Source organism: Sporosarcina sp. NCCP-2716 (genome assembly GCF_023707985.1).
Taxonomy (GTDB): Bacteria; Bacillota; Bacilli; order Bacillales_A; family Planococcaceae; genus Sporosarcina.
This window is the reverse complement of the sequence record NZ_BRCF01000006.1, coordinates 1-54261: the sequence shown is the minus strand read 5'-3', so window position 1 is coordinate 54261 and position 54261 is coordinate 1. Positions and strand designations below refer to the sequence as shown.

The 54261-nt window shown below is 55.4% G+C and carries 56 protein-coding genes, 16 tRNA genes and 1 riboswitch (1 of these 73 only partly in view); of the genes, 22 read left to right on the top strand and 50 right to left on the bottom strand.

The features are described 5' to 3' along the window. A protein-coding gene (locus NFU03_RS09910; protein ID WP_251638307.1) for an HTH domain-containing protein crosses the window boundary here: on the top strand, positions 1-111 show its 3' end. Its footprint begins 1131 nt before the window's first position; only the last 111 of its 1242 coding nucleotides appear in the window; its start codon lies beyond the left edge, outside the window; the stop codon is at positions 109-111. A gap of 54 nt (positions 112-165) precedes the next feature. Here the strand turns inward: NFU03_RS09910 and nhaC (NFU03_RS09905) are convergent, their stop codons facing one another. Beyond that, on the bottom strand, positions 166-1644 hold the full coding sequence (gene nhaC, locus NFU03_RS09905) for a Na+/H+ antiporter NhaC (RefSeq protein ID WP_251638305.1): 1479 nt from the start codon (positions 1642-1644) through the stop codon (positions 166-168). 222 nt (positions 1645-1866) lie between these two features. On the opposite strand from nhaC (NFU03_RS09905), the gene NFU03_RS09900 reads away from it, so the two are divergent. From NFU03_RS09900 to NFU03_RS09885, 4 genes are all read left to right on the top strand, one after another. After that, positions 1867-2730: a YitT family protein gene (locus NFU03_RS09900; RefSeq protein ID WP_251638303.1), complete on the top strand. Its 864-nt coding sequence runs from the start codon at positions 1867-1869 to the stop codon at positions 2728-2730. Positions 2731-2825: 95 nt separating this feature from the next. After that, the gene (locus tag NFU03_RS09895; protein ID WP_251638301.1) at positions 2826-3182 is read left to right on the top strand and encodes a DUF5658 family protein; all 357 of its coding nucleotides are present in this window, start codon (positions 2826-2828) and stop codon (positions 3180-3182) included. Positions 3183-3238: 56 nt separating this feature from the next. Next, positions 3239-5209, top strand: coding sequence for an elongation factor G (locus NFU03_RS09890; protein ID WP_251638299.1), 1971 nt, complete (start codon positions 3239-3241; stop codon positions 5207-5209). Between the two features lie 9 nt (positions 5210-5218). Further along, a complete protein-coding gene (locus tag NFU03_RS09885) occupies positions 5219-5788 on the top strand; it encodes an SLOG family protein (RefSeq protein WP_251638297.1) in 570 nt (189 codons plus the stop codon). A 61-nt stretch (positions 5789-5849) separates the two neighbouring features. On the opposite strand, the gene cyoE is transcribed toward NFU03_RS09885, so the two are convergent. Continuing rightward, positions 5850-6767, bottom strand: a complete 918-nt coding sequence (cyoE, locus tag NFU03_RS09880) for a heme o synthase (protein WP_251638295.1) — start codon at positions 6765-6767, stop codon at positions 5850-5852. Positions 6768-6981: 214 nt separating this feature from the next. Between cyoE and NFU03_RS09875 the strand changes: the two genes are divergently transcribed. Continuing rightward, on the top strand, positions 6982-7482 hold the full coding sequence (locus NFU03_RS09875) for a TspO/MBR family protein (RefSeq protein ID WP_251638293.1): 501 nt from the start codon (positions 6982-6984) through the stop codon (positions 7480-7482). A gap of 92 nt (positions 7483-7574) precedes the next feature. Then, complete coding sequence (gene ypfJ, locus NFU03_RS09870; protein WP_251638291.1) at positions 7575-8420, top strand: KPN_02809 family neutral zinc metallopeptidase; 846 nt, start codon at positions 7575-7577, stop codon at positions 8418-8420. A 69-nt stretch (positions 8421-8489) separates the two neighbouring features. On the opposite strand, the gene NFU03_RS09865 is transcribed toward ypfJ, so the two are convergent. After that, entirely contained in the window at positions 8490-9683 is a 1194-nt protein-coding gene (locus NFU03_RS09865) for an NAD(P)/FAD-dependent oxidoreductase (protein ID WP_251638289.1), read from the bottom strand. 80 nt (positions 9684-9763) lie between these two features. Continuing rightward, positions 9764-11047: a purine/pyrimidine permease gene (locus NFU03_RS09860; RefSeq protein WP_251638288.1), complete on the bottom strand. Its 1284-nt coding sequence runs from the start codon at positions 11045-11047 to the stop codon at positions 9764-9766. 165 nt (positions 11048-11212) lie between these two features. Between NFU03_RS09860 and NFU03_RS09855 the strand changes: the two genes are divergently transcribed. Further along, positions 11213-12496 carry a GTPase gene (locus tag NFU03_RS09855; RefSeq protein WP_251638287.1) on the top strand — a complete coding sequence of 428 codons (1284 nt, stop codon included), beginning with the start codon at positions 11213-11215 and terminating at the stop codon, positions 12494-12496. 59 nt (positions 12497-12555) lie between these two features. Here the strand turns inward: NFU03_RS09855 and NFU03_RS09850 are convergent, their stop codons facing one another. Both NFU03_RS09850 and brnQ read right to left on the bottom strand, forming a co-directional pair. Continuing rightward, on the bottom strand, positions 12556-12972 hold the full coding sequence (locus NFU03_RS09850; RefSeq protein ID WP_251638286.1) for a pyridoxamine 5'-phosphate oxidase family protein: 417 nt from the start codon (positions 12970-12972) through the stop codon (positions 12556-12558). A gap of 78 nt (positions 12973-13050) precedes the next feature. After that, the gene (gene brnQ, locus NFU03_RS09845; RefSeq protein WP_285835439.1) at positions 13051-14370 is read right to left on the bottom strand and encodes a branched-chain amino acid transport system II carrier protein; all 1320 of its coding nucleotides are present in this window, start codon (positions 14368-14370) and stop codon (positions 13051-13053) included. Positions 14371-14573: 203 nt separating this feature from the next. Here brnQ and NFU03_RS09840 point away from each other — a divergent pair, with 203 nt between their 5' ends. Then, the gene (locus NFU03_RS09840) at positions 14574-15047 is read left to right on the top strand and encodes a hypothetical protein (protein ID WP_251638285.1); all 474 of its coding nucleotides are present in this window, start codon (positions 14574-14576) and stop codon (positions 15045-15047) included. Positions 15048-15099: 52 nt separating this feature from the next. On the opposite strand, the gene NFU03_RS09835 is transcribed toward NFU03_RS09840, so the two are convergent. Further along, positions 15100-16653 (bottom strand): NlpC/P60 family protein, encoded by a 1554-nt coding sequence (locus NFU03_RS09835; RefSeq protein WP_251638284.1) that lies wholly within the window; start codon positions 16651-16653, stop codon positions 15100-15102. A gap of 83 nt (positions 16654-16736) precedes the next feature. Continuing rightward, entirely contained in the window at positions 16737-17144 is a 408-nt protein-coding gene (locus NFU03_RS09830) for a YugN family protein (RefSeq protein ID WP_251638282.1), read from the bottom strand. A gap of 171 nt (positions 17145-17315) precedes the next feature. Here NFU03_RS09830 and NFU03_RS09825 point away from each other — a divergent pair, with 171 nt between their 5' ends. After that, positions 17316-18095: an enoyl-ACP reductase FabI gene (locus tag NFU03_RS09825; protein ID WP_285835438.1), complete on the top strand. Its 780-nt coding sequence runs from the start codon at positions 17316-17318 to the stop codon at positions 18093-18095. 84 nt (positions 18096-18179) lie between these two features. On the opposite strand, the gene argH is transcribed toward NFU03_RS09825, so the two are convergent. Further along, the gene (gene argH / locus NFU03_RS09820; RefSeq protein WP_251638280.1) at positions 18180-19505 is read right to left on the bottom strand and encodes an argininosuccinate lyase; all 1326 of its coding nucleotides are present in this window, start codon (positions 19503-19505) and stop codon (positions 18180-18182) included. Positions 19506-19772: 267 nt separating this feature from the next. Here argH and NFU03_RS09815 point away from each other — a divergent pair, with 267 nt between their 5' ends. Genes NFU03_RS09815 through NFU03_RS09805 form a run of 3 tightly spaced genes read left to right on the top strand, consistent with a single transcriptional unit; the run spans position 19773 to position 22255 of the window. Then, positions 19773-20696 (top strand): cation diffusion facilitator family transporter, encoded by a 924-nt coding sequence (locus NFU03_RS09815; RefSeq protein WP_251638278.1) that lies wholly within the window; start codon positions 19773-19775, stop codon positions 20694-20696. A gap of 33 nt (positions 20697-20729) precedes the next feature. Further along, complete coding sequence (locus NFU03_RS09810) at positions 20730-21308, top strand: protoporphyrinogen oxidase (protein WP_251638276.1); 579 nt, start codon at positions 20730-20732, stop codon at positions 21306-21308. Between the two features lie 5 nt (positions 21309-21313). Continuing rightward, positions 21314-22255 carry a TRM11 family SAM-dependent methyltransferase gene (locus NFU03_RS09805; RefSeq protein WP_251638274.1) on the top strand — a complete coding sequence of 314 codons (942 nt, stop codon included), beginning with the start codon at positions 21314-21316 and terminating at the stop codon, positions 22253-22255. A gap of 103 nt (positions 22256-22358) precedes the next feature. Here NFU03_RS09805 and NFU03_RS09800 read toward each other — a convergent pair whose 3' ends face one another. From NFU03_RS09800 to NFU03_RS09785, 4 genes are all read right to left on the bottom strand, one after another. Next, positions 22359-22508 carry a hypothetical protein gene (locus NFU03_RS09800; protein WP_251638272.1) on the bottom strand — a complete coding sequence of 50 codons (150 nt, stop codon included), beginning with the start codon at positions 22506-22508 and terminating at the stop codon, positions 22359-22361. Positions 22509-22871: 363 nt separating this feature from the next. Next, a complete protein-coding gene (locus NFU03_RS09795; protein WP_251638271.1) occupies positions 22872-23117 on the bottom strand; it encodes a hypothetical protein in 246 nt (81 codons plus the stop codon). A 397-nt stretch (positions 23118-23514) separates the two neighbouring features. Further along, positions 23515-24897 (bottom strand): leucyl aminopeptidase family protein, encoded by a 1383-nt coding sequence (locus NFU03_RS09790; protein ID WP_251638269.1) that lies wholly within the window; start codon positions 24895-24897, stop codon positions 23515-23517. A 171-nt stretch (positions 24898-25068) separates the two neighbouring features. Continuing rightward, entirely contained in the window at positions 25069-25299 is a 231-nt protein-coding gene (locus NFU03_RS09785; protein WP_251638267.1) for a hypothetical protein, read from the bottom strand. Positions 25300-25429: 130 nt separating this feature from the next. On the opposite strand from NFU03_RS09785, the gene NFU03_RS09780 reads away from it, so the two are divergent. Then, a complete protein-coding gene (locus tag NFU03_RS09780) occupies positions 25430-25870 on the top strand; it encodes a YaiI/YqxD family protein (protein ID WP_251638265.1) in 441 nt (146 codons plus the stop codon). A gap of 45 nt (positions 25871-25915) precedes the next feature. Here the strand turns inward: NFU03_RS09780 and NFU03_RS09775 are convergent, their stop codons facing one another. Next, positions 25916-26215, bottom strand: a complete 300-nt coding sequence (locus tag NFU03_RS09775) for an AraC family ligand binding domain-containing protein (RefSeq protein WP_251638263.1) — start codon at positions 26213-26215, stop codon at positions 25916-25918. 183 nt (positions 26216-26398) lie between these two features. Between NFU03_RS09775 and NFU03_RS09770 the strand changes: the two genes are divergently transcribed. Together NFU03_RS09770 and NFU03_RS09765 are read left to right on the top strand one after the other, a co-directional pair. Continuing rightward, the gene (locus NFU03_RS09770; protein ID WP_251638262.1) at positions 26399-27475 is read left to right on the top strand and encodes a type III polyketide synthase; all 1077 of its coding nucleotides are present in this window, start codon (positions 26399-26401) and stop codon (positions 27473-27475) included. Positions 27476-27485: 10 nt separating this feature from the next. Next, a complete protein-coding gene (locus tag NFU03_RS09765) occupies positions 27486-28019 on the top strand; it encodes an isoprenylcysteine carboxyl methyltransferase family protein (protein ID WP_251638261.1) in 534 nt (177 codons plus the stop codon). Positions 28020-28065: 46 nt separating this feature from the next. Here NFU03_RS09765 and nhaC (NFU03_RS09760) read toward each other — a convergent pair whose 3' ends face one another. The 8 genes from nhaC (NFU03_RS09760) to NFU03_RS09725 form a co-directional block, all read right to left on the bottom strand. After that, a complete protein-coding gene (nhaC, locus tag NFU03_RS09760; protein ID WP_251638260.1) occupies positions 28066-29448 on the bottom strand; it encodes a Na+/H+ antiporter NhaC in 1383 nt (460 codons plus the stop codon). A 304-nt stretch (positions 29449-29752) separates the two neighbouring features. Next, complete coding sequence (locus tag NFU03_RS09755; RefSeq protein ID WP_398290143.1) at positions 29753-30355, bottom strand: thermonuclease family protein; 603 nt, start codon at positions 30353-30355, stop codon at positions 29753-29755. A 61-nt stretch (positions 30356-30416) separates the two neighbouring features. Then, entirely contained in the window at positions 30417-30779 is a 363-nt protein-coding gene (locus tag NFU03_RS09750; protein ID WP_251638259.1) for a fluoride efflux transporter FluC, read from the bottom strand. Beyond that, positions 30776-31150, bottom strand: coding sequence for a fluoride efflux transporter FluC (locus tag NFU03_RS09745; protein WP_251638258.1), 375 nt, complete (start codon positions 31148-31150; stop codon positions 30776-30778). The genes NFU03_RS09750 and NFU03_RS09745 overlap by 4 nt, the downstream gene beginning before the upstream one ends. Then, on the bottom strand, positions 31147-33303 hold the full coding sequence (locus NFU03_RS09740; protein ID WP_251638257.1) for an ATP-dependent helicase: 2157 nt from the start codon (positions 33301-33303) through the stop codon (positions 31147-31149). Before NFU03_RS09740 ends, NFU03_RS09745 begins: the two co-directional genes overlap by 4 nt. Before the next feature lie 126 nt (positions 33304-33429). Then, the gene (locus NFU03_RS09735) at positions 33430-33609 is read right to left on the bottom strand and encodes a hypothetical protein (protein WP_251638256.1); all 180 of its coding nucleotides are present in this window, start codon (positions 33607-33609) and stop codon (positions 33430-33432) included. 76 nt (positions 33610-33685) lie between these two features. Further along, positions 33686-34213 carry a signal peptidase I gene (gene lepB / locus NFU03_RS09730; RefSeq protein ID WP_251638254.1) on the bottom strand — a complete coding sequence of 176 codons (528 nt, stop codon included), beginning with the start codon at positions 34211-34213 and terminating at the stop codon, positions 33686-33688. Between the two features lie 16 nt (positions 34214-34229). Then, positions 34230-35024: an alpha/beta hydrolase gene (locus NFU03_RS09725; protein WP_251638253.1), complete on the bottom strand. Its 795-nt coding sequence runs from the start codon at positions 35022-35024 to the stop codon at positions 34230-34232. A 104-nt stretch (positions 35025-35128) separates the two neighbouring features. Between NFU03_RS09725 and NFU03_RS09720 the strand changes: the two genes are divergently transcribed. Continuing rightward, on the top strand, positions 35129-35680 hold the full coding sequence (locus NFU03_RS09720; RefSeq protein ID WP_251638252.1) for a gamma carbonic anhydrase: 552 nt from the start codon (positions 35129-35131) through the stop codon (positions 35678-35680). 25 nt (positions 35681-35705) lie between these two features. Here the strand turns inward: NFU03_RS09720 and metK are convergent, their stop codons facing one another. Continuing rightward, positions 35706-36914: a methionine adenosyltransferase gene (gene metK, locus NFU03_RS09715; RefSeq protein ID WP_251638251.1), complete on the bottom strand. Its 1209-nt coding sequence runs from the start codon at positions 36912-36914 to the stop codon at positions 35706-35708. Positions 36915-37111: 197 nt separating this feature from the next. Beyond that, positions 37112-37230: riboswitch (SAM riboswitch) on the bottom strand. Positions 37231-37396: 166 nt separating this feature from the next. Here metK and pckA point away from each other — a divergent pair. After that, positions 37397-38983: a phosphoenolpyruvate carboxykinase (ATP) gene (gene pckA, locus NFU03_RS09710; RefSeq protein WP_251638250.1), complete on the top strand. Its 1587-nt coding sequence runs from the start codon at positions 37397-37399 to the stop codon at positions 38981-38983. Between the two features lie 35 nt (positions 38984-39018). Here pckA and NFU03_RS09705 read toward each other — a convergent pair whose 3' ends face one another. From NFU03_RS09705 to NFU03_RS09680, 6 genes are all read right to left on the bottom strand, one after another. Further along, positions 39019-39807 (bottom strand): alpha/beta hydrolase family protein, encoded by a 789-nt coding sequence (locus NFU03_RS09705; RefSeq protein WP_251638249.1) that lies wholly within the window; start codon positions 39805-39807, stop codon positions 39019-39021. After that, on the bottom strand, positions 39797-40252 hold the full coding sequence (locus NFU03_RS09700; protein WP_251638248.1) for an NUDIX hydrolase: 456 nt from the start codon (positions 40250-40252) through the stop codon (positions 39797-39799). Before NFU03_RS09700 ends, NFU03_RS09705 begins: the two co-directional genes overlap by 11 nt. A 36-nt stretch (positions 40253-40288) precedes the next feature. Next, positions 40289-40636 (bottom strand): transposase, encoded by a 348-nt coding sequence (locus NFU03_RS09695; RefSeq protein ID WP_251638246.1) that lies wholly within the window; start codon positions 40634-40636, stop codon positions 40289-40291. A 65-nt stretch (positions 40637-40701) separates the two neighbouring features. Continuing rightward, complete coding sequence (locus tag NFU03_RS09690; protein WP_251638244.1) at positions 40702-42021, bottom strand: NAD-dependent malic enzyme; 1320 nt, start codon at positions 42019-42021, stop codon at positions 40702-40704. Between the two features lie 131 nt (positions 42022-42152). Next, entirely contained in the window at positions 42153-42326 is a 174-nt protein-coding gene (locus tag NFU03_RS09685; protein ID WP_251638242.1) for a putative motility protein, read from the bottom strand. A 59-nt stretch (positions 42327-42385) separates the two neighbouring features. Continuing rightward, on the bottom strand, positions 42386-42835 hold the full coding sequence (locus NFU03_RS09680; protein ID WP_251638239.1) for a Dps family protein: 450 nt from the start codon (positions 42833-42835) through the stop codon (positions 42386-42388). Between the two features lie 102 nt (positions 42836-42937). On the opposite strand from NFU03_RS09680, the gene yidD reads away from it, so the two are divergent. Both yidD and NFU03_RS09670 read left to right on the top strand, forming a co-directional pair. Further along, positions 42938-43168: a membrane protein insertion efficiency factor YidD gene (gene yidD / locus NFU03_RS09675; protein WP_251638238.1), complete on the top strand. Its 231-nt coding sequence runs from the start codon at positions 42938-42940 to the stop codon at positions 43166-43168. 87 nt (positions 43169-43255) lie between these two features. Then, positions 43256-44206 carry a metal ABC transporter solute-binding protein, Zn/Mn family gene (locus NFU03_RS09670; protein WP_251638236.1) on the top strand — a complete coding sequence of 317 codons (951 nt, stop codon included), beginning with the start codon at positions 43256-43258 and terminating at the stop codon, positions 44204-44206. 52 nt (positions 44207-44258) lie between these two features. On the opposite strand, the gene NFU03_RS09665 is transcribed toward NFU03_RS09670, so the two are convergent. The 5 genes from NFU03_RS09665 to NFU03_RS09645 are packed head-to-tail and all read right to left on the bottom strand — an operon-like array spanning position 44259 to position 50514. Further along, the gene (locus NFU03_RS09665) at positions 44259-45704 is read right to left on the bottom strand and encodes an o-succinylbenzoate--CoA ligase (protein WP_251638233.1); all 1446 of its coding nucleotides are present in this window, start codon (positions 45702-45704) and stop codon (positions 44259-44261) included. A 60-nt stretch (positions 45705-45764) separates the two neighbouring features. Beyond that, entirely contained in the window at positions 45765-46583 is an 819-nt protein-coding gene (gene menB / locus NFU03_RS09660) for a 1,4-dihydroxy-2-naphthoyl-CoA synthase (RefSeq protein WP_251638231.1), read from the bottom strand. An 11-nt stretch (positions 46584-46594) separates the two neighbouring features. Continuing rightward, complete coding sequence (gene menH, locus NFU03_RS09655) at positions 46595-47425, bottom strand: 2-succinyl-6-hydroxy-2,4-cyclohexadiene-1-carboxylate synthase (RefSeq protein WP_251638230.1); 831 nt, start codon at positions 47423-47425, stop codon at positions 46595-46597. Next, positions 47415-49133 (bottom strand): 2-succinyl-5-enolpyruvyl-6-hydroxy-3-cyclohexene-1-carboxylic-acid synthase, encoded by a 1719-nt coding sequence (menD, locus tag NFU03_RS09650; protein ID WP_251638229.1) that lies wholly within the window; start codon positions 49131-49133, stop codon positions 47415-47417. The genes menH and menD overlap by 11 nt, the downstream gene beginning before the upstream one ends. Continuing rightward, the gene (locus NFU03_RS09645) at positions 49126-50514 is read right to left on the bottom strand and encodes an isochorismate synthase (protein WP_251638227.1); all 1389 of its coding nucleotides are present in this window, start codon (positions 50512-50514) and stop codon (positions 49126-49128) included. The genes menD and NFU03_RS09645 overlap by 8 nt, the downstream gene beginning before the upstream one ends. Before the next feature lie 158 nt (positions 50515-50672). Here NFU03_RS09645 and NFU03_RS09640 point away from each other — a divergent pair, with 158 nt between their 5' ends. Then, positions 50673-51587, top strand: a complete 915-nt coding sequence (locus tag NFU03_RS09640; protein WP_251638225.1) for a 1,4-dihydroxy-2-naphthoate polyprenyltransferase — start codon at positions 50673-50675, stop codon at positions 51585-51587. A gap of 153 nt (positions 51588-51740) precedes the next feature. Beyond that, on the top strand, positions 51741-52469 hold the full coding sequence (locus NFU03_RS09635; RefSeq protein ID WP_251638223.1) for a TraR/DksA C4-type zinc finger protein: 729 nt from the start codon (positions 51741-51743) through the stop codon (positions 52467-52469). A gap of 56 nt (positions 52470-52525) precedes the next feature. On the opposite strand, the gene NFU03_RS09630 is transcribed toward NFU03_RS09635, so the two are convergent. From NFU03_RS09630 to NFU03_RS09555, 16 genes are all read right to left on the bottom strand, one after another. Continuing rightward, positions 52526-52597 (bottom strand) — tRNA-Glu (locus NFU03_RS09630). A gap of 9 nt (positions 52598-52606) precedes the next feature. Next, positions 52607-52697: transfer RNA gene (locus NFU03_RS09625), tRNA-Ser, on the bottom strand. A gap of 6 nt (positions 52698-52703) precedes the next feature. Beyond that, a tRNA-Asn gene (locus NFU03_RS09620) sits at positions 52704-52778 on the bottom strand. A 4-nt stretch (positions 52779-52782) separates the two neighbouring features. After that, positions 52783-52856, bottom strand: a tRNA-Ile gene (locus NFU03_RS09615). Between the two features lie 3 nt (positions 52857-52859). Further along, positions 52860-52933, bottom strand: a tRNA-Gly gene (locus tag NFU03_RS09610). A gap of 7 nt (positions 52934-52940) precedes the next feature. Further along, positions 52941-53016: transfer RNA gene (locus tag NFU03_RS09605), tRNA-Phe, on the bottom strand. 26 nt (positions 53017-53042) lie between these two features. After that, a tRNA-Asp gene (locus NFU03_RS09600) sits at positions 53043-53118 on the bottom strand. Between the two features lie 3 nt (positions 53119-53121). Continuing rightward, positions 53122-53196 (bottom strand) — tRNA-Met (locus NFU03_RS09595). Between the two features lie 205 nt (positions 53197-53401). After that, positions 53402-53494: transfer RNA gene (locus NFU03_RS09590), tRNA-Ser, on the bottom strand. 20 nt (positions 53495-53514) lie between these two features. After that, positions 53515-53591 (bottom strand) — tRNA-Ile (locus NFU03_RS09585). Positions 53592-53597: 6 nt separating this feature from the next. Continuing rightward, positions 53598-53671, bottom strand: a tRNA-Met gene (locus tag NFU03_RS09580). A 25-nt stretch (positions 53672-53696) separates the two neighbouring features. Next, a tRNA-Ala gene (locus NFU03_RS09575) sits at positions 53697-53772 on the bottom strand. A gap of 14 nt (positions 53773-53786) precedes the next feature. Continuing rightward, positions 53787-53863 (bottom strand) — tRNA-Pro (locus tag NFU03_RS09570). 25 nt (positions 53864-53888) lie between these two features. Next, positions 53889-53965, bottom strand: a tRNA-Arg gene (locus NFU03_RS09565). 26 nt (positions 53966-53991) lie between these two features. Beyond that, positions 53992-54066: transfer RNA gene (locus tag NFU03_RS09560), tRNA-Gly, on the bottom strand. An 8-nt stretch (positions 54067-54074) separates the two neighbouring features. After that, positions 54075-54156, bottom strand: a tRNA-Leu gene (locus NFU03_RS09555). Between the last annotated feature and the right edge of the window lie 105 nt (positions 54157-54261).

Genomic DNA, 54261 nt, shown 5'->3' with positions numbered 1-54261 from the left:
ACCATCAAGAAACTGCTGTCTTCGGACTATGCGAACACGATCGGCGAAGAAATGACCTACCGGCAGGGCCGTCCGCGATCCGTCTACGAACTATCCTTCCCCGTCTACTGACAAAAAAAGCTGTCCGGCCCCGCTTATGATAGCGGGCTGCTGGACAGCTTTTCATTATGAATGTGCAGGCATCTGTTCGTCTTCAATGGACGGGTCAGCGAGCAGTTTCGCATCATGCGCTTCCATCCGCTCGCGTTCATCTGCCGACATTTTGACGATCGTAAACCCGGTGATGGCATACAAGATCGACAAGATCGGAACGACGAAGTTGATGATCGCATATGGTCCGTATTCCGTTACCCCGACACCGAGCGTCCCGAGGATGAACACCCCGCACGTATTCCACGGGATGAAGACCGACGTCAGCGTCCCGCCGTCTTCCAATGCCCGCGACAGGTTCTTCGAGCTCAGACCTTTGTCTTTGTAGGCCTGACTGAACATACGGGACGGCACGACGATTGAAATGTACTGTTCTGCGCACGTCGCGTTCGTCATGACACAGGCGCCGATCGTCGAAATGACGAGCGATGCTGTCGATTTCACGACTTTCAGCAGCTGGTCCATGATCGACTTCAGCATGCCGGAGTATTCGAGGATCCCGCCGAACGTCATCGCGACGATCGTCATGGAAACCGTGTACATCATCGAATCGAGTCCGCCGCCGTCAAACAGGTTATCGACAAGCTCATTGCCGGTCTTGATGGTGAAACCTTCCTGCAGTGCAGTCAGTGCGCCTGTCACAGTTCCGCCCTGGATGAAGATCTGACTGAGGAAGCCCATGATGATCCCGACGATCAGCGCAGGCACTGCCGGCACTTTCATCGCCACCATGACGATGACCGCCAATGGAACGAGCAGCAGCCACGGGGAAATCAGGAAGCTCTCCTGCATGACTTTCGATGTCTGTGTGATCTTATCCATGTCCAGGTTGCCGTCCGCGAAACGGCGGCCGAGAAATGTGAAGACCCCGAAAGCGATCAGAAGTGCAGGTATCGTCGTGTACAGCATGTGTTTAATATGGTCGAACAGGTCCGTGCCCGTCAGGCCGGACGCCAGGTTTGTCGTATCTGAAAGCGGTGACATTTTGTCTCCGAAGTAAGCTCCCGAAATGACCGCACCCGCCACCATTCCTGCCGGGATCCCCATACTGAGGCCGATTCCCATACCAGCGACGCCGATCGTCGCCATCGTCGACCACGAACTGCCGATCGCAAGGGAAACAATGGAGCAGATGATCATGATCGCGACAAGGAACCAAGCCGGCGTGATCAGTTTCAGGCCGTAGAAAATCATCGTAGCGACGATTCCGCCGCCCATCCATGCACCGATCGTCAGACCGACGAGCATGATGATGACAACCGCAGGAAGTGCAAGGCGAATCCCTTTGTACATCATCTCCTCGATCTCTTTCCACGTGAAGCCATATTTCCAGGCAACGATGGACGCGACGGACGTACCGAGGATCAGCGGCATGTGCGGGCCTTGTTCCAGCCAGACGACGGTCACCAGCATGACTGCAATCATGACCACCAGCGGCAATATTGCCATCCCGAAATGTATTTCGCGCTTTTCCCGTACTTTTTTCTCCCTCATATCCATCCACCCCACTCTAAATGTCAGACTAGATTCAACTGTCGCTTAATAGTCGTTATTGGAATAATAAACGCGTTTTTTTCCTTTGTCAATAGTTTTTTTGTAAACGGTTTCAATGGTATACTTATTAAGCGCTGTAACTTTTCTGTCTGGAAAAAGAGCCCACATCCTCTTTCTGACAGCTTTTTCAGTATCCAACACGTAAAAGGTGGCTTTCTTTTCATGAAAAAAGAACACAAAAAAGAGTCTTTCCGGCACTTGGTCCTCCGCTTCTTCTATATTGCAGTCGGCGCTGGTCTTGCGGCGGTTGCGCTCGAACTGTTCCTCATCCCGAACTCCGTCATTGACGGCGGAATCATCGGCATCTCGCTCATCATGAATTACTTAACTGACCTGCCGTTCGGTATCCTGATCTTGGTGTTCAACTTGCCATTCGTGTTTTTCGGTTATAAGCATATCGGGAAAAACTTCTTCATCTCGTCGACATTCGCCATCGTTTTCCTCGCCATCATCGAATTCCCCCTGAAAGCGGTCGGCCCGTTCGTTACGGATCCGCTGCTAGCTACAGCTTTCGGCGGCCTCATCCTCGGTGCAGGTGTCGGAATCGTCATCCGGAACGGCGGTGCGCTCGACGGCACGGAAATCCTCGGTATCCTGCTTACGCGCAAGATCCCCTATTCGGTCGGGGAGTTCGTCATGTTCCTCAATATCTTCATCTTCGGGTGGGCGGGGTTTGTCCTCGGTCCTGAAAAAGCGATGTATTCCATTTTGACGTACTACATTGCCTCGAAGGCGATCGACGCAGTCATCCAAGGATTCGATGAAACGAAAGCGGCAATCATCGTATCGGACGAATACGAGGAGATGGCATCGGCCATCAGCCACCGCCTCGGACGCTCCGTGACGAAACTGCACGGCAGGGGCGGCTACAGTGATGATGAGAAGGATGTCATCTATGTCGTCGTCACACGGCTCGAGCTGACGAAGCTGAAACAGATCGTGCACGATATCGATCCTGCCGCTTTCACGACGATCATGGACACCCAGGAAACCCACGGCTCCCGCTTCAAATCCGCAATCCATTGACGAGCTGCCTCTGCAGCCCGTCTTTTTTTGTTTACCTTCCGGATCGGCTGACCACCCTTATGGAAAAGGCATTTGTGCCTGGGAAGGAGGAACCGATGACCAAAGGGTATATGCAGTCCCGGGTTGTACCCCGTTCCATACAATGGAAATGCATGCTGCTGCTCATCTTCTGTACAGCGGATGCGTTCGCGACGGATGCCGGTCTCCGGATGCAGCTGATCGAAGAAGCGAATGTGCTGATGGCGCTCGTCCATCAGGAAAGCCGTATGCTCTTCTACGCCGTTAAACTTGCGGCTCCCCTCATTTTGCTTCTGCTGTCCCCGCGGATGCCTGCCTCACCCGCTGTCCGGATCGCCCTGACCGCTGCCCTCCTCGCCTACAGTGCCGTCACGTTCCTCCATGCCGTCTGGCTTGCCGTTTTTTCTTTCACATTCCTCTTGCATTCGTTATGATCACCCGCAAATGCTATACTTGGACTATGTGAATCTAGCGGATGGGGAGAAATAAGATGAAACAGACAATCGGGATACTAGCTCACGTGGACGCCGGTAAAACGACGTTCTCCGAGCAGCTGCTGTACAACACGAATCAGATCAGGAAACGCGGGCGGGTCGATCATCAGGATGCATTCCTCGATATTCACCCGGTCGAACGGGATCGGGGGATCACGGTATTTGCCGAACAGGCAGAGCTCCGATACGGGGATCATACCTACACACTGATCGACACGCCCGGCCATACCGATTTCTCACCGGAAATGGAACGGGCCCTGACTGTCATGGACTCCGCCATCCTGCTCATCAGTGCTGCGGACGGTGTCCAGGGACATACGGAACGGGTGTGGGAGCTGCTGCGAGCATACAACATCCCGACGTTCCTGTTCTTCAATAAAATGGACCGGGAGACAGCTGACGCAGCAGGGCTGCTGGATGAGGTGAGGAGCTCACTGTCGCCTGACTGTTTCAACCTGGATCAGCTGCATGCGGACGGAACGATGACCGAAGAGCTTGCAGAGTGGGTCGCTGAGCGGGATGACAGGCTGTTGGAGCATTACTTGGAATCCGGCTATGACGCAGGGATATGGTTCCGGACGCTGACAGACCTCGTCCGCCGTGGCGCCGTCTTCCCCTGCGGATACGGATCTGCGCTGCACAACGAGGGAGTCGACCCGTTCTTCGGCGCACTTTCCGCACTGACAGAGCGGCTGGATGACGAACTGCTGCACGCGGAGCCGCTGTCCGCAACGGTGTATAAGATCCGCCATGACGCCGATGGACGCCGGATGACGTACTTGAAACTGCATGCCGGGACGGTTTCTGTCCGGGATGAACTGACAGCTGGCGGCGAAGAGGAGAAAATCACCCAGCTGCGCATCTACAACGGCAGCCAGTTCACGGCTGTTCCGGTAGCTGCAGCAGGAGACATCGTTGCCGTTCTTGGATTGTCCGGCGCTGCGGCAGGCGATAGGATCGGCGCTGCCTCCACAGCGGATCCTCTCCCGGATCTCACGTCCGTGCCCGCCCTGAAGGCGGCGGTCCATCACGCACCTGCACTTTCCGCCAGGGACGTCTGGCGGGTGTTCCGCATGCTCGATTCAGAAGACCCGACACTCCGCGCCAGCTGGAGTGAGCACAGCCAGGAGATTGAAATCCAAGTGATGGGGGTCATCCAGCTGGAGGTGCTGCAGCGGATCACCGCCGAGCGTTTCGGCCTGACGGTCACATTCGGTGAACCGGTCATCCTCTACAAGGAGACCATCGCTTCCCCTGTGACGGGATACGGCCATTTCGAACCGCTGAAGCATTACGCGGAAGTACATGTCCGGCTGGAACCGGCTCCCCGCGGCAGCGGTCTGCGCTTCTCTTCCGTCTGCCACACGGACGCCCTTTCACCCGGCCATCAGCGTGTCATCGAAAAGCACTTCTTCGAACGCGATCATCACGGGCTTCTCACCGGCTCCCCGATCACCGACATGCACGTGACCTTGCTGACAGGACGGGCACACAATGAACATACGTCCGGCGGTGATTTCCGGGAAGCCCTTTTCCGGGCGCTCCGTCAGGGACTGGAACAGGCGGACAACCTGCTGCTCGAACCGTATTACCAGTTCAAGATCAAACTCCGGACAGAGCTGATCGGCCGTGTGCTGACCGATATCCAGGCTGCACACGGAACGTTCGATCCCCCGGAGACATCAGGGGAATCAGTGACGGTGACAGGCACCGTCCCGGCAGCGACGTTCATGGATTACAGCACAGAGTTCGCATCCTACACGGGCGGCAAAGGGGTGCTCTTACTGACATTCGGAGGCTATGGTCCCTGCCATAACCCGAAGGAAGTGATCGAGAGGATCGGCTATGACAAAGATGCCGATCCGGAGTACAGTTCGTCATCCGTTTTCTGCGCCAAAGGAAAAGGATATGCTGTCGGCTGGCAGGATGCAGAAGCGGCCATGCACTGCGAACGCGCGGAGAAATGAGGGATCGACGTGAAACATGTTGTCATCACCGGCTACAAACCGCATGAACTCGGCATATTTGACGCCAAACACCCGGGAATCGGCATCATCAAGAAAGCGATCACCGACCGGCTCCGGGCTCTTGCGGAAAATGGTCTCGAATGGGTCATGATCAGCGGTCAGCCCGGCGTCGAGACGTGGGCCGGCCAGGTGACCGGTGACCTGCAGGACGAATTCCCGGCTCTGCAGCTCGCTTTGATCACCCCGTTCCAGGAACAGGAGAAAAACTGGAATGATGCGAAGAAACAAGATTACGAGGAATTGCAGATGCTGGCGGATTTCGAAGTGAGTCTCACGAAACGTCCGTACGAAGCGCCCTGGCAGTTCATCGAGCGGGATAAATTCCTGCTGCGGAAGACGGACGGGCTGCTCATCGTCTATGACGAGGAGAACGACGGCTCCCCGAAATTCATGAAGCGGATGGCGGAAAAGTATGCGGACACCGAACCGTATGAAATCCTGACGATCACGGCAGACGATCTGCAGCTGATCGCGGAAGACATCCAGCGGGAACAGCAGGATGCCTTCAACGACTTCTGAATACAAAAAAACGAGCGGGCAGGCTGTCCAAGGAGAACAGCCTGCCCGCTCGTTTTTTTCGTTATAGAATAGATGTTGTCATGAGAATCATCGACATGAAGAAGATGGTCATGTAGTTGACTGAGTACAAAAACATCCACTGCGCCCACTTGTAATCATCTTTCATGGCAAGGCCGGCAAGCGACAATGCGAGGAAGCCGACATTCATAAGTGAGACGAGGACGATGAACCCTGTGCCGAATGCTGCCAGGAAGAACGGCAGCGGCAGCAGGCAGGCCGAGTAGACAATCGACTGCCGCTTCGTCATCGGGATCCCTTTGACGACCGGAAGCATCGCAACACCCGCCGCCCGGTATTCATCGACCTTCTTGATGGCGATTGCGAATGTGTGCGGCATCTGCCAGATGAACAGGACGATTGCCAGCACGATCGGCACCATATGGTAGGACGGCCCGACAGCAGCCCATCCGATCAGCGGCGTAACAGCCCCGGACACGCTGCCGATCACCGTATTCAGCGTATACTTCCGTTTCGACCACATCGTATAGAGCACGACATACGTGAACCAGCCGATGAAGCCATAGATCGCCGCTGCAGGTGACGCGGCGTACAGCATGAGGATGCCGGCCACCGAGAGGACAATCCCGATTTTCAGGATGGTCTCCATGGAAATGTTGCCCGTTACGGTCGGCCGCTTCTGCGTCCGCGCCATCACCCGGTCCAAGTCCACTTCGTACCAGTTATTCAGCGTAAGTGCTCCTGCCATCAGCATCGTGCTTCCCGCCATGGTCAAAAAGAAAAGGGAGATATATTCAGCAAAAGTGCCGCCATAGAAGTAGATGGCGAGCCAGAAACCTGCAAAGACAGGCAGCACATTCGCCACCAGCACAGGTCCTTTGAACAAATATTTGAGATCGCTGGCAAGTGAAGAAGACACGTGCCGTTCGTTTTCGAGCGTCCGCTCCATTGGTTTCTGCATAAGACCGCATCCTTTGAAGAATGATAAGAAAGTGAAAATGTCCGTTCCTTCTTCCTACTATATCATCTTTTCGGCGAAAACAGAAAGGGATGAAATGAAAAAGATGTGACAGATTCAGCCAGTTCACCATTGACCTATCGCACCCTCCTCCCTTCCCTGGTTTTGCAAACCGGATAGCGGGAATCAGATAGGTAACTGAAAGGAGCCGATCAACGTGAATTCACCAACTGCTTCACCTGCCCAGACGGATTGGAAAAAACTCGCTGCCAATGTGCTGATCCCGGTCATCGGGGGATCCATCACCGGCTGGCTCGCGAACCGGAATACCCAGCAGCAATATGCAAAGCTCGAAAAACCGTCATTCAGCCCGCCGCCGGCAGTGTTCCCGATTGCGTGGACAGCCCTCTACGGAATCATGGGGTATGCGAAATACCGCGCAGAACGGAAAACCCCCGCTGCGGAGAAAAAAGGGATACTGACCCCTTATGAACTGCAGCTCGGTCTGAATTATATCTGGTCGTTCCTGTTCTTCAAGTGGAACCTGCGCGGAACGGCACTGCTCGAAATGACCGCATTGCTCGCCATGATATCCCTGACGGCCTACGAATTCAACAAAGTCGATTCCGCTGCCGGCAAACTGCTCCTTCCGTATATCGGCTGGGTTTCGTTCGCCTGGACGCTGAACTACTCCATCTGGAAATTGAACCGCAGCTGAAAGGCCCGGGGCGCATAGAGCGCCTCTTTTTTGGGTATAGCACATAGGAAGCAGGCAGACACATACTACTGATACAGCAAGGGGTTATGCGTATGAAATGGCGGGGACGCAGAGAAAGTACAAATGTTGAAGACCGGCGAGGAGGCGGCGGAGGAGGCCTGGCCATCGGAGGAGGCCTCGGGACCGTGGTCATCCTGCTGGTCGTCATGTTCCTCGGCGGGGATCCATCTGAAATCCTCAGCGGATTGTCGGACGGCGGCGGCAGTTCCTCAGCCCCTTACGAGGAGTCCGCGGAAGAACACGACCATGCGGATTTCGTGAAAGTCGTACTGGCCGATACGGAAGACGTCTGGTCGGAAGTATTTGCAGAAGAAGGGATGACGTACCGGAATCCGACGCTTGTCATGTACACAGGGAGTGTCCAGTCGGCATGCGGCACCGCGAGTTCCGCGGTCGGCCCGTTCTACTGTCCGGGTGACGAGAAATTATATATCGACCTCAGTTTCTACGATGAACTCAAGAACGAGTTCCAGGCACCCGGTGATTTCGCAATGGCGTATGTCATCGCCCACGAAGTCGGACACCACGTCCAGAAACAGCTCGGCACGTCCGACAAGATGAATGTGCTCCGCAACAGGCTGAGCAAAGAAGAATATAACAAGTACTCCGTACGGCTTGAACTGCAGGCGGATTACTTCGCGGGCGTGTGGGCCAACCGGGCGCGCAGCATGGACCTCCTTGAAAAAGACGACATCCAGGAAGCCCTGCAGGCCGCGAGCGCTGTCGGTGACGATACGATCCAGCGCCGGGCGCAAGGCTATGTCGTCCCTGAAAGTTTCACGCACGGTTCAGCGAAGCAGCGACAGGACTGGTTCGAAAAAGGATACGAAACCGGCACGATCGAAGGCGGCAATACGTTCGCCGGCCTGAACTTCTAAAAAAACATCCGGCAGTCCGCTCGTAAGCGGACTGCCGGATGTTTTTCATGGGTGATCAGATAGACGGATTTACCGGCCAGGGTCAACGATGGCGGCGTATTCGTTCGTCACACCGTCGATCAGATCGAGGATGATCTTCGCTCCGGCCATCGAATAACAGGTGCCATTCCCTTCATACCCGAGCAGGCAGTAGACGTCGGCTCCGGACTGTGAAGGACCGATGAACGGCAGGCCGTCCCGGGACACGCCGAACAGTGAATTCCACGCAGCGGCGATTTTCACATCCGCCTGTGGGAAAATGTCCTGCACTTCCTTCAGGATCTCTTCCGCTTTGCTGCGGATTACTGACGGGTCTTCGTGCAGTGCATCCGACTTTTCGTCCAGCCCGCCTGCAATGATACGGCCGTCCTTCGTTGTCCGGAAATACAAGTAGGGCTTTTTCGTTTCCCACACCATCACCCGGTCGGTCCATAGCGGTTCTTCCAGCGGTTCGGTCGCAAGAGCAAACGTCTGGGTGATCGAAGCGAGATGGGCGATCTCCTCGAAGACGGTGCCGTAACCTGTCGCGAGCACCATCGCCCCGTACGAGATCCGGTTCCCGGCAGCCGTATGGATCATATGGTCTTCCAATGAATGGAGATCCGCTTCCGTCTGTTCATAATAGGAGACACCTAACTGCACATTCTTTTCGGTGACCGCCTGGATGAATCTGTACGGATTGACTTCCGCGTCATGCCATGTCCTGATAGCTGCCGGCTTGTCCACCCCGTATTCCGCCTGCAGTGCAGCATGGCTCAGATACTCTGCAGGGAAATCGTACTTTTTCAAATAGCTGTATTCCCTCTTCAGCTTATCGACATCCTCTTCGGATGACGCATAGTAGATGCTGTCACGCAGCCGGTATTCCGCGGTATCCGGAAGTTCACCGGCCAGCTCCGTCAGTTCATCCATCGCTTCCAGGCACATCCGGTAGAACAGGACGGCGTCTTTCTCGCCGATCCTGTCGACGAACTCGGACAGCATCGTGTCGCTCGCATATTGCAGCAGGCCGGTGTTCGCACTGCTGCTCCCTTCGCCGACTGCTCCCCGGTCGATGACGGTCACTTGTTTCCCGGCCTTCGCCAGAACGTGTGCCGTGAGCGTGCCGGACATGCCTCCCCCGATGACCAGCACATCGGTATGTACATTCTGCTGCAGCGGCGGAAACGTCCGTGCCGCCTCTGCCGTCTTATCCCAAAACGTCTCTCCAGTTGTCAGTGCCATCTGAATCTCCCTTTCTTAATCGAACTGCTTGGTTGTCTATTCCCGTTTACCAGGAACCGGCAAACCTGCAGAGTACGGATTCAGCGGGAGACGGAACGGATCGACAGCTGCTCGATGATGATCGCTACGAGCGTCCCGGTGATCAGACCATTCGACAGGACGGAAGCGAGCACCGCAGGAAGCTCCGAAAAGCTTGCTGACGGGATGAACATGATGCCGACACCGGTCATCAGTCCGATCGCCACTGCCCGTCTCGACCGTACTTTGTCCGCGTCTTCATCCAGCTCTGAAAAGGCCATGGACACCATATTCGTGAAGATGGCGAACGTCACCGCGTAGGCGACAGGCGCCGGCAGCGCAGCAAAGACGGACATGACGGACGGGAACAGGGTAATCAGGACGATCAGGATGCCGCCCATGACGAACGGGACGATCGAAGCCATCCCGGTAGCCGCAACGAACCCCGCAGCGCCGGATATCGGCACCGGGCCGATTGCGGAAAACATACCGGACAGCAGATGGTTGACGCCGGATACGAAGGAGCCCTGCCGGACGCGGTCTTCAGGCACTCGGCCGAATTTGTTCTTCAGCAAGGTTTCCATCACTTTCAGGGACGCCAGCAGATTGGCGATCAGCAGCAGGGTGATGAACACCGAAGTCACAGCCACGCCGCTGTCCCACACCGGCGGTCCGTAGACGAACATCTTCGGCAGTTCGATCAGGCTGCCGGACTGCTGCTGGATGGCAGGCGCAAGTCCGAGGACGGCGAAGATCGCCCAGCCGATTGCGATCGAATACAGGACGGCGTACCTCGACAGCCATTCCCGCTTACTCCTCATCGTAAGGAACGTGACGAGCAGGACAGCGAAACTGCCCGCTGCTGTCCGGATACTGATGACATCCGCCGCGGATTCCACACCGGTCATCCCTTTCAGGAACGTGCCGCTCAGCTGCAGGATGAGCAGCATGAGATAGGTAAATGTGATGGCGGGTGTGAACAGCGCTTTCATCTTCGTGATGACGCCCGCCGCCGCAAGAACGATGAACAGCACACCGCTGTACAGCATCCCGCTCTGAAGGGCCTGAAGCGCCTGATCGGATGTTTCATAGAACACACCGACCATGCCGGCATAGACGACGAAGATGCCCCACCACAATCCCGCGGGCCCTTCGTTGATAGGCAGTTTATGGCCGAAAAAGGCCTGCAGCAAGCCGGCTGCCCCGAGGACGAAAATGGTCCGCTGCAGGAAGTGGGCGGTCTCCCCTGCATCCATGCCGAATACATGGGAGATCGCGATTGGCGCTGCAATCGAAGACGCCATTAAAAAGACGGCCCATTGGATACCGCCTGCAAGTTGTTTCATACGTAAATCCCCTTCCGATACACAGTTCCTTCAAACTTTTTAACAGTATACCATGATAAAGGACACAGCACGCACCCACCTTCCCTTCCAGGCGGAAAGCCCGCTTGAACGGAGCGGCCAGCGGGTACAGCATACTAAAGAGATTTTGAAAGCAGGTGCTTACTGATGGGAACGCAATTTGAAGAGATGCGGCAGCGGCTGCACCATATCGGGAATTTATCCAACTATATCGAGGAATTGTTCACGAAACTGCCGGGGAATCTGATCTCCGACAAACAGCGAAGGAAAATGATGAAGATCATGATGGACGACGACGAACTGCAGAACTTGCTGACAGGGCTGAAAGATCCCCGGCCTCCCCGGTTTGTCTTGGTCGGCAGGACGGGTGTCGGGAAAAGCAGCCTGGTGAACGCGATGAGCGGACGGTATCTGGCGGAAGTGAGTGACATTGATATCGGCACGAAAGAAGCCGGACGTTATGCTTACGAAGCGGACGGCCATACATTTTTCGAAGTGATCGACACGCGCGGGATCGGCGAGTCGGAAACGTTCGATACGCAGGCAGAAGACTCATTGAAAGAAGTGATCCGGTCGTTCGAGCCCGATGCGGTCCTGTTCCTCCAGAAAGCGACGGAACGCGGGCATATCGACAAGGATATCGAAGTGACAAAAAAGATCATGAAGAAAGCGGCGGACGGCCTGCCGCTGATCGCCGTCATCACGCAGGTGGATGAACTGAATCCGTCACGCGTCAAGGAGCCGGACCTCTACCCTGCGGACAAACTTCGGCTGATCGAGGAAAAAGCCGGACAGCTGAAGCGGCTGTTCGCGAACGCCGGGCTCGAGCCGGCCGCCATCCTGCCCGTGTCCTCCTATATCGAATGGACGACCGGAGAGGACGGCACCCGGACGATCGGTTTCGACGGCCGGTACGGCATGGAGGAACTGATCGATTTTTTGGAAGACAGCCTGGACATCCGGGCAGCCATCCACCTGAGCCTGTCGATCCGGCTTAACTCGGTCTCTGAGCGAATCGCCCTCCGGTTCACGAAAGTTTTCACCGCCCTCGCCGGCACAGTGGCGCTCAGTCCGCTCATCGCGACGGATATCGCCGTCCTGCTCGCCCTCCAGTCGATCCTGCTGATGATCATCGCCTACTTGTCCGGACGGGAGCTCGACTTCAAGACGGCCCGCGAAGTGCTCGTGTCGCTCGGCGGTATCGGGGCCACCGGTTTCACACTCCGGATGATCGCCCAGCAAGGGAGCAAGTTCGCGAACCTCGTCGTTCCGGGAGCAGGTTCCGCCATCAGCGCAAGTATCGCAAGCGGCGGCACATTTGCAATCGGTAAAGCCGCGATCGCCTATTTCCTGAGCGGTGCGGATGAAAAAGAGCTGAAAGCGATCGTCAAGCAGGCGCGGCGCGATTACGAAGAGGAAGAAGAACAATGAAAAAGCTGTTGCGGAAGGTCGATGTGACCATTCCGCAACAGCTTTTCTATTTACCTTCATCAAGCGAAGTCGATTGTCTGCGGACCTTCGCCTTTTTTGTTCATGAGGCGGATGGATTCCGGTGATACTTTCAAGATGACGAGATCCGGATCTTCCGGCCCGTCGAACCACGGCTTCATGTGATCGTTCCACACTTTTTCCCGGAGACTCTTATCATCGGAGATCGTGACCGTACCAGCGATCTCCAAGTAGGCATCCCCGTATCCTTCGTCGCTGTATCCGAGCAGGATATGTGTGTTCGGATTACTTTCCAGCTCATCGACTTTCTCGGTCTTCTTCGAGGTCGCCGTATACAAGGTGAATCCGTCCGCGAAGAATGTCATATAACGGCTGAATGGCTTGCCTGCTTCCACAGTGGCCATCGTGCCGACGTGACTGTTCTGCAAAATCTTCTGTGCAGTTTCCTTGGTGTTCATGAATACCCTCTCCTTTTGTTCAGCTACTCGTAGTCTTCCTGAAAATGAGCATGACTAAACATGGAAAGGGCTGCCGCGTCACCCGCGGGTGGTCCGGCCTGGCGTTAGCAGGACGATGAACCAGCCGATGAGCGCCCCGGCAATCGCCGGAATGAGCCAGCCGATCTGCTGTTCATGCAGCGGCAGGTGTTCGAGGACACTGAGTGCAGGTTTGATTTCGATGCCGCCTCCTGCGAGCCCGTCGAAAATACTGACCGCTGCCGTGCCGATCAGAGCCAGTGCATAGACGATCGGCCGTCTTCCGAACGCTTTGTCGATGAACGACAGCAGCATGAGGACGATCGCGAGCGGATAGATCATCAAAAGAACAGGCAGAGACAGTGAAATGAGCTGCGTCAGGCCGACGTTCGCAACAAGTGTGCTGAATACGGAGAAGATGACGACAAACGTCTTATAAGACAGCGATGGGAATATCGATGCGAAAAATTGTGCACACGCAGATACCAACCCCACGGACGTCGTCAGACAGGCGAACAAAATGGTGATGGCCAGGATGACCGGGCCGAAAGAGCCGTACAGCAATTCAGAGGCCAATGACAGGATGATCCCGCCATTCGCCTGCGCTCCGATGACACTTGTGCTCGTGGCACCGATGTACCCTAATGATATGTATACAAATCCTAATCCGGCTGCCGCCACACTGCCGGCGATCACCATGGATTTCAGCAGACCTTTCGCCGTATCGACCCCTTCCGCATGGATGGCTGCCGTGATGACACTGCCGAAGATGAGGGCCGCAATGACATCCATCGTCAAATATCCTTCCACGAAGCTTTTGAAGAACGGATGCGCACCGAACACTTCGTCAGGCGCTTCAATCGTACCGATCGGGTCGACGAAACTCTTGATGGCGAGCAGGGCGATGACTGCGAACAGGACAGGGGTCAGGAACTTCCCGATCCGGTCGACGAGTTTCGCCGGGTTCAGCGACAGGCCGATCGTTATGGCGAAGAAGACGATACTGAACAGGATGAGCGGCCACTGTGCGCCTGCCGCCGATTCCGGTAAAAATGGTGTGATGCCGATTTCGTAGGACACCGTAGCAGTTCTCGGAATGCCGAAGAACGGTCCGATCGCCATATAGACGATCATCGTGAAAACGATTCCAAAAACAGGATGCACCCGGTCCGCGATGGAACGGAGATCACCGCCTGCATGGGCGATGGCGATCACTGCCAGAAGCGGCAGGCCGACACCGGTGATCAGGAAGCCGAACATGGCGATAGTGAGATCGGTCCCCGCCAGCTGCCCGAGCTTTGGAGGGAAAATGATATTCCCCGCTCCGAGGAACAGGGCGAACAGCATGAAGCCGATCACGAAATTCTTTTTAACAGACAATGGTGTACAACTCCTTACTAGACGTTTGAAATATGCGGATTAGCCATTCTTTTCTCACTTTAGAGCGTAACAAACATTCCGCAAATTAGAAAGGATTTTCTTGCTGACAGAACGGGTAGAGGAGATTAAAGGTCAATTAGTTGTATTGGAATACTATTTTCCGTACACTGATTTGCGGTTAACCAACATAGGGAGTGAATCATATGAAAAGATTTTTAGTGCTCGGCGCAATGGGCGTCCTGCTCGCAGGCTGTTCGGATTCCGAGAAGGCGGACAACTCCAAACCCGCTGAAGAACCGGGCTCGGCCCTGGAGGAGCATGCAGTGAATACCCCAGCGGAAAACGAGGATGACGCAGAACAGCAGGCATCGGAAGACGGAGATGTCAACGCAACGAATGACAGCGGCATGGAAGGCGGAACCGGATCGGACGGGACTGCAGACACCGGGGATGCGGCACTTGAAGGGTATGAGGAATACAGCACGGTCCGCGATAACGCGCCGGTCGACGGCCTGAAAGGGATCGTGGAGACGGACAATCCGGGAACACGGGTCATTCTCTATGAGGATGCTTCAGGCGTCAAAAAAGTGAAGAGCATCTACGTGAAGAAAGAGAACAGGCTGAAAGTGATCTCACTGGATGACGACGGTCTGCTGTACAATGACGTATTGAACTAATTGAAAACGGGAACAGGAACGCCGGATGGCGCTGCCTGTTCCCGTTTTCTATTCACTTCAAATACCGGCGGGCGCCGGAGAATTCACTGCGGTACGGCTCCGTTGCGATCGGGATGATCTCCACCGTCTTCTTCGGGTTCGGCGAGTGGATCATCTTACCGTCGCCGATGTACATGCCGACGTGATGGACAGCCCCTTTGCCGTTATTGTATGCAAAGAACATGAGATCCCCCGGCTGCAGCCGGTTTTTGGCGACGGCCGCTCCGTTGGCCGCCTGGACACTTGCATCCCGCGGCAGGTCGATACCGTGCTGGCGGTAGACGGAGTACGTAAAGCCGGAGCAATCCAGGCCGAAACCGGATGTGCCTGCCCATAAGTACGGGAGGCCGTTGAATTTCTTCGCGGTCGCGAGAAGTTCATGCTGTGTCGGCTTCGCGATCGGCTTGCCGTGTTTCCGGATCGTCACGTCCGCCTGACGCACGTATTTCACGCCATCGAACGGCGTCTGCACTTTCACCCAGCCGGCTGCCGACTCGAGGATGGGCAGCTCGGTGTTGAAACTGATGCCGAGGAACGGACGGCTGACGGATGCTGCCGAGTACAGACCGGCAGTCGGTGCAGTGACGACGGCCGTATCGCACGGTGCGTAGTCCGCGTACCCTGCCTTGATATGCGACGCCGGAACCCATCCGGGATACCCCGCCTTATGCTTCGGCGAATATTGGTCTTTCACGGCGATCTGCATCCAGCTGCCGGATGTCTTCAGCACTTCGACTTCCTGGCCGTAGAGCGCCTGCGTTTCCGTCTTACCGACAAGCCACTGTTTTTGCGGGATCGTCATCGACTTCGTCCAAGCATTCATATCAGCCGGCACACCGACTGCCGGACGGTCGATGGTCCGTGCAAGATTCGGAGCTTTCCATAACGTCGTCACAGCGACATTTACGTGATACGTCTTCTTGGCAGTCGGAGCGAAACAGGCGAGCACTTCCCGGAATTCCGGATTGAGGATGCGTGCCAGGAAAATTCCGAAATGCGCCCGGGTCAATGTCAGTTCCGGTTTGAACGTATGATCCGGGTATCCGAATGTTACGCTGTTCGCGAACAGTACTTTGACGGACGGAGCCGCAAAACTTTTCGGATTGACATCTGTGAACGTGAAATCGGCTGCCTGCGTGCCCTGCTTCAATTCGAATGCACGGACGAGGATCGCTGCCATTTCGGCACGCGTCAGCAGCGCTTTCGCATTGAACGTCTTCTGCAGGCTGCCGACCATGATCCCTTCATCGACGACAGCGGCGATCGTTCCGTAACCCGCCATCCCCTTTTTCACATCCGTCAGCCCTGGATCGGGTCTGTTGTCCGTGTCCAGTTTACGGGCCTTGACGAGCATATCCGCCGCTTCCAGCCGGGTGATCGGACGGTCGACGCCATACGGGACACCCTTTCCGGACTCGACGATGCCGCGCTCCGCAAGGTACTCGAGTTCAGCTTTTGCAGCATAATTGTCACCGACATCACTGAACAGGCCGGCGGCGGAAGCCGGAGATGAGACCGACAGGACAAGGGCGGCGAGAAGCAGGGGGATAAGCAGTTTTTTTAGCATGGAAAGCCTCCTGAACCAATTGATACCTTTAAGGTACACGAATCACCCGGTTCTGTATAGGCTTTTTTTCACACGGAGACTGGTCAATGCAGAATCGCGATGAGCCGGTTGACCTCCCGTGTGCCGATTTCTTCCCATTTGCGTTTATCCGTAATCCGTCCGTCCTTATCGACCGGTTCCTGGAACTGGTTGAATGTCGCCGACAGTAGAGAACTTTCATCTGACTCGAATCCGATATTGACGACGTGCTTGATGAGGAATGGGGTCTTGAAGACAAGGGTCGCCCGGTCTTCATCCAGCACCCCGGCGATCACTTCGAACGGCGCGCGGATGTAGATCGTCTCCCCCTCCTCCCGGTTGAGGACCCTGTCAAAAAAGCCGCCATGGTAGTCCCAGTTGCCGCCAAGATGATACCCTGCGTCTTCGAGCCTGTGACGGATGCTGCCGTATAATGTCCTCTTTCCTTCGAGACCTGTTGTGAGCTGAATCATAGCCTCCATCCTTTCTGAGTACAAGTAGCCGTAGTATCACCTTTCCGGCACAATTCATACTGATGATGGAACTGAAAAAACAACTTATGCTATAATCGTTTTGGTACCAGGTATTAAGACAGACTGCTGAATGGACAAAATAGAAGAAATCGATAAGGGGGACTTGGAATAATGGATGATTTGCTGAAATTGAAAGGGAAAAATATCGTAGTCATGGGTGTTGCCAATGAACGGAGCCTCGCATGGGGCATCGCGAAGACATTGTTCGCGGTCGGCGCGAATGTCATCTTCACGTACCGGAAGGAGCGCTCCCTCGCGAAACTCGAGAAGGCGCTTGAGAAAAATGAGCTGACTCCACGGCTCGTCGCGGAATGCGATGTCAATGAGGATGAAAGCATCCGGGCCGCGTTCGAAAAGATCGGCACGGAAGTCGGCGTCATCCACGGTGTCGTCCACTCCGTCGCGTTCGCACACGCGGAAGACCTGCACAACGATTTCGTCGAAACGTCGCGGGACGGCTATGCGTTCGCCCAGGATACGAGTGCCTACTCGCTCGTTGCGACAGCACGGGAAGCACGCCGTTATATGACGGAAGGCGGCTCGATCATCACGATGAGCTATCTCGGCGCAGAGCGTGTGCTCGACGGCTACAACGTCATGGGTGTCGCAAAGGCGGCGCTCGAATCATCGATGCGCTACTTGGCGAACGATCTCGGGAAAGAGAACATCCGTGTCAATGCGATCTCTGCCGGTGCTGTCCGCACATTGTCAGCAAAAGGCGTGCCTTCGTTCAATACGATCCTGCACCAGATCGAGGAGAAAGCGCCGCTCCGCCGCAACATCACGCTCGAAGAAGTTGCGAATATGAGCATGGTGATGCTGAGCGCGCTGTCGAGCGGTGTGACAGGCGAAGTGATTTACGTGGACGCCGGTTATAACATTATGGGATAAGCAGTTCCCTCTCCATGAGAAAAGCTGTCCGAAAATCGGGTACTCCCGTTTTCCGGACAGCTTTTTTGTATTCAGGATGCTCGGTCACTGGTTCACTTTCATCGCCTGCTTCGTGCCTTTCTTGAGGATTTCATCGTAATCGATATACGCGTACAAGTCTTCCTCGATGGAACCGCTGAACTGTTTCAGCTCTGCGATCGTCAGCTCTTCAATGCTTTTGTTCGCCTGTTCACAATGGAGGATGAGCCTGCCGACGATGCTGTGCGCGTCACGGAACGGCACGCCTTTGCTGACGAGATAATCGGCCACTTCTGTCGCGTTCAGGAAACCGGCTTTGACGGCTGCCCGCATGTTTTCCTCATTGACCTGCATCGTGCTGATCATCCCCGCCATGATACGGAGGCAGTCCGTGACCGTGTCCGCGGCGTCAAAAAACTGCTCTTTGTCTTCCTGCATGTCTTTGTTGTAGGCGAGCGGCAGCCCTTTCAGCGTCGTCAGTAGCGCGAACAGCGAACCATACACTCGCCCCGTCTTCCCGCGGATCAATTCTGCCGCATCCGGGTTCTTCTTCTGCGGCATGATGCTGCTGCCGGTCGAGAACGCATCCGCCATCGTGACGAATCTGAACTCCTGGCTGCTCCAGAGGATGAGTTCCTCGCTCAGCCGGCTCATATGCATCATGATAATAGAGAAGTCAGACATAAGTTCCAAAAGGTAATCCCGGTCGCTGACGCCGTCCATGTAATTGTCGACAGGTTTTGCGAAACGGAGCAGTTCCGTCGTCACCGTACGGTCGATCTCATGGGTCGTCCCGGCGAGTGCCCCGCAGCCGAGCGGGTTTTCGTCGAGAAGTTCCGCTGCATTGCCGATCCGTCTCTTGTCGCGTTTGAACATCTGCACGTATGCTCCGAGATGATGGCTGAACGTGACGACCTGGGCCCGCTGCAGATGGGTGTAGCCCGGCATGATGACATCATGGGCCTCCCCTTTTTCTGTGAGTGTGTCGATCAGGTGCTGCAGCAGTTCCGTCGTATTATGCGCAATCTGTTTCGCGTAGAGCCGCATGTCGACGGCGACCTGGTCGTTCCGGCTGCGCGCCGTATGGAGTTTTTTCCCAGTCTCCCCGATCCGTCCGGTCAGCTGCATCTCGACGAACGAATGCACGTCTTCGTATTCCCCTTCGACCTGCAGCGCCCCTGAAGCGATATCTGCACGGATCGCTTCCAGTCCGTCCGTCAGCAGCTCCCCTTCGTCAGGCGTCAGCAGGTCGCAGTGGACGAGCATCGCGACGTGCGCGAGGCTTCCTGCAATGTCCTGTTCGATCAGCCGTTTGTCCACCGGCAGTGATGTATTGAATTGTTCCATCAGTTCGTGTTCCGGTGATGAAAACCGGCCGCCCCATAATTTCATTCGGATGACGCCTCCTATATGTATATTTATCGGATAAAATGAATTATAATTCAATTGCTGACCGATTGCAACCGGCTCTGCCGCTTGTATCGGAGCGTGAAGAAGGGTATACTAGACGATACGACAATTGCAAAGCGAGTGATTTTGAATGCAACTATTGTTCAAACAGCACACTTCCTATATAAGTTCACGAAAAACCTCTGACCGTCACTCGTCAGGGGTTTTTGTTTCCCCACCGCAACATTATCGCCCTGAGGAGGATGTCCATTGAACAGTTCCGCTCATTCCGTACAGTCCCTGATCGCCATCTGGGTCAGTCTCGTCAGCAATATTTTCCTGACGATCATCAAGATACTTGTCGGCTATCTATTCCACAGTCCTGTGCTGCTCGCGGACGGCTTCCATAACGCCGGTGACGTCGTGGCGTCTGCGGCGGCGCTCACATCGATGCGTTTCTCCAAGCGCCCGCCTGACGATGATCATCCATACGGCCACGGCAAAGCGGAAGTGATCAGCTCCGCACTCGTCGGTCTTATTTTAGGCGCCGCAGCCATCTATATCGCCATCGAAGCGATCGCCGCCATCTTCGAAAAACCGGCTGCTGCCAGCGTCCTCGCCCTCTTCACAGCGATCATCTCACTCGTCTGGAAACAGGCACTCTATTTCTATACGATCCGGATCGGCAAGAAGGAGAACAGCAAAGGACTGATCGCGACGGCGTACGACCATCTGGCGGACGTGTACGCATCCCTCGCCGCTGTCATCGGGATCGGCCTCGGCCTGATTGGCACGCATTTTGATATTCCGATCCTGTCGTACGGCGATCCGGTGGCTGGTCTGATTGTAGCCGTCCTCGTCCTGCGGCTCGCAGTCCACATCGGGAAGGAAGCGCTCGATATACTAATGGAAAAGACCGTCAGCGAAGTGCGGCTGACCGAGTTCCAGCAGCTGATCCGCCAGACGCCCGAGGTGAAGCGGATCGACCGCCTCCGCGCGCGTGAGCACGGCCACTATGTGCTCGTCGATATCCGGGTGAGTCTGCCTGGTGACCTGACAATCCAGCAAGGACACGACATCACAAGCAAACTGCGCAACGCCATCAAAGACGCGAACCCGGATGTCGGTGAAGTGCTCATCCACGTGAATCCGTGGTATCCCGGAGAAGATGCGCTGCCGAAACCGCATATTTAAGGTATACTGGAGAGTATTGAAGGAGTGGTTGGAATGATAACGAAATGGTTGAAAACCTATATCGAAACGAACAGTTCAGCAGGCGCTGTCCCGCTGAACGCAGTCCAGAAAGAATTCGCCGAGAAACACGCACTTCTGCCGGAAGGGGCATCGGTCGTCCCGGCGCCGCCGTTCAGCCCCGCATACAGTCTTTCAGACAAAGAGACCGACGAAGAACGGACCCCTGAACAGGCACTCAGCAATACGCCGGTCTCCTATGTCAAACAGCACCCCGGCGACTATGTATACGCGGAAGAACCGCTGCTTTCGACAGTCGGCATCGACGGTGTTTCCCTCGAGGTAGACGATGTGTTCGGCACGGTGACGGCACTGTTCGGTCTCCGGGTCCAGAAGAAATACGGCGAACAGCTGAAGACGTACATCGACAGCAAGCTCGGCACCGCGCCAGGTACGCGCAGCCTCATGTTCTCGAATGAAGACGGGTTATGGGACGTCAACATCGCGCTCGACTATGCCGAAGGGTTCTCCGAGGATTTCACGTTCGATGAAACCGTGCAGTTCCTGTATGACTTGGTGTTCCGCATGCTCGCAGAACTCGAGGAAGAGGCGTGACGGATATGCAGACGGACCGGTATCTCTACACGTACGTCCGGCAGACCGATGATCACGAGCTCTGCCGGCTTGAAATGCGCGCGCTCTTCGGCAAGGATACTGGCGGCAACTACCTGTTCAGCAGCCGCTGTATAGATACGGAGCGGAGCCCTTTCATGAAAGAGCGGCTCGACGTACTGACTGCGGCCGGTTCTCTCGAAGAGATCATCCGGTTTGCTGCGGCCCTCCCGGATGACGGGAGGACGTTCCAGATCCGCTGCCTGAATACGATGGACTTAGGCGAAACCAAGAAGATCCCCCACCCGGAGCGGCGGCAGATCGAGCGGGCCGTCGGACTTCCGATGGCTGCGGAGGCCGACCTGTCCACTCCGGACACACTCTTTGGCGTCGTCCGTATCGGGGATCTTTTCCTGTTCGGCAGCCTGGTGGAGAATACGGCCGTCTGGCGGGACCATATTAAGAAGCCTGAAATGTATTCGACTGCACTCAGCACACGTGTCGCCCGTGCAGTGGCCAATATCGCCGTGCCGCAGCCGGAAGGGATCCGGGCCATCGATCCATGCTGCGGAATCGGCAACGTCCTCGTTGAAGCGCGTTCGATGGATATCGACATGGCCGGCCGGGATATCAATCCATTAGCTGTACTCGGTTCCCGGAAGAACCTCGACTATTTCGGTCTCACCGGCATCGTGGACGTCGGACCGATCGAAGAGGCTGCCGGCCATTATGACGCGGCGGTCATCGACATGCCGTATAACCTGTACACCCACGCGACACGGGAACAGCAGGCGTCCATCCTGAACGCCGCCCGCCGCCTCACCGACCGGCTCGTCCTCGTCACGATCGAACCGATGGACGACCTGCTCGAAGACGCCGGGTTTACGGTCACAGACCGGTGCATCGCCCGGAAAGCCCATTTCGAACGGGAAGTCGTCGTCTGTAAGTGAATACCAAAACAAGCCGCTCCGTTGCCGGGGCGGCTTGTTTTTCTGGTTCGGTGTTGTTACAGGGATGAATAGACTCTAGCTTGCGCATGGTCCAATCAACTGATTATTCATCTCTTTGTTTTTGCTTTTTCTCCAAATACTCTTTACGAAGCTTTTCAAGATGCTTCTTTTTATCGAATTGGTCCGGCTTTCGTTTTTCTTGATACTTTGACACTGCCTGCATGCCTTTGTAATCCAGTTGATATTTTCCCATGTCCTGCACCTCCCTCTTTCCACAAGTTCTTATGAATTCCTTCCACAAATGAACGCCGCTCAATTCCACGGCAGTCTTGCACTATTGGAAGAACCGTCCACAAAGAAGCCGGCTCCTTTTATCAAGAAGACAAATCCATTCAGCAGCCATCCATACGCCGCCCACACCCAACCTATACTTTCTGTCCGGGACCGGAGTGCCGTCCCTTTAGTATTGTACCGCATCTCCCGTAAGTTCTATACTACATTCACGAATACTTTTCCCTTTCCAATCAACTAGGCAATTGGTTGAAACATTATTCTTGAATGCGCCCGATTGCAGAAGATTGTTTTTCTGAAAAGTGTCTTCTTTGGTCAATAAAGATTATTTTTTCTCAGTTATCAAGAGGTTCACGATTACCTTTAACTCTCTCAAAAACAAAATTATTAAACCTAAAACCATAATGATAATACTTAAAAAGTAAGGAATGTTAACCCCGATTTCATTGCGCGCTTGTTGGAATTTTCCTGGCGGGTCGCTCCAACCTTGCATATTTGGAATATAGTTAGCAATAGCAAGATGTACTATGCCATATAATAAGGTTCCCGAAATAAATAATATCCCACCCATAAAAGTTAACCTTTTAATTTCCAACACCCCTTTAAGATACATCAAACTTTCTTTCCAATTAAATGGCCCGTTTAATGAATTGATGCTCTATTTATACCACTTTCCGTTGCTTGGAGTGCAGGCGCCGACTCCCGGAGGATCAGCGTGCGCCTTGAGACCCCGCAGGGAGCGCTTTTTGCGACCGAGGAGGCTCAAGTCACGCCCTCGGGAAAGCGTGCGCCGGAACGGAAAGCAACTGTTCGTATACTACTTTTTGGCCCGTCTGCTGAGTTAATCTTTGGTCAATCTCTTCATCACACAGGGGCCCATAAAGTCAAACGCCTGTGCGGCAAATTGTCGTGAATGTTAAAACATTCACGATTGTTTGCTGCACAGGCACCTGTCACTCAGGCATCCCTTACTTCGAAATTTCAGATACATAATCGGCGAGCAGTCGTGCGCCGTAGCCGGTTGCGGTTTTCGGGTAATAGCCGGAAGCCGACGTTTTCTGCATGGCACCGGCCATGTCGACGTGGAGCCAGCGTGTGTCTTTTGAAACGAAGCGGCGCAGGAACAAAGCCGCTGTGATCGAGCCGGCAAAGCTGAGCGAGCTGATATTGTTGAAGTCCGCATAGTCGCTGCTGAGTGTTGCGTCGTATGCTTCGACGAGCGGCATCGGCCAGACAGCGTCACCGTTTTCAGCACCGATCCGTTTCAGCGTGTGCGCCAGTTCGTCATCGCCGAAGACACCTGCGATGTCCGAGCCGAGTGCGTTTTCGATCGATCCTGTCAGGGTCGCGATGTCGACGACGTAGTCCGCGTTCAGTTCGCCTGCACGGATCAATGCATCCGCCAAGATCAGCCGGCCTTCCGCATCCGTGTTGCCGACTTGGACGGTGTGACCGTTTTTGTAGCGGATGACTTCTCCCGGCAGGACAGCGGTATTATCGATTGTGTTCTCGACCATCGGGATGAGCGCTATGACGTTGACGTCCGCTCCGGAGTCGACGAGGAGTTTCATGGCTCCGGCAACCGCCGCCGAACCGCCCATGTCCATGCGCATATCGCTCAAGTCTTTCCCGCTCTTCAAGCTGATGCCGCCCGTGTCGAATGTGACGCCTTTGCCGACAAGCGCGATGAGCGGCTTTTCGGAATTGCTGCTGTACGTCATTTCGACGAATGACGGCGCATAGCGGCTGCCGCGGGCGACGGTGAGGACGCCGTTCATCTTCATCTCTTCCAGTTTCGCTTTGTCATGGACGGTGATCGATGTGTCCGTTCCGTCAAATGCTTCTCTCAGGCGCTCCGGGTATGTCTCCGGGTTAAGGACGTCGGACAGTTCGTTCATGAGGTCGCGAGAGAACGACATCGCTTCCGCGCGCAGTTCGCCGGTCTTTGTGTCCTGTTCCGCGGACCCTTCGATGGTCAGTTTCGTGCAGAACGGTTCTGCGTCCGATTTGTATGTGAGGAACTGATACGCTCCCAAGTACCAGCCTTCCGTGAAGGCGACTGCCGCTTCCTCCCCCGAGATTCCCGAGAACTGCCGGCCAAGGGATTTTGCCGATACCTCTGCACTTTCGACTTTCGCGCAGCTCAGTGTCCGGGCCGCTTCTCCCGCGATTGAGCGGACGGTTTCCAGGCATCCTTCCTTGCCTTCTTTGACGTTGAGGACCATCCATTGCTGTCCGTCTGCAAAAACCATGCTGCCCGTACCAGCCGGAATCTGCTGTGCAAACGCAGTCAGATCCCCGTTTTGTTCGATCATTTCATCTGTAGCAAAGAGCACTTTCACTTGTGTCATTCCCATTCTCCCCATTCTGTCTGGATTGCTATGTCAGGATTATTCTTCCGTTCCCAGTGTAACACGTGAACACTGATGATTCGAATAATTGAAGATGCTATTTTGCTTGACCCCTTCCTTTGATCACTCAAATTCTCGAAACAAAAAAACCATCCCTTTGACAGGAATGGCTCAGCTGTTGACGGAGTTCATCGTATTCCCTTTTTGGACGTTCTCGAAATTCGCAGCGCCTGTCCGCTTCTTGATCTCCTCTTCCGTCAGCGGCGGGGTGATCTTGCTCTCCTCGACAGGTGTCTCTTCCAAGTAGTGCGTATTCTCCAGTTCGCGTGCGCGTGCGTCGACTTTGCGGCCGTACCGCTCCGCTTCCTCTACAGTCATCTGGCTGTTCTCCGGTGATTCCATCGCGTACCCTCTCCTTTCTATTCCGAGTTACTTCAGTAATTCATTATTCCCTCATCCGGATCAATGAAAACATTCGCGGGATGATGAATTTTCGCCGCTTGCTGTGGTACGCTGAACAGGAGGTGATCCCATGAAACTTTTAGTCGATGCTGACGGCTGTCCGGTCGTCGATTTGACGATCCGGGCTGCGAAACAGCACGGACTCCCCTGTCTGCTCATTTGCGACACCGCACACGAGATGCAGCGGGACGGGGCGGAAACACTTGTCGTCTCGAAAGGTGCGGATGCGGTCGACTTTGTACTCGTCAACCGGATCGCGCCGGGCGATATTGTCGTGACACAGGACTACGGACTTGCGGCGATGGCGCTCGCGAAACGCGGGCGGCCGATCGATCAGAACGGCAGATGGTATACGGACGACAATATCGACCAGCTGCTGTTCGCGCGCCATACCGCCCAAAAGGTGCGGCAGGCGGGCGGACGGCTGAAAGGCCCGAAGAAACGGTCGCCTGAACAAAACGAAGCGTTCCGCAGCAGCCTTTTGAACCTCATTGCCGCTCAGACTGAATGAATACACTTGTCATACCGGCCTGTCCGTCTGCATAGACTGGATGCGTTACGGGGCGATCTGCACGACGCAGATGTCCGCGTCCGTCTCCGCGTACAGGCTGTGCTTTTCAAGCGGTGCCATGTGAAGGATCGTTTCATTATCGACCAGGACGGTCTCGCCCTCCACGGTGAAACGGACGGTGCCGCTCCGGACGATGATGAGGACTTCCATGTCGGCGTCGTGTTCTGCAACTTCTTCGCCTTTCCGGAGCTGGATATTGAGTATCTTTCCATTGGAGCCGCTCCAGACGGCATCGACGGATTTCGGTTTTTGCCCGAGCTGGTTCGGCGTCTTCAGTATATTCATCGGTCAGTTCCTCCTTCTGCCGCCGGCTGTGCAGATCGCGGAGCTGAGCATGCACACCGGCGTTCCAGTTTCTTTCTGCCAGTGTACCTCATTTTATCGCAATCTTCTCATTATCTGCTCGCCTGCGTTTCGGATAGCCGGAAATAGGAAATTAGATAGGTAACGACTATAGGAGGTTCTGCTATGCCCCAGATCTTATCGGTCAGCACCGAGCTGCCACCGAATCTTATCAAACAAGACGAAGCCGTCGAACTGTCCCGCTCCATCTTCAGCGGCCGTTTCAAGGATATCGAACGGTTGTTGACCGTGTTCCAGAACGGTGACATCGAGCAGCGCAACGTATGTATGCCGCTCGATTGGTATGGAAAGGACCATGATTTCGAAGAACGGAACGAGCTGTACATATCCCATGCTGTCGAGTTCGGGACGAAAGCGGTCAGGAGCTGCCTCACCTCTTCTTTCCTCGACCGTCCCGTGAAAGCTGATGAAATCGATGCGATCATCTTCGTGTCGAGCACGGGAATTGCGACGCCGAGCATCGAAGCGCGCATCATGAACAAGCTTCCGTTCCGCGATGATGTCAAGCGCATCCCGCTATGGGGGCTCGGCTGTGCAGGCGGCGCGTCCGGACTCAGCCGCGCCTTCGAGTTCACGAAAGCCTATCCGGAAGCGAATGTCCTCGTGCTGGCTGTTGAACTGTGCAGCCTGACATTCCAGAAGGATGATTATTCGAAAAGCAATCTCGTCGGCGTATCGCTGTTTTCGGACGGCATCGCCTGTGCGCTCATCGCGGGTGATGACTCATCCCTGAAAACGGAACGAATCCGCCCGTCGATCCTCGGTACGACGTCGAAACTTATGCCGGACTCGGAAGATGTCATGGGGTGGAATGTGAAGAACAGCGGATTGTATGTCGTCTTCTCAAAAAGCATCCCGGCGATCATCACCGAGTGGCTCGGTCCGTTCGTCCATCAGTTTCTCGCGGAATACGGCCTAAGCGATCGGGACATCACCCGTTTCGTCGCCCATCCCGGCGGCAAGAAAGTGCTGCAGGCGTACGAGGACGCCCTGCACTTCGACAGTTCCATGACGGAGATCTCACGGAACGTCCTGCGCATGAACGGCAACATGTCGTCACCGACTGTGCTGTATGTATTGATGGAATTCATGGAAGCGGAACCGCAGGCGGGAGAATACGGAATACTGGCAGCGCTCGGTCCCGGTTTTTCAGGCGAGCTGCAGCTATTGAAATGGGAATGAGGTGAACGGCATGCTGTTCTGGATCCTGTTCATCGTCGTCATTTGCCAGCGGCTCGCTGAGCTGGTCGTCGCGAAGCGCAATGAAACCCGTATGAAAGCGCAGGGTGCCTATGAAGTCGGTGCCCGCCATTACCCGGCTATCGTCCTGTTGCATACGGCGTTCTTCGTGTCGCTGCTGCTGGAAGTGCTGATCCGCAAACCCGCTCTGTCGCCTGTTTGGGGTGTCCTTCTTGCTATTTTCCTATTAACACAGGTGCTCCGTGTCTGGTGTCTCGCATCCCTCGGCAAGTTCTGGAATACGAAGATCATCATCCTGCCGGGAGCGGACGTCGTCATGAAAGGGCCATACCGGTTCATCCGCCATCCGAATTATGTCATCGTCGCAACCGAAATTCTTGTCCTTCCGATGATCTTCGGTGCGTACTTCACTGCCATCGCCTTCACCCTGCTGAACGCCTGGATGATGTCCGTCCGGATTCCGCAGGAGGAGAAGGCGCTGAAGGAAGCGACCAACTATAACGAAAAGTTTTCCCTAGGTAAGTGAAACAGCCGCCCGGTACGCATACCGGGCGGCTGTTTCCTATTCCTGTTCATTTTTCCGTATAGGTCAGTGTTTTGCCCGACAGGCTGAACAGCACAGTAAGGAGCGGCGAGAACAGGCAGAAGAACGCGAAACCGAAATAGTCGGCAACCGGGACACCGAGCACCCCGGCGATGAAGATCCCGCAGACGCTCCACGGGACGAGCGGGTTGACGACCGTCCCTGCGTCTTCCATGACCCGGCTCAAGTTCTTGCTCGCGAGTCCGAGTTTCTTGAACTGGCCCTGGAACGCCTGCCCTGTCAGCAGGATCGACAAGTACTGCTCGCCGATCAGGACGTTGATGCTGATTGCAGTCAGCGCCGACGCACCGATCACGGAACCCGCCGAGCGCAAGGATTGTTCCACTTGTGCGAGCAGTGTCTGGACGATGCCGAGCTTGAACAGCAGGCCGCCCATCGTCAGCGCGAGGATGACGAGAGTGATCGTGAAGAACATGCTGCTGATGCCGCCCCGCGTCAGCAGGCTGTCCACCGCCTCCACCCCGGTTTCCGATTTGAACCCGTCAAACAAGATGGCGAAGACTTTGGCCGCGCTGTACGGCTTGAGCAGGCAGCCGATGAGGACTGCGGAAGCGGTGCTCGCGGCAAGTGTCAGCAGTGCCGGCACTTTCATCAGCGTCAGGGCGACGAGCAGGGCGAGCGGGAGGAAGGAGACCCAGTGGACGAGCCCGGTTTCCATAAGCGCCTCGCGGAACGACTGGATCGTATCCAGTTTTGCGTCCCCGGCAGCTGGCGAAAGGATCGCGAAGATGATGAATGACAGGCCGAATGCCGGAACCGTCGTCCACATCATATTGCGGATGTGCGCGAACAGGTCGACGCCGACGATGGAAGATGCGAGGTTCGTCGTATCAGACAGCGGGGACATCTTGTCTCCGAAGAACGCTCCCGACACGATGGCGCCTGCTGTGATGGCAGGTTCAAGACCGAGCACGCCGGACATGCTGAGCAGCGCTACACCGACTGTTGCAACAGTCGTCAGCGAGCTGCCGATGGAGATTCCAATGATTGCGGTAACAGTGAAGGTGATCGCGTAGAAGTACGATGGCGTGATGAGGAGGAACCCGGCGTTGATAAGGCTCGGGATCGTTCCGCTCATCATCCAGCTGCTGATGAGCATGCCGATGAAGAAGAACAGGAAAACAGCACCCATACCGGCGCCTGATCCTTCCGTCATGCCTTCCTGCAGCGTATTCCAGGTAACTTTCTTCAGCAGGCCGTAGCCGATCAGCAGCAGGATGGCAGCTAATATCGGCAGATGCGGGACGGCTTCGAAGCCGATGATGCTGACGCTGATCAACAGGACGATCAGGACGGTCAGTGAAACGGCTTCTGCAAGTGATGGTTTGACAGCAGGTTGAATATGGAACATGGCGGTGGCCTCCTTGGCGATTACAAAAAAACTCCATTCGTTCCCGTTCACAGGGACGAAGGAGTTCTCCGCGGTACCACCCAGATTGACAGGCATTGAATGCCCGTCCGCTTCGTTAGGTTTCAAAGAGGATTGCGGATGACGTACTTCAGGACCCGCGCGCCTGGACTCCCACCGACCGTCCAGTCTCTGTGTGCTGCGCAACGCGGCTCCCTACTGCATCATCCCTTTGAAGGGTTTCTATTCAGGAATAAATGTTATTGAAATCTTACCACGGTCTTACTGTTTGTCAAGCAGGTTTTTTTCATCTGCCCGATTTGCGGTAAGTGCTGCCGGCAGGATACGTCCCACTGTCGAACCCGCGGTCCGTGACATAATCGTCAAGCGTCCATATGCCGATCCCTTTCTTCTTCGCGACCGCCTGCCTTTTCTCGTAGTCATCGAGATGGCGCGTATTCGGCGGATAGACATACGCAACCCGTGCGAGCCCTTCCTCCAGCAGCTTCTCCTGAACGCTCTCCCCGTCTATATAAATATAGGCGAGCAGCCGGTCGTTTTTGTCGTATCGCGGGCCGACATCGAACTCGATTTCAAGCTTGCCGCTGTTCAGTAGTTCCTGATTGCGCTGCTTCGCCTGTTCGCCGAATGGCTGTTTTCCGAGCCGGGGATGGTTCGTCTCGGGAGTGTCGATGAGCAGGTAGCGCACGTTCGTTTCCTTGCCTTCGTAAAGTATTTTGATCGTATCACCGTCGATCGTTTTCACGAGTTCGACAGGGATCAGTCCGTCCCTTGTCGGTTCCGTGTCCTCTTCGTCCAGATAATAATATATAACTGTCAGAAGGATGGCGATGATGAGTGCGGATACGCCGCCCTTCGTTTTCTTCCGTTGCTTCCGGTTCTGTGCCATGTGGGCTTTCCGCTCCTTATGTCGATCTCTGGTGTGTGTGAAGTTTCCGTATTGAGCGGCCTCAGCCGAATAGTCCGCCTGCCGAATTGCCGATCCAGACGAACAGCAGCCCTGCGGCAGCGGATCCCGCCAAATAGAGGGCAGCTTTCAGCCAGGCGGTTCCGCGTGCCATGCTAAGCACTTCTTTCATCCAAGTGGAGAAGGTCGTCAGTGATCCGGCGAGTCCGGATACGAGGAAGCAGATTGCAGCTGCCGGCAGGCCGAGAGCGAAGACGAAACCGATGAGGAAACAGCCGGCAAGGTTTGCAAAAAGTGTCCCGAGCGGAAACTGATCTCCGCCATTCAGTCTGCGGGACAGCCCATAACGGATCAGTGCGCCGAGGAATCCCCCGGCGGCCACTGCCGCGACGTCGATGACCGTCATGCCGACACTCTCCTTCCGCCAAGCAGGAAGCCGAGCGCGCCGGCCGCCAGTCCGCCCGCCACACTCGTGATCATGTAGACGGCCGCCAGAGGCCAATCGGTTTCGAACAGATGAAATGCTTCTGCACTGAATGTGGAAAACGTCGTAAACGAACCGAGAAAACCTACGGTCACAGCGTCGTACGCCGTGTCGTCCGCGATGATCCACTGGCGCGCGCGCTCAGCGAGGAAGCAGAGGATGAACGCACCCGCCACATTCGCCGCGAGCGTGCCGGCAGGGAATCCCCCTTCAGCAGGCAGCCATAAGCCGAGCAGGGTCCGTGCCAATGCACCGAGTGACCCGGCGGCACCGATTGCGATCAGTTTCTTCATAGGTCCGCCGTCTCCAGCATACGTTTTTCGAGAACAGGCTGCAGCGCGAGTTTCTTCGTGGCCGACGCGAACCGGATTTCAATCGATTCCTCCCCCACTTCAACAATCTGCCCTTTCCCGAAGACCCGGTGTTTCACGAGCGCTCCAGCCGTCAGAAGCCCTCGCTCACCGATGCCGTCCGGATTGACAGCGACCGATTTCGGGGCCTGCGTGCTGTAGACGGTCTTTGTCCTGTCCGTCTTCTTTCCGTCCGCCTCCTGCCGCTTCGGCAGCAGGATGCCGCGGACTTCATCCACAAACTTCGAGTCTTCTTTCGGTTTGCCTTCCTGCTCGGCGAACGAGCACAGTTCGAGCCGCTCTTTCGCCCGGGTCATGCCGACGTAGAACAGGCGCCGGGCCTCTTCGAGCGCATGACGATCGGTCAGGTCCTCTTCGGACGGGATGACCCCTTTCACGAGGTCAACCATGAACACCCGGCGGAATTCCAGCCCTTTGGAGCTGTGGAAGGTCGACAGGGTCACCGCCGGCCCGCCCGTCTGCTTTTTCGCCTCCTGCACCGCCTGCTCCAATGCTTTCAGCTGTTCAGCGAACTCGATCATCGTCCGGGTCTGCTCGGCGATCGACTCGAGTGTGTCCAGGATGTTCTTCAGGCTGTCCGCCCGGTAACCGAACTTCGCGGACATGCTCACGATGCTGTCCTCATAGCCGAGCTCGTAACGGATGATTCGGATGATCTGCGCAGGCCGTATATCCGGTATTTTGCGGTAGACCGTTTCGTAGTCCGTCAGCTTGCGGTTCTGGCTGTCCTTCAGTACGGCGGACTGCCGGAACGCTTCGAAGACGTTGCCCGGCACCGTGCTCGACTCGAATGCCGTCAATGCCGAGCGGGAGACGAACAGATTCATCTTCCCTGCGACTTTCACGAACACATCTTTCCGTTCCCAGTTGAAACTGAGGCGCATGAAATTGAGGATGTCCTCGACGACCCAATGGGAGAAGAACTGGTCATCCGCGTCTTTCATGTAAAACGGGATGCCGCGCCTGTGGAGCTCGTTGACGAACTGGGTCGACGACGCGTTATTACGGAACAGGATCGCCGTCTCACTCAGATCGGTCTCCGCCAGCAGCTCATAGATCACATACTCGAGCTGCCGTTTCGGATTGTCGAACCGGCGCAGCTGGATGCCGCCGCCTGAGCCGTTTTTTGTAAACATGTTCTTCGCCCAGCGCTTCTTGTTCCGGGTGATGAACACCGATGACAGCGAAACGATCTCTTCGGAAGACCGGTAATTCTGCTCCATGTACAGCATCTTCGCATCCGGATAGACACGTTTGAAATCGAGCAGATAATCGGGATCCGCGCCCCGCCAGGAATAGATCGACTGGTCATCGTCCGCAACGACGCACAAATTGCCGTGCATCGCAGTCAGATGTTCCACGAGCTTATGCTGGACGAGCGACGTGTCCTGGCTTTCGTCGGTCAGGACGTAGTCGTATTTCGTCTGGAACTCAGCAGCGAGATCATCGTCGAACCGCATCGCTTCTTCCGCGGTCAGCAGCAGGTCATCGAAATCGAGCAGTTTCACTTCAGTGACCGCTTCCTTCATCTGCTCGTACTGTCGTGCGATCTTCGCTGCCTGCTCGAACGGTTCGATTTTGTCTGTCCAGTCGTTCTGCGGAATCATCTTGTTCTTCATTAGGCTCAAATACGTGGACAGTGCGGTGATCTGGTCGTCGGTCGCATTCTCCTTCAGGACGCTGCGGCAGGCGGCTTTCATCATCTTCTGTTTCCGGTAACCTTCCAGCAGTTCAAAACGCCCGCCGAGTTTCGAAAGCCTTCTTTTTGAGATGGTGAAGGCCAGGCTATGTATTGTCGAAAAGTCCGCTGGCGGCAGCTCCGGGAACAGGGCAGCGAACCGTTTCTGCATATCGAGTGCGGACGCTTTGCTGAAGGTGATCGCTTTGATGCGTCTCGGGGCGACGTTCAGTTCTTCGACCAAATAGCCGATTTTCATGATGATCGTCGTCGTTTTGCCGGAACCCGGGCACGCCAGCAGCAGGAGCGGGCCGTCCGTCGTCCGGACCGCCTCCTGTTGGATCTCGTTCAGCCGGATGGAATTCTGTTCGTATTTCCGTTCAAAAAAGTCTGCCATATTCATCAGATCTCCCTGTATGATTCATACTTCCAATTTACCACAAAGCGTGCCGGAACGCTTGGACGGCAGACAGAAAAACCTTCCCGCATGATACGGAAAGGTTTGTTGGAATGATGATGCGGCTCAGAAACCGCCCGTTTCGAGACGGTCGTTCTGCAAGTCCACTTTCTTCTTGTCACTGCCGGTATAGGCCGTCGACGCCACTTCGTTCTCATGGCGCTGTTCGTCGGTATACTCGGTCCCTTCCATCGGACCGGTCTTTTTCGGATCTTTCTGCTGATCATTATCGTGGTTCTTCGCCATCTGCCACACTCTCCTTTTCACAGGTCGTTATGGTCAGTATACCCGCTCGGGAGCGATGTAATCCGGGTAAGTCGTGTCACTCAGGACTGCCGATTTCGGAGAACGGATAGAAGCGGAACTTCACCTTGCCGACGACGGAGTCTTCTGCGATGCTGCCGAAGATCCGGCTGTCCATGCTGTTCGTCCGGTTGTCCCCCATGACGAACAGCTGGCCTTCCGGCACCGTCACTTCAAAGTCCTGCGTCAGGTTCTGGCCTTCCGGAAGCGCGGCTTTGTTCGAATCGAGGTAATGCTCGGGATACTCTTTGCCGTTGATGGTGAGCACATCGTCTTTCATGACGACTGTATCACCCGGCATCCCAATGACCCGTTTGATGAAGTCCTCTTTTGCAGTAGGTGCATGGAAGACGATTTTATCAAAGTGGTCAAGAGACGAAATTTTGGAGATGACGACGCGGTTCTTGTCATGATACGTTGGTTCCATCGATTCGCCCGATACGATGACCGGGGTGAACAGGAACTGCCGGACGAGTATCGCGATGATGACTGCGGCGAAAAGTGATTTCCCCCATGACCAAAACTCTTTTTTAGATTCTGCTTCCATTGGTGTTCCTCCCATTTCAGTTCTCGATCACATAACCGAGAGACCGTAATCCGTTGTCGATGAATGATTTCGTATAGAGGAACACTTCTTCGCGTTCCGGTTCCTGGTATACATCATGGTACAGACCGCGCCATTCCTTGTATTGGAATTCACTGAGCGGCTGGCGTTTCAGCCACTTTTTCGTTTCCTGGATATCGGTCATCCGGTCGGAACTGCCCGTGTGGACGAGTATCGGGATATCCTGGATCGGCTTGTCGGACTGCAGGCTGTTCTTCGTGAAAGCGGTCATTTCCTTATACCAGCTGCCTGTGACGACGGACCGTGTGTCTGCTGCATGGCGCTTCTTCGGCCGTTCTTCCATATTCCTCGACAGCAGTTCATAGGAAACACCGTGATCCAGTTTCATGGAGCCGGCGATCCGCGTCAGCATCGATGAAAACTTCGGAGGCTGGTGTTTTAAAGCCAGCCATGGAGAGCTCAGAATGACACCCGCGCACTCCAGCTGCCTGGCCGCCAATCTGCGGATCATAAGCGTCGCACCGAGCCCGTGGGCTACGATGAAGACGGGCACCGCTTCCTTCAGCGCCGTCTCGATCATTTTATCAGCAAATTGCATGTAGTCTTCGAATGGTTCGTTGTGAGGAGAGCCTTTTTGTTCCGGCCCGTGGCCCGGCAGATCCCCTGTGATGACATCGTACCCTGACATCCGGAACTGCTGGATGAGCCAGGCGTATCGGTGGTGGTCTTCATATGCGTTATGGACGATGACGATGACTGCCTTCACCTGGCCGTCCGCTTCCCATTTCCACATCGCGGTTTCCTCCCTTTGCTGCCTTCTGATTCCCCACTTTTGTACATGAGCTGTCACTTTGATAAGATTAGTATACAACATTGCGTGAGCGAGGAGGGCATTTCATGATTTATCCATACCAAGCGGCGGTGCCGCAGATCGACGAGTCCGTGTTCGTTGCTGATTATGCCGTCATTACAGGTGACGTGACGATCGGAGCCGGGTCATCCGTCTGGTTCAACACGGTCATCCGCGGAGACGTCGCCCCTACCCGGATCGGCCGCAACGTCAGCATTCAGGACTTGTCCTGCCTGCACCAGAGTCCGGATACGCCGCTTATCATAGAAGATGACGTCACGATCGGACACAAGGTTACACTGCACAGCTGCACCGTGAAAAAAGGGGCGCTCGTCGGCATGGGCTCGATCGTCCTGGACGGCGCCGTCATCGGTGAAGGCGCATTTCTCGGCGCCGGCAGTCTCGTACCTCCCGGCAAAGTGATCCCGCCCGGCATGCTTGCACTCGGCTCCCCCGCAAAAGTCGTCCGCGAAGTGAACGCGGCCGACCGGGCGGACATGGAGCGGATTGTTGCGAGCTACGTCGAAAAAGGGCTTGCTTACAAGATGATCCAGGAGCAGAACGCTTCATCTGCTCAACAAAAGCAAGGCAGCGAATGATCCGCTGCCTTGCTTTTTTTCAAGTTCAGATCGATTTCACGGAAGCTGCATCCTGCTTCAGCACGTCCGCCTTGTCCGTCTTTTCCCAAGGGAGATCGACGTCCGTCCGGCCGAAATGGCCGTATGCCGCTGTCTGCTTGTAGATCGGCCGGCGAAGGTCGAGCATTTTAATGATGCCGGCCGGCCGGAGATCGAAGTGGCGGCGGACGAGTTCGACGAGCTGCTCTTCCGGCAGGCTGCCTGTACCGAACGTATCCACTGAGATCGATACCGGTTTCGCTACACCGATCGCATAGGCCAGCTGCACTTCACACCGGTCGGCAAGTCCTGCAGCGACAAGGTTCTTCGCTACGTAACGGGCTGCGTACGAAGCGGAACGGTCCACTTTCGTCGCGTCCTTGCCGGAGAACGCACCGCCGCCGTGACGCGCATAGCCGCCATACGTATCGACGATGATCTTGCGTCCGGTCAGCCCGGCATCCCCTTGAGGTCCCCCGATGACGAAGCGTCCTGACGGGTTGATGAAGTACTTGGTCTCCTCGTCGAGAAGATGACCCGGCACGACCTCGTCGATGACGTACTGCTTGACGTCATGCTGCAGCCGCTCCAGGGAGATTTCCGGATGGTGCTGTGTCGAGATGACGATCGTGTCGACACGGACCGGTTCGTTCTTTTCATTGTATTCGATCGTCACTTGCGTCTTGCCGTCAGGGCGCAAGTAGTCGAGCGTTTCGTTTTTACGGACTTTTGTCAGCTGGCGCGACAGCTTATGGGCAAGGCTGATCGGCAGCGGCATGAGTTCTTCGGTTTCGTTGCACGCATAGCCGAACATAAGGCCCTGGTCCCCTGCTCCGATCGCTTCCAGTTCTTCGTCGTCCATCTGGCCTTCACGCGCTTCGAGAGCTACGTCGACGCTCGCCGCGATGTCCGGTGATTGTTCGTCGATCGATGTGAGGACAGAAGACGTTTCATAATCGAACCCGTATTTCGCACGGGTATAGCCGATTTCCTTCACGGTTTCGCGGACCACTTTCGGAATATCGACATATGTCGTCGTCGTAATCTCACCGATCACGAGAACGAGCCCGGTTGTGATCGTTGTCTCACACGCCACCCGTGCGTTCGGATCCTCTTCCATAATTGCATCCAGGATGGCATCCGAAATCTGGTCGCACATTTTGTCCGGATGGCCTTCCGTTACCGACTCTGATGTGAACAGCCGTCGATTTGTCATCTGATTTCCTCCTTCAGCCGCAGTGTTGCCTGCAGCGGATTCGTGATACGGTACTCTCGTTTTCCCAGTTTCGTCCCGCGCCTGAAGAAAAGCGACGTTAACGGTTACAAGGATAAAGGCAGTCCATAAAATAGAAAAAGCCCCTCGCTCACGTATTGCATACATGAGGAAAGGCATAAGTTCGCAGGCACCTTTCACTCTTATCGTCCAGGGAAGTGATCCCTGCTCCAGGTTTGGCACCTTCTCACGGACAAGGACGTCCATGCAGGTTGCCGGGCATCATAGGGCCTGTCCCTCCGCCAGCTCGGGATAAGAGTATCCGTTCAACTATCTATGCTACGAAAAAAGACATGGATTGTCAAATATTTTCGTACCTTCCGCTTGAGTTTTCAATTAGTATAGTTTATTATTCTTAATGTGTTATACTAATTCAAACTATGCGCCCGATTCAGGGCAATAATGAAAAAGGACGGTATTGACCTATGATATCAGCGAAAATCGATAATGGACTTAAAGAGCTTCTTTCCGGATCTTCCGTAACCGTGCAGCCCTCGGTTGCCGTACTGGTCGAGAAAGCTGTCGCACGGGGGGAAGCGAAACTGTCAGCTGACGGCGCAGTCACCGCCCAGACCGGAAAGTATACAGGCCGTTCTCCTAAGGACCGATACATAGTGGAAGAAGCTTCATCGAAAGACAAGATCGACTGGGGTGCAGTGAACCGCCCGATTTCCGAGGAACATTTCGACTCTTTGTACCGCAAAGTGCTCGATCACCTCGGTGCGAAGGATGAGCTCTTCGTCTTCAAAGGTTTTGCCGGCGCAGACAAGTCCTCACAGCTCGCCATCCAGGTCGTGAACGAATACGCGTGGCAGAACCTGTTCGTCCACCAGCTGTTCATCCGCCCGACGGAAGAGGAACTGAAAACACACGAAGCGCAGTTCACAGTGCTTGCAGCGCCTTCGCTCAAAGCGGACCCTGCTGTCGACGGCACGGACTCCGAGACGTTCGTCATCATTTCACTTGAAAAGCGCATCGTCCTTATCGGGGGAACTGAATACGCAGGCGAGATGAAGAAATCGATCTTCTCCGTCATGAACTACCTGCTTCCTGAAAACGGCATCCTTTCGATGCACTGTTCAGCGAACGTCGGCGAAGACGGCGACGCTGCCCTGTTCTTCGGACTGTCCGGAACAGGCAAGACGACACTTTCCGCAGATGCGGACCGTAAACTCATCGGTGATGATGAGCACGGCTGGTCTGACCACGGCATCTTCAACATCGAAGGCGGCTGCTATGCGAAGTGCATCAACCTGTCCGCTGAAAAAGAACCGGAAATCTTCGGTGCGATCCGGTTCGGCACAGTTCTCGAAAACGTTGTGCTCGACAAAGATACACGCGTCCCGGACTACGATGATAACACGCTCACGGAGAATACGCGTGCTGCCTACCCGATCCAGAACATCGACAACATCGTCCTGCCATCGGTCGCAGGCCACCCGAAGACGATCATCTTCCTTACGGCGGATGCATTCGGGGTACTGCCTCCGATTTCGAAATTGACGAAAGAACAGGCGATGTACCACTTCCTGAGCGGCTTCACTTCGAAACTTGCCGGTACGGAACGCGGCGTCACTTCTCCGGAAGCGACATTCTCGACGTGCTTCGGCTCGCCATTCCTTCCGCTTCCAGCGACCGTATACGCAGATATGCTCGGCAAGAAGATCGACGAGCACAATTCCCGTGTATTCCTCGTCAACACAGGCTGGACGGGCGGTGCGTACGGCGTCGGTAAACGGATGGACCTGAAACATACGCGTACGATGGTGCGTGCAGCGCTTTCCGGTCAGCTCGATGACGTGGAAACGGAAACGTCCGCCACATTTGGCCTGCAGATCCCGACAGCGATCGAGGGTGTACCGACAGAAGTATTGAACCCGCGCAACGCCTGGAGCGATCCGGCTGCGTACGATGAGAAAGCAAACGAGCTGTCACAGCTGTTCAAAGACAACTTCAAAAAGTTCAGCCATGTGGATGAAGCGATCGTCCTCAAAGGCGGCCCGATCATCTGATGAAATGAAAAGAACCTCCCAGCCGGGAGGTTCTTTTACGTTTGGGCTTTCATCCAAGCCGTCAAGTCACGGACGATTTCGGCGTTGCGCCATGCCGGGAAATGGTGGGTGTAATCGGGGAAGTACCACGTCTCTACAGGTTTCCCTGCTTCCCGCAAGGCATCCTCCAGCATGATGGACTGTTCGAGTGACACGTTTTCGTCCTTCATACCGTGGATGATCAGGACGCTTGCATCGATCTCATCGACCCGGAACAGCGCCGTCCGTTCCCGGTATGCGTCAGGTGCATTGTTCGGGGAACCGCCGATGACGCGTTTCATCATCCGGCGCATGTCTTCCCGCTCCTTGTAAGTGAACACGACATCCGACACGCCCGCCCAATGGACGGTGGATGTGATGTCATCGCGCAGGATCGCTGTCCAGAGCGCCATGAGTCCGCCTCTTGAAAACGAGAACAGGTGCATACGCCCTTCTTTCCAGAGGGGGCTCTGTTTCAGCACATCGACAGCACTGACAGCATCCTGCAGATCCGCGCCGCCGAATTCGTCACGCCCTTCCCCGCCGCGGTTGCCGCGGTAATACGGTGCAAAGACGACGAAACCGCGGCTCGCGAACTGGGCAATACGGGCGGGCCGCACCATGCCGACATGCTGGATGCCGCCACGCATATAGACGATCCCTTCGTATTCTCCCGGTGCTTTCGGTTCCGCAAGCAGCCCTTTCACTCTCACACCGCCGGACCAGTACGTGATTTCCGTCAGTTCGACAGCCGGGTTCGGTGAAGGATATGCACGGCTTGAGACGATTTCCGCGTCAGTCAGCATGGCGTTCCACCCAGTTCCTCAGCTCATGCATCCCTTTGTCCTTCATGTGGAAACTGAGCGTCGTGCAGCTGTCGAGCTCGTCGTCCGTCAGCCACAGCGCCCCTTCCGTTTCAAAGAGTTCCGGTTGTTCATCGATACCAGTTACTTCCGCCGTGAAGACGGCTTTACAGAAAGGCGGTTCCGTGTGGACGACATACTCAGCGAACTTCCTCGGTTTCCCGATCGTCACCCCTGTTTCCTCCATGACCTCCCGGATCGCTGCGTCTTCGATCGTCTCCCCCGGTTCCGCTTTGCCTCCCGGGAATTCCGTTCCGCGAATCCGGTGGACGGTCGTCAGCCACTTCCCGTCATGTTTCAAGACGACGAGTACGTGCCGGGCCTCCAATTCCTGCTCACCGAAGACGAGCTCGACCCGGCTCCCTTTCAGATCTTCAAATGTCAACATGTCCGTCACGTCCTATTCCTGCCGGCCGCGGCCGCTTCACAGACCGCCTGTTCGGACGGTCCTCACCGGTTCCCTGAAGAACGGCAGCTGTTCGATGAATGCCTTCGAATCATCATCGGTGAATTCGTGCACTAAGGCGTAGACCTTATGCAGCCTGCGGTCGACGTGATGGTTGTCCCGGTCGTAGTGATACGGGACGAAAGGCAAATGCGCCCGTAAAAAATTTCGGAACTCCAATTCGCCAGATTGCGCAAACAGATGCTCAAAGATGTCCACATACGATTTCGGTATTTCCACTTTGAATTCGTATGGAGAGACATCCGGAAACTGGAGTACTTGCTGGTTCACAACGGATACATACATCGTCACTTTCGGTTCAGCCATGTTCATCCCATCCTTTTTACTTGCAGTATGGGCGTTTCAGCTCGATGTATGTATTCCATACCCGATTATCGTGAAGTTAAGTTGGCGACTTTCTCGACGGCATCCGCCACATTCTGATGGACGTTCGGATCGAGCGGATGAGGCACGAGGTCTCCCGGCTTCGTGGAGTCGAGGATGGCAAGTGCAGCCGCGATCAGCATATCGTACGTAATGCTCTTCGCCTGCGCATTGAGCGCCCCGCGGAAGATTCCCGGAAATCCGAGGACGTTGTTGACCAGACGGCCGTCCGCAGCGAATGCGGCTCCTGCCTGTAATGCGATTTCCGGCTGGATTTCCGCCTGCGGATTGGACAGTGCCAAGATGATCTGCCCCGGACGCACCATGTCCGGTGTGATCAGCCCTTCCACTCCTGTAGTCGCTATGACGATATCACTCGTCGCCATGATGTCTTCCAATGATTCCGCAATGGATCCGCCGTAGCCCGCAAGGCGTTCCAGTGCTTCCGCGTTACGGTCCGTCCCCTGCATCTTCTTGACGCCGTAAGCCATCATCATACGGCTGATGGCGAGGCCAGCCGCCCCAAGTCCGATCTGGCCGACAACGGATTCTTCCAGTTTGACACCCGCCTGCCGGCAGGCCGACAGCGTGGAGGCCAGTGCAACGACAGCCGTTCCGTGCTGATCATCGTGCATGACAGGGATATCCAGGTCAGCCTTCAGCCGTTCCTCGATTTCGAAACAATGCGGCGAACCGATATCCTCGAGCAGGATGCCGCCGAACGTCTGGCTGATGTGCTTGACGGTTTCGACCACCTGATCGGGATCACTCGTATCGAGAAGGATCGGCACACCGCTGATGCCTGCGAACTGGTCGAACAGGACCGACTTCCCTTCCATGACCGGCATGCCGGCGACCGGACCGATGTTGCCGAGACCGAGAATGGCTGTGCCGTCCGTGACGATTGCCACGGTATTCGAGATGCCCGTGAAGAACTGGGCCTGCTGCGGATCCTTCTCGATCACTTTACAGACGTTCGCCACGCCCGGTGTATACACACGTCTCAGATCTCCGAGCGAGCGGATCTCCATTCTGCTCTTCATATGTATTTTACCGCCCTCGTGAGCGCGGAGGACATCATCCGAGATAGCCTGGACTTGGATTCCGTCGCCGATTCCGTTGATAGCGTCGACGATTTTCATCAGCTGGGCTTCGTCGCTGCACTGGACAGATACGTCCCGGATCGTTGACAGGGTTCCGACTTTGATGGTCAGAATGTCCCCGATATCGCCTTCCAGCTGCCCGATCGCGTATGCGACTTTTGCGAAGTTGCCTGGCTTCGAAGGGGTCTCGATTATTAAGTTCCGTAAGTAAGGTGTTGTTGACATGGTATATTCTCCTTTGCTTCGTTCATCTGCTGCCTGATTGAGACACAGACTCATTTTACACATTGGAATTTAGATATACAATGAAAACAGAAAACCATGCACTGTTCCGGTTAAGAACAATGCATGGTCCATTACGCTTTCACGTCAATCGAAGCGCCCTTTGTCGGATGTGCTGCTTCCGGCATCGACTGGAGCATTTCTGCTGCTGCCGAGGCACCGGATGTCATCGCTTTGTCCAGAATCGTCAGCTGGACGGTTGATTGGAGACTGCGCAGCTGGCTGGACATGATGGATGAGATCTCCATACAATCAGCTCCTCTCCCCCCTTATATCGGACGGAGACGGGAGGACTGAAGGAGATCCGTCACTTGTTGTCTTCGCCGAGGAACGCATTCAGCATCCATTGGTGTTTCTCGATGCTCTGGTAAATTGCGTTCAGCAGGTCTTCCGTCATGACGTCGCCCTCTTCGACGGAGAGCTCCATCCCCTTCTTGAGCGATTTCATGATCGCGTCGAAATCGGAGACGAGTGCCGCAACCATCTGCTCCGCTTTTTCATTGCCCGCCGCTTCTTCGACAACTGCGTCTTCGATATGCTGCTTCAGCGTAGCCGTCGGTTCTCCGCCCAGCGTCAGCACGCGCTCCGCTATATCGTCCATATGCTGCGTCGCCTCGTTATAGAGCTCCTCGAACTTCGCATGGAGCGTGAAGAATTCCTTCCCCTTTACGTACCAATGATAATTGTGGAGTTTCGCGTACATGACCGACCACGTGGAAACTTGTGTGTTCAATTCCTTCAACAGATCTGCAGACATAACAAAAGACCCCTTTTCCATTCGTATTGTAAGTTCTTGTCCCTGTTAATTTACCACCGGACGGAGTACACTAAACACAGCTCACAGTAAGGAGTCTGCCTCATGAAAAAAATACTGCTCTGGCTCATCCGGTTTTATCAGAAACGGATTTCCCCTCTATCGCCGCCGACGTGCCGGTTCTATCCGACCTGTTCCCACTATGGCGTGGAAGCTGTGGAAACCCACGGCGTCCTGAAGGGGCTGCTGCTGACGGTCATCCGGATTTCCAAATGCCACCCGTTCCACAAGGGCGGCTTCGACCCCGTCCCTTTGAAAAAAGAGAAAAACCGATAAGGAAATGCTTGCAAGCGCCTGCCTGTTCCGTTATGATGAGTAGGCGCTTTTTTAAATCGTAATCATTACGTATTGGAGGATGACATGATGAAGAATCGATATTGGCTGACGGCAGTTTCCGTCCTGTTGCTGCTTGCACTGAGTGCTTGCGGCAAAAAGGGGGAGAGCTCAGCAACCGATGATAAAGAAGGGAAGATGACTGTCTACACGACTGTCTATCCGCTCCAGTATTTCGCGGAACGGATCGGCGGGGATACAGTCGAAGCGAAGTCCATCTATCCTGCCGGGACGGATGAGCACACGTTCGATCCAACGCAGAAGGAAATGATGAAGCTTGCGGATGCGGACCTGTTCTTCTACATCGGGCTCGGACTCGAAGGATTCGTCGAGAATGCAGAGAAGACGCTCGACAATCAGCACGTGAAGATGGTCGCCGCTTCCAAGGCGATCAGCCCTGACAAGCTGATGAAGGGGCACGCCCATGAAGACGATGAAGACGGTCACGGTCACGGGGAAATCGATCCGCACGTCTGGATCTCCCCTGTCCTGAGCATCCCCCTCGCCGAAGCGGTACGTGACGGCCTGACGGAACAGGCTCCCGGAAACAAGGAGCTGTATGACAAAAACTTCAATGAGCTGAAGGGCGATCTGGAACAGCTGGACCGCGATTATGCGCAAATGAGCGAAAAAGCGGCATCCAAAACGTTTTTCGTCTCCCATGCCGCATATGGCTACCTCGCAGAACAGTATGGACTCGAGCAAGTGGCGATCGCCGGATTGAATACGCAGAACGAGCCTTCACAGAAAGAGCTTGCTTCGATTGTCGCGGAAGCGAAGGAAAAACACGTGAAGACGGTCCTGTTCGAACAGAATGTCAGCTCCAAACTGACGGAAGTCGTACAGAAGGAGATCGGTGCGGATTCTGCCGTGCTCCACAATCTGTCGGTGCTGACGCCGGAAGACGAAAATAAGCACGAGGACTACTTTACGCTCCAGCACCGCAATATCAAAGTGCTTGAAAAGGCGCTGAACGAATGAAAGACAGGAAAGATCTCCGCCTGGAGGTCTTTCCTGTCTTTTTATTGTTTTCTCACTGGCCGTCCAGCAGCTCACGGAGTTTGCTGCGCATCAGCTTGTTCGATGCATTGCGCGGCATTTCATCGATCATCCGGAATGTCTTCGGCACTTTGTAGGCGGCGAGCCGGCTCCTGCAGTATGCTTCGAGTTCTTCGGCCGTAACAGGCGATGCAGGCGTGATGAACGCCGCCGGCACTGCCCCCCATTCCTCACTCGCCATGGCACAGACCCCTGCTTCCCGGACAGCAGGATGCGCGGCAAGCACCGCTTCGATCTCTGCAGGATAAATGTTCTCCCCGCCGGAGATGATCAGGTCGGAACGGCGGTCGGATACGAACAGGAACCCTTCTCCGTCGAAGTACCCGATATCCCCGGAATGGAGCCAGCCGTCCTGCAAGGCGGATGTCTCCGCATGCCGGCCGATATAGCCGCCGGTCACATGCGGCCCCCTGATCAGTATCTCCCCCTTCTCGAACGGCTGCCCCGCCCCGTCAATGCGGATTTCCGCGAAGAAAAGCGGTTTGCCTGACGAACCGATTTTACGCAAGGCGTCACGGGCAGACAGGGTTGCGGTCTGTGAACTCGTTTCCGTCATGCCGTATGTCTGCATGACCGGGAGGCCGAGATGCTGCGCCCGTTCCAGATAACTGACAGGCACGGGACCTCCGCCGGCAAGCAATGTCCTGAATGTCGGCGGCACAATGCGGCCTTTCTGCTCCAGCTCTTGAAGCAGACGTTCCAGTGTCACCGCCACGGCGGACAGCCCGGTCACCCGCCCGCTGCAGATTTCATCCGCCGCCGCGGCCGCATCGAATTTCCGGAACAGCCGGACTTCCGTTCCATAGAGGACAGCCCGGGCGAGAATCGAGAATCCGCTTATATGGAAAAGCGGCATCATATGGAGCCAGGCATCGCCAGGCTCGAGCCCCCCGTTCAGGACGGCCGATACCGCACTTGCCGTATGGTTGCCGGCAGTCTGGCGCACGCCCTTCGGGAACCCTGTCGTCCCTGACGTGTACATGATTGTCAGCGTCCGGTCGTAGGACCATTCGGCTGCAGGCGTCACCGGTTTTGATGGAAGTTCCGTGAATGCGGAATAACCCAGCTTCCGGCAGGGCGAAGAGGCGGTCATCGCTTCGAACGGATCCTCGTACAGCAGCAGGTCCGCCGCTGAATCCTCCAGCTGATAAGCGATCTCTTCTGCTGTCAGCCGCGCATTCAGCATCACCATCTCGACACCGGCCAGCAGACAGGCATGGATGAGGACCGCCATATCGGCAGACGTCCCGCCGAGCAAAGCAGCCCGGCTGCCTTCTGAAAGACCGGCAGTCCTCAGTCTGCCTGCCTGTTCCAGCGCTTCCTCATAAAGTTCCCGGTATGTCCGTGTACTGCCTTCGAAACTGATCGCCCGCTGATCCGGCGTCAGCGCTGCCCGTTTCACGAGCCAATTCGGAATCATTGGATTTCCTTCTTTCTAAAGAAAAAACTGCCGGTAAGGGCAGTTTTTCTGGATTGTCGATTAAGGGAAACGCGGGAATTGACCGAAGTCCGGTTTGCGCTTCTCTTTGAACGCATCGCGTCCTTCTTTCGCTTCATCAGTCGTGTAGTAGAGGAGTGTCGCATCCCCAGCCATCTGCTGGAGACCCGCGAGACCGTCCGTATCCGCATTCATCGCAGCTTTCACGAAGCGGAGCGCAGTCGGGCTCATCGAATTCATCTCTTCACACCATTGGACGGTTTCGTCTTCCAGCTGTTCATAAGGGACGACCGTGTTGACGAGACCCATGTCAAGTGCCTGCTGTGCATCATACTGGCGGCACAAGTACCAGATTTCGCGCGCTTTCTTATGGCCGATGATACGTGCCAGATAACCGGAACCGTACCCTGCGTCGAATGAACCGACTTTAGGTCCAGTCTGCCCGAAGATCGCATTGTCTGCAGCAATCGTCAGGTCACATACGACATGCAGCACGTGGCCGCCGCCGATTGCGAAGCCGGATACCATCGCAACAACCGGTTTCGGAATCACACGGATCAGACGCTGCAGATCCAATACGTTCAAACGCGGTATTTCGTCGTCTCCGACATAGCCGCCATGGCCGCGCACTTTCTGGTCGCCGCCTGAACAGAATGCTTTTTCGCCTTCGCCTGTCAGGATGATAACGCCGATGCTTTCATCGTCACGCGCGCGTGAAAACGCGTCGATCATTTCAGCTACGGTTTTCGGACGGAATGCATTCCGGACTTCCGGACGGTTGATCGTCACTTTTGCAATGCCGTTGTACTTTTCATACTTGATATCTTCATATGTATGAAGCGTTTCCCATTGTCGTGTCATTGTAGTCCTCCTCAAAGTGTATGTTGTGCTGCGAAGCTCTTCACTATTGTAGCAAACTCCTCCGGTTTTTCCACGTGAACGGCATGGCCTGCGTCTTCCACTCCTTTTCGGCCGGCGTTCGGCAAGAGCTGTTCCATCTTTTCCGCAAGCTTCGTGAACTTGACGTCAAGCGTACCGGTGACAAGCAGAACTGGAAAACGGAGTTCGGGAAGCGTATCCCAATACGACGGCTGGCTCCCTGTTCCGATACCTTCCAGACTGTTTGCAAGCCCTTCCGGCTTCTGATGCAGGCGCTCCTGGCGCACCGCGTCCTGCACCGCTGCTGCCATCAGCCGCTGCGTGCTGAAAAGCGGAATGCCCTGCCAGTAATCGATGAAGCGCTCAAGCGGCTCTCTCCGCAACCGTTCAGCGAGCCGGCTGTCGTTCCGTCTGCGTTGCACCTGTTCGAGCTCCTCCCGCAAACCCGGTGACGCACTCTCAAGCAGCAGGCCTGAAATGCGCTCCGGATAGGCTGCTGAAAAGCCGATCGCCACACGTCCGCCCATCGAATAGCCGATCAGCAGGAACCGTTCCAGGCCGAGCGCTGTGACTGCCTGTTCCAGATCGGCTGTCTGCTGTTCCATCGCATATGCGGCAAGATCGGGAGGGACGGACGACCGGCCATGCCCCCACAGATCGAAAAGGACAACGTAGTAACGATCCTGCAGCTCTTCTGCAAGTGTGCGCCACGTTGCTGTGCTGCCTGTGAACCCGTGCAGCATGACGATAGCCGGATTGGTGCAGTCCCCATATATTTCCGCATGGAGCCGCCCGTTCCCGGTCAGGATCCACTCAGAAGCCATGACTGCCGAGCCCCTCACCGATCGCCGTCCACAGTTCGCGGTGGGCGGCCGTATTGTATGCACGTTCCGATATCAGCTCGATGATCCGGAGCGGAGAAGTCTTCCCGGCAGCGAGTTCTTCCTGGAAGGCTTCGGCCGTCGACACCCGGCTGTACTGGATGTCATACAGCTCTGCGATCGGCGCAAAGGATAATCCTGTCGGCGTGCCGAACAGTTCTTCGAAATGCGCCGGTTCCGTCGACTGCGGCAGATAGGAGAAGATTCCGCCGCCGTCATTGTTGCTCAGGATGATCGTCAGGTCCGTCTGCTGCATGCGGGAAATGATGAGCCCATTGACGTCATGCAGGAAGGACAGGTCGCCGATCAGCAGCCAGGACGGGCGTTTCCGAGCAGCCTGGATGCCGAGCGCCGTGGAGACAACACCGTCGATGCCATTCGCACCACGATTTGAAAAGCAGGCTATATCACGCCCGGTCTGCCGGAAATACGTATCCAAATCGCGGATCGGCATGCTGCTGCCGCTGATCAGATCGCTGCCGTCGGGCAATGTCTCGAGCAGGAGCCGGACATAGTCCCCCTCCTGCACTCCGTCCGACCGGAATGTTTCCGACACCCGGGCTGCGACTTCGTTCCCTTTCGACCAGTCCGCCGTATACCCGGCGTCCTGGCAGGTCTCCGTCTGCACGGAGAGGATATCCGCTGGAGACGTCTGGAGGTGATGCGTAGCGATGCCAAGCGGATCCCGGAACAGTGGGGATTCATCCACAACTGCAAAGCACACCGGCCGCACGCGTTTCAGGAACAGCGTCAGCGGCTTTGATACCGGCTGCGGCCCGATACGGAGCACCATATCCGGAGCCATCCGTTCAGCAAACGGTGCGTGTTTCAGCAGCGCATCATACGAATCGATACAGAGGTGCGTGCAGTCTTCCGGCACTTCCGAACGTAAATTGGACAGCGGGTCGCACAGCACCGGCCATTGCATCCGTCGTGCGAATTCCCAGACGAGGGACTTCCGGAAGCCCGGAGGCAGTTCCCCTGCAATCAGGATCCCACGGGTCGAGGAACGGAACAGGCCGCGCACCGTGTCCTTCTGGTCCTCGGTGAACGCCGGAGCGCCCCCTACTCTGCCAACAAAAGAAATCGGCGGCGCAGGATGATCCAGCTCAATCAGCAGCGGCTCACGGAATGGTGCGTTGAGATGGACAGGACCTTTCGGTTCGGTGAGCGCCATGCCCGCCGCCCGTGCAATCTGCCGTTCCAGGAAATCATCGACCGCTGCAGATGCTTCCGGAATCGGCAAGTCCGCACTATACTTCACGTGCTCCCCGAACATGCCAGGCTGCCGGATCGCCTGCGGCGCCCCGACATCACGCAGCTCATGGGGCCGGTCTGCTGTGATGACAAACAGCGGCACTCGTGCATAGAAGGCTTCCGTCACCGCGGGATGGAAGTTCGAGGCCGCTGTCCCGGACGTGCACAGGAGTGCGACCGGACGCTGGGAAGCTTTCGCGAGACCTAACGCGAAAAATCCTGCCGAACGTTCATCCACCTGCAGATGGGCGGTGATGCCCGGAGTGGACACGAGCGCATACGCAAGCGGCGTGGACCGGGATCCCGGACTGATGACAGCATCTGTCATTCCCATGCGGATGAGCGATTCCGCCATCCGCTTCACGTGATCCGTCAATATTTTTCGGTTATCCATTCAAAGTCCCCCCGAGCGCCCGGAGCATCGGTCTGAACTTCACCCAGGTCTCTTCATATTCCTGTTCAGGAACGGAATCGGCAACGATCCCGCCTCCTGCATACAGCCACGCCTGATCCTGTTCGATCAATGCGGAACGGATGGCAACGGCGAATTCCCCGTTTCCGGAGGCGTCCGTCCAGCCGACAGGCGCCGCATAATAACCCCTGTCCAAGTTTTCTTCCTGCCGGATGATCTCCATGGCGACTGAAGTCGGTACGCCGCCGAGCGCAGGTGTCGGGTGCAGGCATCGGATGAACTGGAAGATGCTGCTTTCTTCACCTAGGGCCCCTTCGACAGGTGTATGGAGATGCTGGATATCCCGGACTTTCATCAGTTTCGGTGCGTTCGCCGATGTATACGACGCACAAAGCGAGTCGAACACGTCTGTGATCATGTCGACGACATATTGGTGCTCTTCCCGGTTCTTCTTGTCAGCGAGCAGTGCAGCACCGAGCTCGCGGTCCTCTTCGGCAGTGGCTCCCCTCTTGCTGGAGCCGGCCACACAGGCGGAATAAGCCTGTCCGTCCCTGATCTCGATCAGCCGCTCGGGTGTCGCACCGAAGAACAGCTGGCCGCCCCGTTCGATGCCGAACAAATAGCTGTCCCGCTGCTCGTTCAAAATGGACTGGAGAACAGCCGTATGATCGGCCGGACTGCCGAAACGGAGGGCGAGGGAACGGGCGATGACAACCTTGTCCGCTTCCCCTTCCGCAATCTTGTCCGTGACATTCCGGACAGTCTCCAAATAGGAATCCTTCTGCAATTCGTGCATGGACAGGACGTCCGGTTTCGAAAACTGCAGTGAATCCCTCATCTGCGCATCGTGGATCAGCTGATCGCGCTGCATCCTCAACTTGTCAAACTGGGCAGCGGCATCCGGCTTGTCCGTAATCAGGTTGATGGCGACACCTGTACGGCCACCCTCGATCTTCAGCTGAAAAACAGGCACCGCAAAAAAGGCGTTCGGGAAGTCTCCCCATTCCGACTCTTCCGCCGACCGTTCCCAGTCAAACGAAAATCCGCCGACCAGCACGGGATCCATGTCCTTCTCTTCTTTGATGAGTGCGCTGCAATACTGTTTCCAGTCTGCCTCGATGGCGGTAAAACGGTCTTCCCCGTCATGGGCTGTCAATGTTAAGGCATGGCCGATCCCGACCAGTGTCATCGTCTTCGATGCATTCTCCCAGAAAAACCGTTCCGCATGTGCGAGTGAAGATCCGGCCTCAAAAAAAGAAAGCGGTGAAATTCCGCCCGCCTCTATCGTTTCGGTGAAGAAGCGGACATGCGGGCTGGCTGCTGGTGATAGTCGTGCAGGCCGATCCGTAAGCTTCCGGTTCATGTTATTCTCTCCTCTTGTGGCGAAAACGTCTTGCCATTTGTAGTTCCATTATAGCCGAAAAATACGGCTTCCGCATTTATAAGGGACCGGAGGATACCGGAAATGCCTTGAATGGAGTACAATGGTAGGTGGATTGAAATATGAAGGAGAGAACGAAAATGCAAGATACCATTAAAGTCGAACAAGGCTGGCGCATGTGGTGGCAGCTGACACGGCCCCATACACTCACAGCCGCATTCGCACCTGTTTTCCTAGGGACGATGCTGGCCCTTCCGTTCGGCAGGCTGCACTTCCTGCTTTTTGCCGCTATGCTGCTCGCCAGTATACTCATCCAGATGGCGACGAATATGTTCAATGAGTACTACGACTACAAACGGGGACTGGATACCGAACACTCTGTCGGCATCGGCGGAACCATCGTCCGCAACAAAGTGAACCCGAAGACGATATTGAACCTGGCGCTGTTCCTGTACGGAATTTCCGTGCTGCTCGGCATCTACATCTGCATGCAGAGTTCGTGGTGGCTTGCAGTCATCGGCCTGATTTCCATGGCGATCGGCTACTTCTATACAGGCGGCCCCTATCCAATCGCCTACACGCCTCTTGGCGAACTGTTCTCCGGCGTGGTCATGGGGATGCTGCTCGTCCTGATCGCTTTCTACATCCAGACGGGCACCGTGACGGAACGGGCGGTCCTGCTGTCGATTCCGAGTGTCCTGCTCGTTGCAGCCATCATGATGGCGAACAACATCCGCGATCTCGAAGGGGATAAAATCGGCGGGCGCAAGACGCTGGCAATCCTCCTCGGACGGGCCAATGCAATCCGGATCCAGAGCGGGTTTTTCATCCTCTCGTTCGCATGGATCATCGGCCTTGTGCTGTTCGGCAGCCTCACCCCCTGGAGCCTTCTTGTCATCCTTTGTGTGAAGAAGCCGATCACTGCCATTAAAATCTTCAAGCGGTACGAGCTGCCGCTGCAAGTCGTTCCTGCCATGAAATTCACAGCCCAGACGAATACATTCTTCTGCCTGCTGCTTGCCATCGGTCTGCTGATCGGCCACTTGACACAATAAACACACCTGGAAGCCTGCACATCATGCGGGCTTCTTTTTTTGAGGTTTAAGGAACGCGTGAAAAAGGAAATCAGAGAACTAACAGCTGAATACATAGTAATTCGGCCGTTCCGAACCATACTAGTACGTAAATCGATAAAGGACGTGAACGAAATGCTGACAAACGAACAGACCATGACATTGAAGAAAGAACTGCTCCGTCTGCAGGACGAGCTGACCGTGACGGAAGAGAATACATCGACAGACGTGGCTCCCCAGGAAGAGATCGGGGAACTCTCCACGTATGATAACCATCCCGCAGACATGGGAACCGAACTGTATGACAGGGAGAAGGATCGCGCCCTGCACGAACACGCGAGTGAAGAACTGGACAAAGTCCGCAACGCTCTCGAGCAGATGGCCGCAGGATCGTACGGCGTGTGTGAAGTATGCGGGAAGGACATTCCGTATGAGCGGCTGGAAGCTGTTCCTTATACGACCTTCTGCGTGGAAGATGCCGTCCAGGACGTCCCGGATGACCGTCCAGTCGAAGACAGCCTGCTGAAAATGGCCAACCCCGATACATTCGCGGACAGACGGCAAGGGATTTACGAAGACCCGATCGATAGTTTCGAAGCCATCGCAAAGTCGGGCACATCGGAAACCCCTTCCGACTTTTTCGGCAATCACAAAGACTACGACACGCTGTATGACACGGCAGTCGAGGACGAAAGCACAGAAGACATCGATGTCATCGCTGCGAGTGATATCGACGGCGAACCAGCGGGATTCGTACGAGGGGAAACAACTGTGGAATATGAAGAAGAACTTGACGAAACGGGACTTGAATCCGAACTCGGAGACATCCCCTACCGCAAACGGGACAGCTATACTGGTAAATAAAAAAGAATACGAAAAAACCTGACTGGATCAACCAGTCAGGTTTTTTCATTCACGTATGACCCCTACGGGATTCGAACCCGTGTTACCGCCGTGAAAGGGCGGTGTCTTAACCGCTTGACCAAGGGGCCAAACAAATATGGCGGAGAAGGAGGGATTCGAACCCTCGCGCCGCTTTCGCGACCTACACCCTTAGCAGGGGCGCCTCTTGAGCCACTTGAGTACTTCCCCGTAATATGGCTCCGCAGGTAGGACTCGAACCTACGACCGATCGGTTAACAGCCGATTGCTCTACCACTGAGCTACTGCGGAATAGTGGGCCTAAGTGGACTCGAACCACCGACCTCACGCTTATCAGGCGTGCGCTCTAACCAGCTGAGCTATAGGCCCAAATGGAGCGGGTGAAGGGAATCGAACCCTCATCATCAGCTTGGAAGGCTGAGGTTTTACCACTAAACTACACCCGCATGAAAATGGTGGTTCAGGACGGAATCGAACCGCCGACACAAGGATTTTCAGTCCTTTGCTCTACCGACTGAGCTACTGAACCAGCAATTGGATTATGTATGAAAAAAATGGCGGTCCCGACCGGGATCGAACCGGCGATCTCCTGCGTGACAGGCAGGCATGTTAACCGCTACACCACGGGACCATTTGGTTGCGGGGGCAGGATTTGAACCTGCGACCTTCGGGTTATGAGCCCGACGAGCTGCCACTGCTCCACCCCGCGATAATGAGTATACTGTTGCATTTGAGCTTTCACGCTCGTTGTTCAGCTGTTTGCAAAGTTACAGATTTCCTTTCAGGAAATCTTACAAATCGTCATCTTCGTATGACGCTTTGCTCCACCCCGCGATAATGAGTATACTGTTGCATTTGAGCTTTCACGCTCGTTGTTCAGCTGTTTGCAAAGTTCTAAAAGAACTGTTTGAAAATGGAGGAGGTAGAGGGATTCGAACCCCCGCGGGTTTTGACACCCCTGTCGGTTTTCAAGACCGATCCCTTCAGCCAGACTTGGGTATACCTCCGTGTAGGAAAACAGCAATACTGGTGGACCTTGCAGGACTCGAACCTGCGACCGGACGGTTATGAGCCGTCTGCTCTAACCAACTGAGCTAAAGGTCCTTTAGATGGCGGCAGAGGGGATCGAACCCCCGACCTCACGGGTATGAACCGTACGCTCTAGCCAGCTGAGCTACGCCGCCAAGAAAATGAATGTGGACAATAATATGGTGGAGCCTAGCGGGATCGAACCGCTGACCTCCTGCGTGCAAGGCAGGCGCTCTCCCAGCTGAGCTAAGGCCCCATATTAAGTAAAGATGGTCGGGAAGACAGGATTCGAACCTGCGACCCCTTGGTCCCAAACCAAGTGCTCTACCAAGCTGAGCTACTTCCCGATCGTCAATAGTCATATGAATAAAATGGCGCGCCCGGCAGAAGTCGAATCCACAACCTTCTGATCCGTAGTCAGACGCTCTATCCAATTGAGCTACGGGCGCAAATGATGATGCTTATTAATGAAAAGTGGAGCGGAAGACGGGATTCGAACCCGCGACCCCGACCTTGGCAAGGTCGTATTCTACCACTGAACTACTTCCGCGTAAAGGATGCGGATGAAGGGACTTGAACCCCCACGCCCGAAGGCACTAGATCCTGATTCTAGCGCGTCTGCCAATTCCGCCACACCCGCATAATGATGCTGCATCCTTTAAGAATGAAACTAAGAAATGGTGAGCCATGCAGGATTCGAACCTGCGACCCTCTGATTAAAAGTCAGATGCTCTACCAACTGAGC

Excerpts from the sequence above, each read along its gene's own strand:
- nhaC (WP_251638305.1), bottom strand. The coding sequence starts at position 1,644 with ATGAGGGAGAAAAAAGTACGGGAAAAGCGCGAAATACATTTCGGGATG.
- NFU03_RS09900 (WP_251638303.1), top strand. The coding sequence starts at position 1,867 with ATGAAAAAAGAACACAAAAAAGAGTCTTTCCGGCACTTGGTCCTCCGC.
- NFU03_RS09895 (WP_251638301.1), top strand. The coding sequence starts at position 2,826 with ATGACCAAAGGGTATATGCAGTCCCGGGTTGTACCCCGTTCCATACAA.
- NFU03_RS09890 (WP_251638299.1), top strand. The coding sequence starts at position 3,239 with ATGAAACAGACAATCGGGATACTAGCTCACGTGGACGCCGGTAAAACG.
- cyoE (WP_251638295.1), bottom strand. The coding sequence starts at position 6,767 with ATGCAGAAACCAATGGAGCGGACGCTCGAAAACGAACGGCACGTGTCT.
- ypfJ (WP_251638291.1), top strand. The coding sequence starts at position 7,575 with ATGAAATGGCGGGGACGCAGAGAAAGTACAAATGTTGAAGACCGGCGA.
- NFU03_RS09865 (WP_251638289.1), bottom strand. The coding sequence starts at position 9,683 with ATGGCACTGACAACTGGAGAGACGTTTTGGGATAAGACGGCAGAGGCG.
- NFU03_RS09860 (WP_251638288.1), bottom strand. The coding sequence starts at position 11,047 with ATGAAACAACTTGCAGGCGGTATCCAATGGGCCGTCTTTTTAATGGCG.
- NFU03_RS09855 (WP_251638287.1), top strand. The coding sequence starts at position 11,213 with ATGGGAACGCAATTTGAAGAGATGCGGCAGCGGCTGCACCATATCGGG.
- NFU03_RS09850 (WP_251638286.1), bottom strand. The coding sequence starts at position 12,972 with ATGAACACCAAGGAAACTGCACAGAAGATTTTGCAGAACAGTCACGTC.
- NFU03_RS09840 (WP_251638285.1), top strand. The coding sequence starts at position 14,574 with ATGAAAAGATTTTTAGTGCTCGGCGCAATGGGCGTCCTGCTCGCAGGC.
- NFU03_RS09835 (WP_251638284.1), bottom strand. The coding sequence starts at position 16,653 with ATGCTAAAAAAACTGCTTATCCCCCTGCTTCTCGCCGCCCTTGTCCTG.
- NFU03_RS09830 (WP_251638282.1), bottom strand. The coding sequence starts at position 17,144 with ATGATTCAGCTCACAACAGGTCTCGAAGGAAAGAGGACATTATACGGC.
- NFU03_RS09825 (WP_285835438.1), top strand. The coding sequence starts at position 17,316 with ATGGATGATTTGCTGAAATTGAAAGGGAAAAATATCGTAGTCATGGGT.
- argH (WP_251638280.1), bottom strand. The coding sequence starts at position 19,505 with ATGAAATTATGGGGCGGCCGGTTTTCATCACCGGAACACGAACTGATG.
- NFU03_RS09810 (WP_251638276.1), top strand. The coding sequence starts at position 20,730 with ATGATAACGAAATGGTTGAAAACCTATATCGAAACGAACAGTTCAGCA.
- NFU03_RS09805 (WP_251638274.1), top strand. The coding sequence starts at position 21,314 with ATGCAGACGGACCGGTATCTCTACACGTACGTCCGGCAGACCGATGAT.
- NFU03_RS09800 (WP_251638272.1), bottom strand. The coding sequence starts at position 22,508 with ATGGGAAAATATCAACTGGATTACAAAGGCATGCAGGCAGTGTCAAAG.
- NFU03_RS09795 (WP_251638271.1), bottom strand. The coding sequence starts at position 23,117 with ATGGGTGGGATATTATTTATTTCGGGAACCTTATTATATGGCATAGTA.
- NFU03_RS09790 (WP_251638269.1), bottom strand. The coding sequence starts at position 24,897 with ATGACACAAGTGAAAGTGCTCTTTGCTACAGATGAAATGATCGAACAA.
- NFU03_RS09785 (WP_251638267.1), bottom strand. The coding sequence starts at position 25,299 with ATGGAATCACCGGAGAACAGCCAGATGACTGTAGAGGAAGCGGAGCGG.
- NFU03_RS09780 (WP_251638265.1), top strand. The coding sequence starts at position 25,430 with ATGAAACTTTTAGTCGATGCTGACGGCTGTCCGGTCGTCGATTTGACG.
- NFU03_RS09775 (WP_251638263.1), bottom strand. The coding sequence starts at position 26,215 with ATGAATATACTGAAGACGCCGAACCAGCTCGGGCAAAAACCGAAATCC.
- NFU03_RS09770 (WP_251638262.1), top strand. The coding sequence starts at position 26,399 with ATGCCCCAGATCTTATCGGTCAGCACCGAGCTGCCACCGAATCTTATC.
- NFU03_RS09765 (WP_251638261.1), top strand. The coding sequence starts at position 27,486 with ATGCTGTTCTGGATCCTGTTCATCGTCGTCATTTGCCAGCGGCTCGCT.
- nhaC (WP_251638260.1), bottom strand. The coding sequence starts at position 29,448 with ATGTTCCATATTCAACCTGCTGTCAAACCATCACTTGCAGAAGCCGTT.
- NFU03_RS09755 (WP_398290143.1), bottom strand. The coding sequence starts at position 30,355 with ATGGCACAGAACCGGAAGCAACGGAAGAAAACGAAGGGCGGCGTATCC.
- NFU03_RS09750 (WP_251638259.1), bottom strand. The coding sequence starts at position 30,779 with ATGACGGTCATCGACGTCGCGGCAGTGGCCGCCGGGGGATTCCTCGGC.
- NFU03_RS09745 (WP_251638258.1), bottom strand. The coding sequence starts at position 31,150 with ATGAAGAAACTGATCGCAATCGGTGCCGCCGGGTCACTCGGTGCATTG.
- NFU03_RS09740 (WP_251638257.1), bottom strand. The coding sequence starts at position 33,303 with ATGGCAGACTTTTTTGAACGGAAATACGAACAGAATTCCATCCGGCTG.
- NFU03_RS09735 (WP_251638256.1), bottom strand. The coding sequence starts at position 33,609 with ATGGCGAAGAACCACGATAATGATCAGCAGAAAGATCCGAAAAAGACC.
- lepB (WP_251638254.1), bottom strand. The coding sequence starts at position 34,213 with ATGGAAGCAGAATCTAAAAAAGAGTTTTGGTCATGGGGGAAATCACTT.
- NFU03_RS09725 (WP_251638253.1), bottom strand. The coding sequence starts at position 35,024 with ATGTGGAAATGGGAAGCGGACGGCCAGGTGAAGGCAGTCATCGTCATC.
- NFU03_RS09720 (WP_251638252.1), top strand. The coding sequence starts at position 35,129 with ATGATTTATCCATACCAAGCGGCGGTGCCGCAGATCGACGAGTCCGTG.
- metK (WP_251638251.1), bottom strand. The coding sequence starts at position 36,914 with ATGACAAATCGACGGCTGTTCACATCAGAGTCGGTAACGGAAGGCCAT.
- pckA (WP_251638250.1), top strand. The coding sequence starts at position 37,397 with ATGATATCAGCGAAAATCGATAATGGACTTAAAGAGCTTCTTTCCGGA.
- NFU03_RS09705 (WP_251638249.1), bottom strand. The coding sequence starts at position 39,807 with ATGCTGACTGACGCGGAAATCGTCTCAAGCCGTGCATATCCTTCACCG.
- NFU03_RS09700 (WP_251638248.1), bottom strand. The coding sequence starts at position 40,252 with ATGTTGACATTTGAAGATCTGAAAGGGAGCCGGGTCGAGCTCGTCTTC.
- NFU03_RS09695 (WP_251638246.1), bottom strand. The coding sequence starts at position 40,636 with ATGGCTGAACCGAAAGTGACGATGTATGTATCCGTTGTGAACCAGCAA.
- NFU03_RS09690 (WP_251638244.1), bottom strand. The coding sequence starts at position 42,021 with ATGTCAACAACACCTTACTTACGGAACTTAATAATCGAGACCCCTTCG.
- NFU03_RS09685 (WP_251638242.1), bottom strand. The coding sequence starts at position 42,326 with ATGGAGATCTCATCCATCATGTCCAGCCAGCTGCGCAGTCTCCAATCA.
- NFU03_RS09680 (WP_251638239.1), bottom strand. The coding sequence starts at position 42,835 with ATGTCTGCAGATCTGTTGAAGGAATTGAACACACAAGTTTCCACGTGG.
- yidD (WP_251638238.1), top strand. The coding sequence starts at position 42,938 with ATGAAAAAAATACTGCTCTGGCTCATCCGGTTTTATCAGAAACGGATT.
- NFU03_RS09670 (WP_251638236.1), top strand. The coding sequence starts at position 43,256 with ATGAAGAATCGATATTGGCTGACGGCAGTTTCCGTCCTGTTGCTGCTT.
- NFU03_RS09665 (WP_251638233.1), bottom strand. The coding sequence starts at position 45,704 with ATGATTCCGAATTGGCTCGTGAAACGGGCAGCGCTGACGCCGGATCAG.
- menB (WP_251638231.1), bottom strand. The coding sequence starts at position 46,583 with ATGACACGACAATGGGAAACGCTTCATACATATGAAGATATCAAGTAT.
- menH (WP_251638230.1), bottom strand. The coding sequence starts at position 47,425 with ATGGCTTCTGAGTGGATCCTGACCGGGAACGGGCGGCTCCATGCGGAA.
- menD (WP_251638229.1), bottom strand. The coding sequence starts at position 49,133 with ATGGATAACCGAAAAATATTGACGGATCACGTGAAGCGGATGGCGGAA.
- NFU03_RS09645 (WP_251638227.1), bottom strand. The coding sequence starts at position 50,514 with ATGAACCGGAAGCTTACGGATCGGCCTGCACGACTATCACCAGCAGCC.
- NFU03_RS09640 (WP_251638225.1), top strand. The coding sequence starts at position 50,673 with ATGCAAGATACCATTAAAGTCGAACAAGGCTGGCGCATGTGGTGGCAG.
- NFU03_RS09635 (WP_251638223.1), top strand. The coding sequence starts at position 51,741 with ATGCTGACAAACGAACAGACCATGACATTGAAGAAAGAACTGCTCCGT.